Consider the following 52396-nt stretch of genomic DNA (forward strand, 5'->3'; position numbering starts at 1 on the left):
AAAAGAGATAATAGTGAAAATGAAAAAGCTGCAATTCATATCGCTAAAACAAAATCCAGTGACCCTTATGACCTTGATTTTAGCTCAGCCATAGACCCAATTAAAATCCTCGTTATAAATTCCAGAGCCAGTTCCCTTAAGTTTTCCTTGTTTGACACACGCTACTCAGTTGCCGCTATGGATGGAATAGTGGATAAAATCGGCTCATTATTTTCTTATTACAAGGGGTCAGGGGCAAAGGGTGATTTTAAGGGAAACGTATTAGTTGGCAGTATAGAGGAGGCAATAAAACTTGTGGTTAAGCTGCTTACCGATGCTAAGGGAGGCGTCATCAGCACAATTGATGAAATAACAGCAGTCGGACACAGGGTGGTTCATGGCGGCAACAAGTTTTCTAATTCAGTTGTAATAAATAATAGCGTGATAGAGAACATAAAGGAATTTAACGTCTTTGCTCCCTTTCATAACCCCTACAACATCGAGGGGATAGAGTGTCTCATGAGGCTCCTTCCCAATGCTTCTCACATAGCAGTATTTGACACCGCCTTTCATAAGGGAATGCCAGATCATGCCCACAAATATGCCCTGACACCCAGTTTAAATAACAATGAAATCATAAGACGATACGGTTTTCACGGGATTAACCACCACTTCGTAACGCTAAAGGCTGCCGAGTATCTGAAAAAAACAACCGGACAGCTCAAGATAATTTCCTGCCATCTTGGGCACGGCTCCTCGGTAACGGCAATAGACCACGGCAGAAGCATTGACACCAGCATGGGACTGACCCCCCTTGAGGGTCTTGTCATGGGGTCAAGGAGCGGAGATGTTGACCCGGGACTTTTCCTGTACCTTATGACGTTAGGCTACACGGCAGATGAATTAAACAATATGTTAAACGAGCAAAGCGGCATAAAGGGTGTCAGTGAGATTAGCAGCTACATGGAGGAGGTGCTTACAGCAGCGGAGGATGGAAATAAAAAAGCTGAAAAAGCCGTCAGAATGTTCTGCTACAGGGTGAAAAAGTATATAGGAGCGTATATAGCAGCTCTGGGCGGGTTGGACGTTTTAATATTTACGGGCGGTATAGGCAGTAATTCCACAGAGGTGCGGGCAAGAATATGTCAGGGGCTTGACCCTTTTGGCATTACTATTGACGATGACGCAAACAGGCAGGTAAGACCCTTTTTAAGACAGGTCGAGGAAATATCAGAGGCAAATTCTAAAGTCAAAACCCTTGTAATTCAACCCGATGAAAAACGTATGATAGCCCGTGAGACCCTTCACGCTCTGGGCAGACATACCACAGTAAGCCGAAGGGAACAGGAGTACAAGCAGACGCCGATTCCTGTAAACGTATCGGCACACCACGTGCATGTTACAGAGGAGGCATTTAGGGTACTCTTTGGTGAGGGCAGGCAGTTGACCCCTAAAGCGTCGCTTAGCCAACCCGGGCAATTTGCGGCAGCAGAGACAGTAAATCTGATCGGCCCAAAGGGCAGAGTGGAAAAAGTGCGCATACTGGGTCCTTACAGAAAAGACAGCCAGGTGGAAATATCCCGCACTGAAGAGTTTAAACTTGGAATAGATGCACCTGTCAGAGACTCGGGCGATATAGAGGGCACGCCGGGAATTACGCTAGAGGGCGATTTTGGGCAGTTAAAACTGGACAAAGGAGTGATTTGCGCACGGCGCCACGTTCACATGTCCCCCGAGGATGCCCTCAGATTTGGCCTCAGAGACAGAGACGTTGTGCTTGTTAAAATAAAGAGCAAACGGGAACTGACTTTTGGCGACGTTTTGGTCAGAGTACATCCTGATTTCAGACTTGATATGCACATAGATACTGATGAGGGAAACGCTGTTGAACACACGCCGGGAATGGTTGGTTACATAGAGGGTATTCAACACAGAGCATATATGTAAAGTAACCTAATCTGTGCTTAAAATACTCTTTTTTTGAATATTGCTGCGATTTTATGTTACAATCAACAAATCACCTCTTAATTCAACAGGGTGGGTTTTTGCACAGATATGAGATGGTTACGGCACTAACCGCATGGAGGTATTATGTATAAAGTGCTTTTGATAGAGGACGATGATACGGCCAGAAAGCAGTTGGCGAAGTACGTTCAGAAGGAGCGTTTTGAGGTAATACAGGCTGAAAACGGGCGTGTAGGTATTGAGCTTTTTAAAACAGAAAATCCACATATAGTGTTGACCGATCTTAAGATGCCGGACGTTGACGGCATGGAGGTTGTTCACACAGTTAAACGGCTCTCTCCGGAGACTGAGATAATTGTGTTTACCGGTTATGGAGAGGTTGAAACTGCCATATCTGCCATTCGTGAAGGAGTGCTGGACTACCTGAAAAAGCCGATAGACCTTGACGCGCTGAGTATGGCTCTGGGACGCGCTGAGGAAAAAATCGGGATGAGACATTCAGAGCATCTGTATCCTCATATTCTTTTGGCTGAGGATGAGGAAATACCCCGCATACGCCTTAAGAGAGTGTTAGAAAAAGAACACTGGAAAGTTTTAGATGTCTCAGACGGTGAAGCGGCTGTTAATACATTCATAAGTACAAAGATGGATATTGTTCTTTTAGATGTCAAAATGCCTAAATTGGACGGACTTCAGGCTCTTCATCAGATGCGGGCCATAAACGATGATTTTGAGGCTATAGTTTTTACCGGTTACAGTGATGAACAAAGCGCTATTCATGCTATGCGCGGCGGGGCGGTGAGTTTCTTAAGAAAACCTGTGGATCTTGACCAACTGATAGCTACAATAGAAAAGGCACTGGAAAAGCTCTACAGAGACAGAGCGTTAAGGTATCGCACACGTGAACTTGAACTGGCTAAGCAGATACTTGCCCAGGTTACTGACGAGGAGGAGGTAATACTCAATATTCACAAAAGTGTTGTGGAACAATCACTGACTTTTGCCCAAAAACTAATGGATTCCATTCCCACACCGGTTGTTGTAATAAAAAAAGACCTCACATTAACCTACATGAATAAGTGTATGCTTGAAGCATTAGATTTCACACCTAAAAGTATTGACGAGAAACTGCTTGAAAATCTAAAAAAAATTGGAATTAAAGATCTCTCCATCGAACAGATAACCAATTCAATAGACATACTTTTTTCAGTGCCTGGAAAATTAGAAACGATAAAAACAGGCACTCACTCCTTAATCACCCTGACCTTAATTACAGTGGTTGGCGATGTTAAGGAACATTATGTTTTGATAGCACTGCGCGGCGAAAGGTCGGCTTAGGAGCTGAAACATGGAATCTGGCTCAAAAATCGTTCTTATCGTTGATGACGATAAGATGACATCATCTCTTCTGGAAAAAGAACTGTTAAGAGGGTTTTTTACTGTATTTACTGCACCTGACGGCAAAAGCGCACTTGAGAAAATAGAAACAACTAATGCCTGCATTCTTCTTATAGATGTTAACCTTCCCGACATAAACGGGATAGAATTAATTAAAAAAGTCAAAGCAAAGAAACCGGAGTGCGAGATAATAATAATTACCGGCTATGGGACCCAGGACATAGCAATTCAGTCGCTAAAGCACGGAGCCTTAGACTACATAGAAAAACCTATAAACATAGAGGAGCTTTTTGCGGCCCTTGGCAGAGCACAGGAAAAACTAACTGAAAGAAGCTCCTTCTTTACCAAAAACACTCTTCTCATAATTGATGACGATGAGGTGGTTATAACGCGGCTGAAGAGATTTTTTGAGGCCGAAGGCTACGAGGTGTTTACCGCTGCAAGCGGACTCAAAGGGTTAGAGATTATTGAATTCAGCAAGATTGACGTTGTCATTTCAGACATAAACATGAGCGACATGGACGGCATAGAGGTGATTACTGCGGCTAAGAAATATTATCAGGATATAGAGTGTATCATGGTAACCGGAGCTAATGATGATGAACATGCTATCAGATCCCTTCGTGCCGGAGCCATAGATTATTTAAATAAACCTGTTAACCTTGATGAGCTGCTGTTTTCAGTAAAAAGGGCAATAGAAAGGATAAATCTCAACAGAACCCGCCTCTATAGAAGCCGTGAACTTAAGATATCCTCTGAAATCATCTCCAAGATGAACGAAGAACTTGAAAGAAGAATACAGGAAAGATCAAGTGAACTAAGCAAAATGCAGGTGCAACTTTTTCAGACGTCAAAACTTGCAACACTTGGTGAGATGTCTGCCGGCCTGGCGCACGAAATAAATCAACCACTAGGCGGCATAGCTCTTGTTGCCAAGAGTTTTCGCAAACTCCTGGAACACGGCGGATTAACAGAGGCTGAAATTGTCTCCGGCCTTGATGACATAGAGTCATCTGTCAAGCGGATGACTAAGATAATTCAACACATCAGGACTTTTGCCAGACAGGACACCTTAAAGTTTATAAGAGTTGATGTTATTGACACAATAGAGGCGGCATTTAGCCTTCTGGATGAGCAGTTACGGCTTCATGAGATAGCGGTCATAAAGGACTTTGAGCCATCCACTCCATCAATTATCGGAGAGCCTTATCAACTTGAGCAGGTGTGGATAAATCTTATCACTAACGCACGGGATGCTATGGATGAAAAAGATAAGCAGATATATGATGCAAGGATTAGATCATGTGTTTACAATAAGTGTCTGAAGGTTACTGTAAAATATGATATTGATGCAGACTCTGTTGTTGTAATAGTTGCCGATAACGGGATGGGGATGTCACAAAAGGTCAGGGAGCGGGTGCTGGAACCTTTTTTTACAACAAAAGAAGTTGGGCAGGCAACTGGTTTGGGGCTTTCGATAAGTTATGGTATTATAAATAATCATAAAGGTAGAATTGAAATTGAAAGTATGGAAAATGATCATACGACAATAAAAGTAATATTACCGACGTGGGATTCTCATCGTTACGAAACGGAGGAGACCCCCGGTAAGCACGATGCAGTGATAGCAGCAAACAGCGAAAGAGTGTCTTAGGAGATATATGGCAAAATTGTTAGTTATAGACGATGAGGTAATCATCCGGGAAAGGTTAAAGAAACTGCTCTTGTTGGATAAATACGAGGTTTATTCAGCGGAAAATGGTATTGAAGGCCTCAAAATGGTTGAAACACACCTGCCTGACATAATCATAGCCGATATTAAAATGCCAAAGATAAGCGGTATAGATGTTTTAAAAGAGGTCAAAACAAGAAACAACTTGATCGAGGTAATTATGATAACCGGCCACGGAGGCTGCGAAACGGCCATAGAGGCAATGAAACAAGGCGCCTTTGGATATATACAAAAACCAATAGAGTATGACGAGCTACATATAGAGATTGAAAAGGCGTTAGAAAAACAGCAAATGAAAATGAAAATTGACTCATACGTCAAAGAACTTGAATACAGAGTCAATGAGTGGGAAATTACTTTTAACAGTGTCAGCGATATGCTTTCTATCCACGATAAAGACTATAAAATTGTCAAGTGTAACAAGGCATTTATTGAAACTTTTAAATTTAACCCGGATACCAGCAACAACAAACTCTGTTATGAGATTTTCAGCTGTCTGAATGAAAGAGATTGCTGTAATGCTAAAACCTGTAGTATAAGTAAAAGCTCTTGCACTACGGAGATGTATTATCCGGAACTCGATTTATATTTTGACGTAATCGCATCCCCGATTTTTGGAGGTGATGGAGAGTTTAATGGCACCATTCATAGATTTAAGGATATTACTCAGAGAAAGCTCCATGAGGAAAAAATAAAGGCGTCGCTTCAGGAAAAAACCCTTCTTTTGCGTGAAATCCACCACAGAGTTAAAAACAACATGGAAATAATCTCAAGCCTGATAGAGCTTCAAATCGAGGACTCCAGTGATAAACAACTTATTGGCATGTACAATGAGATGAAAAACCGGATACGGTCAATGTCTCTTATACATAAGATGCTGTATCAAAGTGAAAATCTCTCTGAAGTTAATTTTAATGATTACACCAAAAACCTTACGGCTGATCTCATTAACTCCTATTGCATAGATCCTTCAATGATAACAGTTAACATAAACATTGACGATGTGCTGATAAATATGGACACTGCCATGCCATGCTGCTTGATAATAAACGAACTAGTGACAAATTCTCTGAAATATGCCTTCACGGAGACTAAAACCGGCACACTTGAAATTTCCATGCAGAACGTTGGTGACAATATGTATGAATTAATTGTGCGTGATGATGGAAAAGGCATACCGGAGGGTTTTGATATAAACAAGACGTCTTCTCTTGGTTTAAAACTGATTAGAACACTTGCGGAGTATCAGCTTGGCGGCAAGATTGAAATGAACACGAGTGGCGGCACTGAGTTTAAACTCAGGTTTAAGGAACTACAATATAAGAAACGAGTATGAAAAGGACTAAGAGGCAGACATGAAAGACGCCAGAGTTTTAATAGTAGAGGATGAGGGTATAATAGCGATGAACTTGAAGCGGAAGCTGGAAAAGTTTGGGGCTATTGTCACATCGGTAGTGCCATCGTCAGAGGAGGCCATATCAAAGGCTGAAACAGACAAACCCGACATAATTTTGATGGATATTGTAATACAGGGCGATATGGATGGAATTGATACAGCGGCAGAGATAACTAAACACGCTGATATCCCAATTATATTTATGACGGCCTATGCCGACGAAAAACTTTTGGAAAGAGCAAAAATAACAGAACCATATGGATACATCATTAAACCATCCAACGATAAAGAGATTCAGATAACTTTAAAGATGGCTCTTTATAAACACAAAATGGAAAAATACCGTAAATCGGCTGAATATAAAGATATGCTGCTAAAGGAAATCCACCACAGGGTCAAAAATAATTTTCAAATAGTTACCAGCCTCCTTAGTCTGCAATCAGAGAGTATAACCGATGAAACCCTCCGGAATGTCTTTATTGACAGCTATAACCGAATACGTACAATGTCAATGATTCATACAAAACTGTATAAATCGGCAGATTTATCAACTTTTGATTTTGCCGAGTATGTCCAGGAACTTTGCGCCGAGCTTGTAAACTCTTATGAAATACATTCAAACACTCCGGTTATCAAACTGGATGTTAACGTCAAAAACGTTGACATCAGTATTGCAATCCCATGCGGGCTGATTATTAATGAGCTTATCTCAAACTCCATGAAGTACGCCTTCACAGGCGGTACGCAGGGCACGGTATTTGTTGGCTTTAATGAAGATGGCAACGGTAACTACGTTTTAATCACAGGGGATAACGGAGTTGGGATTCCTGAGGGCTTTGACTTAAGCAAAGCACGTTCACTTGGTATGCAGCTGGTGCACGATTTGGTAAAGAGAAAACTTAAAGGCACAATAGAGATAGACACAACAAGTGGCACGACATATCGGATGGTTTTTAAAAAAACTGTGATTGAGAGTGCTTAAAGTGTTAAACGGACTCAGGGGATAATTCAAACATGGCGATTTTTAAAAAGAAGCAAACCAACGGCTTTATAAGCCGGGTTTCACTCACTGTAAAAGTAGCTGTTGTTACGATAGTCATAGGGATTACTCTTAGTGCCGTGTTGGACTATTTTCACAGAAAAGCGTTAAAGGAAACATTTAACACACAACTGCTAAGTATGCTGGAGACTCAGGCAAAAGAAGACAGAAGACAATTCGATGCACTTTTTTTCGGTTATCACCGCAGCGTTAAAGCATTGGCAAACCAATTCTTATTAATCAAATATATTGAAAAAGCATCATGGAATGGTGACACTCAGACAAAATCATATCAACAAGAAATCCCACCATGGCTTCCTAAGGTGTCTGTTTTGAAATACTATCCTGAGATTGAATATGCCTTGCTTTTTGATACTCACAAAAAAATCAGAGAAGTTTACACTGAGTTTTCCGACCCTTTCCCTGCTTCACTTACCTCGTTAAGTGATTTTATAATTGAAACGGCAATAGAAAATTCCTTTATAACACACCTTGACGTTGACTACGTCATTGCCTCAGCAATTGTAAAAAACGAAAATGGCGAAAAAATTGCTACTCTTGTACTTGCCCACAGATTAAATAACGATTTTTTACAGGATGCTATGGGGCCCAATAAAGGAATAGTAGCACTTTACAGTGATAATGAAAATGCAGTTATGGCTACAAATATGCCTGAGCTAATATCCACTGGTAAAACTCTTACAGACCTGAAAGCAGAGTATATGCTTACGGGGAAATCTTTTTTGGATTATGGTGAAAGCGAAAATAAGTACGCATTTCTCTCACTTATATCAAAGAGCACGTTTGACGGGCTAAGCGTCAATATTCTCTCCCGCAGCGTTAAGTATAACGTTACTACTGCGTTTACCCTTATTCTGTCATTTATCGTTATCATGCTCTACATCATGCGGAAAGTAAGGAGATTAGACGACTATATAGCGGATGTTTCAAAGAATCAGTTAGGGATAGACTGTCCGACGTTAATTAAAAGCAAGAACAGATTTATTAGAAGCGACCAAATTATAGCGCTTGAATACAGGTTTCACAGTCTCTTTGACAAGATAGTGGAGGCAAAAAAACTACTTGAAAAAAGAGCAGCAGACCTTGAACATATCAATAATGAACTAAAGGAGGCTACGGCTCAATTGGTTCAAACCGCTAAACTCTCGGCCCTGGGAGAGCTTACTGCCGGTGTTGCCCATGAACTTAACCAGCCGCTAAACGGCATAAAGATAATATGCCAGTCAATTATGAAAGATATACAAAAAGGCAGACACGACACTGAAGAGCTTGGCACAGATCTATCCGACATAGTGGAGCAGGTGGATAAAATGGCTGCAATTATAGACCACATGCGTATATTTACAAGGCGATCGGATACTATGGTCGTTGAGCCTGTAAATATTAATGTTTTAATTGAAGGGTCATTCAAACTATTAAACCAGCAGTTACGGTCTAATAATATAATATTGAAGACAGACTTTACGCCGGAGTTGCCGCAAATAAAAGGCGACCATATCAGGCTTGAGCAGGTTATAATTAATTTAACCTCTAATGCAAGAAATGCGCTAAAAGCCGGCACGAAAGCAGAAAAACGGCTTGAAATAAAAACATACCTCTCTAATAACTTTAAACTGCCCTCAAGCTCAGATTCCGTAGTTATCGAGATAGTGGACAATGGCCACGGAATTCCACAGGCGATTAAAGACAAAATATTTCAACCTTTTTTTACCACTAATGAGCCTGGAAAAGGCACAGGGCTGGGACTTTCCGTATCAAGAAAGATAATAGAAGAGCATGGCGGCTTGTTATTGGTTGAGAGTGAGGATGGTGCCGGAACAACATTTAAGATAGTGCTGCCAATTCAACCATAGCAGTGTGCACACAAAACGGAGGTTTTATTATGTATAAGGTATTGTTAATAGAGGACGATGAAACGGCCAGAAAACAACTGGCAAAATATGTCCAAAAGGAGCGGTTTCAGGTAATACCGGCTGAAAATGGGCGTGTTGGGATAGAGCTTTTTAAGTCAGAACAACCGCAAATAGTGTTGACTGATCTAAAGATGCCTGACATAGACGGCATGGAGGTTATTCACACGGTAAAACGGATGTCCCCTGAGACAGAGATAATAGTGTTTACTGGCTACGGAGAGGTGGATACCGCCATAGCGGCTATTCGTGAGGGAGTGCTGGATTACCTGAAAAAACCGATAGACCTTGATGTCCTGAGTTTGGCTTTGGGGCGGGCAAAAGAGAAAATCAATATGAGGCAAGCCGAAAGCCTCGTTCCTCACATTCTGTTGGCCGAGGATGAGGAAATTCCACGTACACGCCTGAAAAGGGTATTAGAAAAAGAGATGTGGAAAGTTTTCGATGTTACAAACGGTGAGGATGCAGTCGGGCTTTTTGCCCATACAAAGATAGATGTTGTGCTTCTGGATATTAAAATGCCTAAAATTGACGGGCTTGAAGCTTTACACAAGATGCGGGCAATAAACGACGACTTTGAGGCTATAATTTTGACCGGATACGGGGATGAACAGAGCGCCATACAGGCAATGCGTGACGGGGCGCTGAGTTTTCTCAGAAAGCCTGTGGATCTTGACCAACTGATACTGTTAATAGAAAAGGCGTTGGAAAAACTGAGCGGTGACAGAGCATTAAAATATCGCACCCGTGAACTTGAACTGGCAAGGCAGATTATCGCCCAGATTACCGAGGAGGAGGATGTAATAATCAATATCCACAAGACCATTGTGGAACAGGCGATGAATTTTGCCCAAAGATTATTGGATTCTATTCCTATGTCAATTATAGTAATCAGAAGAGACCTTTCGTTAATCTACATAAACAAATCAATGCTTGACATGATAGATTACTCTCCTGAAAGAATTGATGAAAAGTTTCTTGAGGTTATGAAAAAAATCGGGATAAAAGAAGTTTCGATTAAACAGATAACTGACTCTGTGGAAATTCTTTTTAACGCACATGGGCGGGTGGAAACTATAAGAACAGGTACTTACTCATTTATTACCCTGACTTTGATTACGATAGTGGGCGAGGTTAAGGAAAATTACGTTTTGATGGCAGTGCGCGGTGAAAGGCTGTCTTTAAGCAGTTAGTTTCGATAAGATTTTTTTAACGGTGCTTAACCAAGTAGAGACCGTTGCAAAATTCGATATTTTGAATTTTCACAATAAAAAAACTTTTATAGCAATATGCATAATTACGTTCATTATTTTTAAAGGCTGAGATTGCCACGTCGCTATCGCTCCTCGCAATGACGAATAAAAAACACTGTAAACACTACTATTTATCGTCATTGCGAGCCCCCGCAGGGGGCGTGGCAATCTCATCCTTTTAAATAATCAATATGAATATCTTTTTGAATTTTGGTATATTTACAATTGTGTTTTTTTTAGAGTTTTGGCTGAAAAATGTTTTTTGCAACGGTCTCAAGTAGTAATCAGAAGTGTCCCCTAAAGGGGAGCCCCCTTTGGCGGTAAGAAGAAAGCGACGCCTCCCATAACAGGCAATTTAATTCTGCTTGAAAATAAGGAAACTGCCGCCCCCTTGGGATAGGGCGGCAGTTTTTAGGGGAGGAACGAGGCGCTTATAGATTATGGTAACATACGTAACCACTTTTGTCAAGTAAAATTTTTTAAAAATCAAAAAATTTTTTAAAAATAATTATATTTTCAATACCTGACTTAAAATTACGTTCTATATTCAGCATTTATCTTTATATACTCTTCAGTTAGATCGCAGGTGCGTATTTTTGCAGAGTTTTCGCCCATATTCAAATTTACACTTAGCAGGATTTCCTTTTCCTTTAGCACTTCTGTGGCTGCAGTGTCATTATTAGTGGAGAGCCCCTTACGGACAACTTTGACCTTGTTGAAATATATATCCACCTTATAGGGATCAAACTGCACATTAGAGGCACCCATAGCGGCCATAATGCGTCCCCAGTTGGCATCCTGCCCGTATATTGCGGTTTTAACAAGCGAGGAGCCAGCTATCGCTCTGGCTACAGCTTTGCCTGCCTCTGTCGTATGAGCGCCTGTGACCACTACGGTGATAAACTTAGTTGCCCCCTCGCCGTCTCTTACAATCATGTCAGAGAGCAGCGAAAAGGTCTCTGTCAGGGACTTTTGAAAGCTTTTGAATTCTTTTGTACCTTTCTCTATGGTTTTATTTCCGGCAAAGCCGTTTGCAAAAACAATGACCGTGTCGTTTGTGCTCATCTGCCCGTCAACCGTAATGCTGTTGAAGCTTTCATTAACTGAGGCACTCAGCGCCTCTTTTAGGGCATCCGTTGTTATTGCCGCATCGGTTATGGCACAGGAGAGCATTGTAGCCATAGAGGGTGAAATCATCCCGGAGCCTTTAGCAATAGCCGATAGTGTAGCTTGAGTTTTACCAAATTTTAACTCTGTTGAAATCAGCTTTGGAAACGTATCGGTAGTCATAATAGCCTGGGCTGCGTCAAGCAGAGTGGATTGGCCGAGATTTTGTGCTAATTCTGGTATTTTGGGGATCATTCTGTCCATTGGAAGCGGGGTGCCAATGACACCGGTTGAGGAGACAAATACGTCAGTCTCTGGTATTTTGAGTAATTTTGCAAGAGCCGCAGAAATCTTCAGGACATCTGCCATCCCTTTTTTACCAGTACAGGCGTTAGCGTTACCGCTGTTTATAAAGAGCGCTCTGCCGTAACCTTTTTCAATTCTTTCCATATCAACAATAACCGGAGCGGCTTTGACGGTGTTTTTAGTAAAAACCCCGGCAGCCTGTGCCCTTACGGTTGAATATATGAGTGTCATGTCATTGCGGCCAGGCTTTTTAATGGCTGCCTCCGCCGCCGATATTAAAAACCCTTTTGGAATTGCTGTATCTTCTTTTATCATTTATAAATACCCTCCGTTTACTGCTAAAGCAGTGACTCTTATGAAGTAAGATTAACACGCAGAAGGAAATAAATTCAATCAATATATGTACTAATTAACGGTCAAATCCACTCTGCCAGGCTCAATTGACACCCTCCTGCTAAATGGATTATAGATAAGTGTGACAGTCTTTTCGCTTGCGATAAAGTATGCGGCAAATAGCTCAGAAAGTCCCTCTCTGTCAAAAAACACCAGCAACTCGCCCTCTTTAACTTCACCCTTTGAGGGTAAAAGCACACTGGTTAAAAATTTAAAAGACATCTGTTTTTTACCGTCATACGTTTCCCATCGTAACTCTTTTTTCTTGAAATCAATAGTCAATGTATTGGTTTCCCGCCTGTTTGATGAGGTATCGTTAAGGTATGTGATGACTGAGGCAAGCCGCTTGGCCTCAATTGAGGGTGAGGCTCTGAGGCTCATAAATGATGGGTATGAAAGCGCAATTATAACAGAAATTATGAACAATACTACTACTAGCTCAAGTAGAGTCACCCCATGCTGGCTCTTATTGGATGTTCCAGCTTTCAATATCCTTATTTATGCCCTCACCGCCTTGTGCACCATCCGCTCCGTAGCAAACAATGTCGTAATCTCCGTGGGCGCCGGGTGAAACATAGACATACGGCCTGCCCCAGGGGTCTGCGGGAATTTTTTTGTTTTCCAGATAACCTCCCTCCCTGTAATTTGGCGGGATTTGCCCAACTGTGGGTTTTACTACCAGTGCCTCAAGCCCCTGCTCAGTTGTCGGGAAAAACCCCGTGTCCAGTTTATACATTTTTAGCGCGGTTTCAAAGTTTCTTATCTGAATCTTAGCGTCAGCTATCCGTGCGTCATCCGTGCGGCCTATGATCTTAGGAGCCACAATGGCTGCTAAAAGACTCAAAATGAAAACCACCACTATTATCTCAAGAAGCGTAAAACCTCTGATACCAAGAAGCACTCTATCGCCTAACTTTGTTGGCATCGTTAAAAGCTCCTCAACGTACTATAAGTACGCCTGCGTCGCTTTCTCCTTGCCGCCTCGTTATGCTTCTGACTGCTACTTGGTATGACTACCGAATTGCCTTTCAATCCCAAATATCTAAACATCACTGCCCCCTACACATTATTATAAACCAGGTACTTGATCTCCTTTATAATTTTAAAGATACGCTCATTATATCAAAATGAATACTTAAAGTGACAGTAATATTTAAGTTTAGGTGTCAGACAATCTCTAATCATTTGCGTAATTTAACAGATAACACAGGGCAGCAAAGTCGTAAGCGAAATGACAAAGCATGGGGGCAAGCAGAGTCCCTGTGAAAGAATACAGTGCGCCAAGGTAGAGACCCATAAGTGTTGCAAATACAAAATATACCGGATTAATAAAATGAAAAAGCCCAAAGATCAGACTTGAGGTTATAAGTCCCATTTTTAACTGAAGAGCACCGCGAAAAAACGCCTCCTCACATATTCCGGCTATTATTGATATAAAAAAGATGTCCACCACCCTCGCTTCTGAAAACAGTCCTCTTATCTCTTTAAGCATAAACCTTCTGGATTTCCTGAGAAAACCAAAATTGTCTGCGCTCTTTGAAAGCGTAAAGACAAAGAGAGCAAACGGGAAAGCTGCAAAGAGGATACCGTAAGCGGATTCTTTTAAAATACTCTTAGGTGCCGGTATAAGATTAAACTCATAGTACCATGACATAGCAGCAGCACACAACAGGGCGCCTAACTCAGTCAGAATTGCAAGTAAAAGCAGCCGCCCTCTTGATATCTTAGGCTCCATGTGTAAAACGCTAAAGCCTCATTGTGATGCCTTTAGAGTCAAGAAACACTTTGGCTTCTTTAATGGAATATTCCCTGAAATGAAAAATCGAGGCTGCCAAAACAGCATCAGCTTTACCAAACGCCAGCGCTTCATACAAATGCTCCAGTGTGCCGGCCCCGCCTGAGGCTATAACCGGAATCCCCACCCCTTCGGAAATCGCCCTGTTTAACTCTATATCATAGCCGCTCTTTGTGCCGTCTTTGTCCATACTTGTGAGCAGTATCTCGCCTGCCCCCAGCTCCTCCATGTACTTTGCCCACTTGAGGGCATCTATGCCGCGGGGTTTTCTGCCCCCGTGAGTGTAAACATCGAAGCGGTTTTCTCCGTTAGTATGTAAACTTAGTTTATGCAGGCCGGCATCCGATGTAAGCCAATCGGGCGGCTCCCCTGCGGCTCCTGTAGAACGCTTAGCATCTATTGCCACCACTATACACTGGCTGCCAAAGCGCTCCGAGGCCTCTTTGATAAATCCCGGATTTTTAACCGCCGATGTGTTTATTGATACCTTATCACACCCCGCGTTAAGCAAATCACTGATGTCTGACAGCGTGTTGATTCCCCCCCCGACTGTTACCGGAATAAACACCTCTGCCGCAGTTCTTTCCACAACATCAAGCATAATCTTTCGTTTTTCGTGGGAGGCCGTTATATCAAGAAATGTCAACTCATCAGCTCCCTCAGCGTCATAAAAAATAGCGTTTTCTACGGGGTCTCCGGCATCTCTCAGATTTACAAAGTTAACTCCCTTTACAACACGCCCATCCCGCACATCAAGGCACGGTATTATTCGTTTAGCAAGCATCCCGGCACTCCCAAACACAGTTGCTGAAAGCAAACAACTGCCAGATAGATTTATTTAATGTTCTTAACAAACTCTATCGCCTCCTTAAGATTAATAACGCCGCTATAAATCGCCTTACCAGTGATAGCGCCGAAAATAAGCCCAGTTTTAGCGAGATCCTCAATATCTTTTAACATTGAAATACCCCCTGAGGCAACAACCGGTATTTTGACCTTTTGAGCGAGAGCTTTTGTGGCGGCAACATTTGGCCCGATAAGCATTCCGTCTCTTACAATATCCGTATAGATAATTGCCGAGGCACCGACCTTTTCTGCATTTAATGAAAGTGCTCCTGCATCAACCTCTGTGACCTCCTCCCAACCCTTTATCGCAACTTTTCCATCTTTGGCATCAATGCCTACAATTATCTTACCGGGAAACTTTTCACAAGCCTGTTCAAGAAGTATAGGGTTGATGACAGCCACCGTGCCTAAAATTATACTGTCAACCCCAAGTGCCAGAAGCATCGCAATACGTTCAATACTTCTTATGCCGCCTCCGACCTCAATCGGCACATCCACTGCTGCCCGAATTTCCTTTATACTCTCTATGTTTTTCTGCTCACCGGTAAATGCGCCGTCAAGGTCAACGACGTGGATTAACTCTGCCCCGTCACGCACCCACCGCTGTGCTGTGCTTACAGGATCGTCTGAGTACTGAGTAACCTCATCTTTCTTGCCCTGAAGCAACCTTACACAAAATCCATTTTTTAAATCAATTGCCGGTATTATGAGCATAATTAACCTCCCTTACCGCCTCCTCTATCAGAGCAAGACTCTCTCTTACATCATCTTTGTTTATAATTTCCAGGATGATTTTAACGTTAGAGTTCCTTCTCAGAAATTTTTTTAGCGCTTTTAGTTCTTTGCAGTTTGGGGTGAGTCCCCAGTGGTCTGTGACACCGTTATAGTGAGGGCCGTTGGCTCTGTGCACATGTATAAACTCAACCATGTTGCAGAGGTTGGAATCAAGTTCTGAAACAAAGGTCTCTGAGTCAATCCCTGCTGCCTGAACATGGCCAATGTCCAGTGTTATTGAGGATGCATACCTTTGCCAAAACCGTTTAACATCCAATGTGTTTGAGGCGTTTTCAATAGATACAGGACAGTGTTTGGTAATTTTCCTTATAGCCTCTTTATACGCCTCCTCATACTGTCCATCCAAAGGAGTGCCCCACGGCGTGGTTTCATCATGCACTATCATAGGTTGAGTCGAGTGCCCGGCCAAATATAGCAGTGCATCCATATTCTGTCTTCTGACCTCCTCTCTGGTTTCAGAAAGAAAATACCCTACAGGATGAAACACCGCAGGAATTCCCAGAGATTTTAAGTACGTTGACGTATTAACGGCTCCGCTTATATTGCCATCCCATTCCTTAAAAACAGATATCTGTACAATACCGGGTGAAGAGACCTTAACAGTCTCGCCGGCCAAAATCCCATAACCTACAAGCATTTAACTATTTTAGCAAAATTCCATGTATAAAAAGTGGAGGTTATGATTTTTTTTTAATATGTATAAATCTTTTAATCTGAATATCTGTTTTGCGGGAGGAGCTCGCCTCCCCTTGTAATACTTTTTAAGCGGCGTAACGCCGGTTAAAAAACTTAAAATCACAATCACACAAACAAAACATAATACAAAACTACCTAATCACTATCAACAAACCGGGGGGGACACGGGGGAATCATTTCCCCGTGCAGGTGGGATTTAAAGGGAGGGCAGCGCCCTCCCTTTACTATATCTTAATGCTTAAACAATCTCTGTCCGGTAAACACCATTGCAACTTTTGGAGCAGCCTCGTTGCAGGCCTCTATGCTCTCAAAGTCACGCTCTGAGCCCCCTGCATGAACTATGGCCGAAACACCCTCCTTAATTCCTGCATCTACGCCGTCTCTGAATGGAAAAAACGCATCTGAAATCATAACTGAGCCAATCAGACCGCCTTTATTGCGCCGTGTCTCATCGTCTATCTCCCTGAGCAAGCCCGCATCTCTCTTCCCCTGTGCGGCTTCAAGCTCAAAGGTCTTATACGGTATGCCGTATTTTTTAAAACACAGGGCATCAGCGTACTTTACGTATGCCTTAAAGGCGGCTATTTCAGCTACTCCAACCCTGTCCTGCTCTCCTGTGCCAATGCCAACTGTCACTCCGTCTTTAACGTATATTACCGAGTTTGAGGTGACTCCTGTTTCAACATGCCAGCCAAAGAGCATATCCTCATACTCCCTGTCTGTAGGCAGACGATCTATCGAATACTCTTTACCTTTAAATGTTGCAAGGGCAGGAATGAAATCTTCTTTTGTACGGATTTTATTTTTTTGCGACTGTTGAAGCACAATCCCGCCATCAATCAGTGATTTAAACTCAAGGTGTCTGAAATCCCGGTATTTTGCAAGCTCCTCGATTTTTTTTAGGCGGACAATTCTTAAGTTTTTTCGCTTAGAGAGAATTTCCACTGTGCGCTCTTCAAATTCGGGAGCGGCTACCAGTTCCAGATAATTGGCGCTGACAAGCTCTGCTGTTTGTACATCCATAGGACGATTCAGAGCCAGACAGCCGCCAAAAGCCGCTATCCGGTCAGCCATGTTTGCCCTTTCATACGCCTCTGCTATGGTGCCCCCTGTTGCCACCCCGCACGGATTGTTGTGTTTCATTATGGCAGCCACAGGTTTTTCCATCAGGTGTTTTAAAATGTTAAGGGCATTGTCCAAATCTGTTAGATTGGTTTTGCCGGGGTGTTTTCCCACCTGTAGCATGTCAGCCTCTGTTATGGCACTGACAAGAGCCTCTCCAGGGTGTATAAACTCCACGCCGGATATGTTTAGATTCCCTTCTTTAAGCTCATAAATAGCTGCCTGCTGATCTGGGTTTTCTCCATAACGCAGACTCTTTATGCAAGGGACTCCGGTTTTTTCATCAGGAAATGTCCACGTCCGTTTTTTGTAAACAAGCCGCTGCTCTCCAAAACTTATTATCATCTCAAGTGGGAATGTATCCCCTGTGATAGTCTTATACATATCCTTAAGCTCTGCCATTAATCTCTACCCCCTGCCTGTCCCGGCACTTAAGCAGCATAGCGCCTGTTTGAAGTGCAAGTGCACGCGCTATAACATCACATTTTGCCTGAAACAGGAAACAATTATTTTTATCGGTATCAATCAGGGTTTCAAAGTTACCCTGTCCTTTGCTTATAATCAAATCGTGGCGGTTAAATTCCTCTTTAAATGTATCGCTGCAAAACTCAAGCACCGTGCCCACCGCATCTGAGCCGTTATCTATCACCCTGCAGAGGTCGGCAAGCCCTACGTCTATTGCATCAGTCATAGTAACATCATTTATGACCGGAGCGCCTTTAACAACGGCAGTCACTGTTTTTCCCATGCAGGTTAGCACCTCAATAAGCAGTAAATCAAAAACTATCTCTCCGGCATTATCCAGAAGGTAGAGGATCTCTTCATGTTTTTGTACTTCTTTAGAAAAACACTGAAAATCATCCACCTCTATATGCTCCTTCAAAGCTCTTTCAACTGTCCCCTCAATGTCAACACTCTGATCATATATGCCAAAATCAATAATGTTCCCGGCAATTGCCAGCCGTGAGGCGATCCAGAGCGGATTTTGACTTGTGATAACTCTTTCCCTGAGTTTTGGATACAGTGACAGCGCTATCTCATTGTATTGTTTTTTCAGCTCGCTAAATGGATCCTCGCCAGTCATTGCCTTAATTTTTCTGTAAATAAATGACGTGGTATAAGCCGGAGGTTTGTTTACATCTGCTGCTTGAATCTCCTCTGTGACAGACTTCAGTATTTCAATCATTTTTCCGTCATCAATATTCAGACGGCTTAGAGCCTTAAAGGTCTGTTTCATAAAACAGGATAAACACTCAGGGTGCAGGTTCATATGTGTCTCCTGTTACTTGTTAAAACCCGACAAGTACTTGTATATAGCAGCATCATAGGCTGAGGTTACAGAAAACACCTTTGTGCCAAGGGAAAGCCGTGTTTTAATAGTCAACTGTCCGTCGTTTTCGCCCATTTCCATAAGAACAGATGGGTAGTCGGCAGGGTCTGTGATAACAGTAACATGTTTTGAATTCTTAGCGGCAGCGCGTAGCAGGGTAGGGCCTCCTATGTCTATATTTTCAACCGCCTCGTCAAAAGTAACACCCTCTTTTTCAACAGTTTTTTCAAAAGCATACAAGTTAACCACAACCATGTCTATGCTGTTTATACTGTGTGCTTTAATAGTCTCAACGTGAGACGGATTGTCTCTTAACGCTAAAATACCGCCATATATTTTGGGATGCAGAGTTTTAACCCTGCCGTCAAGGATTTCAGGGAACTTGGTATAATCGGAAACCTCGGTCACTGTCAGTCCCCCGTCTCTGAGTGATTTAGCAGTGCCGCCTGTTGAGAGAATATCAAAGCCCAGATTTTTTAGCCCTTTAGCAAAATCTACAATACCTGTTTTATCTGTTACACTTATAATTGCCGTCTTTGACACAACACACCTCCTTAAATCTAACGATGGTAGTTAGAATACCATAGTTAGCCATGTAAAAACACGGTATTTTTAATTGTTGAGCATTTTTCTGTGCTTTTACATTGTCATTAAACCAAAAAAATCTTAAGGTTATGTTAGAATTAGAGCGGCTTATGTTAAAGATAAATACATCATTTGTGGCATTGTTGATCTGTCTGTTTTTTCTCAGTACGGCCTCAGCTAAAACCATAACGGCTGACAAGCTTGAGTATGATGGAAAGACAAAACTCTATTATCTGTACGGAAATGTGGTGCTAAAACAGGACAACACCACACTTACTGCCGATTTCGGTAATTACGATGAAAACACATCTTATGCGTATTTTTTAGGTAATGTGTTTTACGAGGATCCTGAAGTTAAGGTTAAAGCCGATGAGGCTGCCATGTTTACCGATAACAAGACCGGAACACTTACGCGTGCCAATATGGTTTTTAAAAAGGACGGCTATTTCGTTAAAGGAGAGACTATCATAAAACGGGGTGAGAATATTTATTACGCCGAAAAGAGCTCTTTCACAAGCTGTGACACTCCAATCCCTGCCTGGTGTTTTAAGTCGGATACGGCTGATATTGATACTAATGATAAAATCGTAGCAAAAGGAGTGACCTTTAATGTTAATGACACCCCCATTTTATATACTCCGGTTTTTCAGGCAGGACTTCAAAGAAAAACAGGATTTCTGATGCCTACCTATGGTTACAAGAAAGGACTTGGAACTTATGTTAATGTTCCTTTTTATTACGTTATTTCAGAAAACCGCGATATGACAGCAGTCGTTGATACATACACAAAACGCGGCATTGGAGAGGGACTTGAGTACAGATATGTCGAAAAAGATAATACCACCGGCTCGTGGTTTCTCTACCATATTAGTGACAGAGTTCTCAAAGAGGATTTTTTACAGGTCAGAGGAGAACATAAACAATTTCTTGAGAATTTTTATACAAATTTCAATGTGCACTATCTTAACAATGAGAATTATTATAAATACTTCACGCCAAGTATTCAACTTAACGTTTCACGTTTTCTTCAGTCAACCGGTGATGTTGGCTATGCTACAGATAAGACGCGCGCGTACATGCTATCCGAGTACTGGGTGGATTTGAAATATTACACGAGAAACGTGTCTGAAAAACTGCCCGAGATTGGTTTTACCGTGCACCCTACAGAGTTTTTGCACTCAACTCCGCTTAAGACATCCCTGTTTGCAATGGAGACATCTGTTTCTAACTTCATATCAGAACAATCTGTTAAGGGGCGACGGTATGATTTCTATCCAAAAGTATTTTATTCCTTTGGCGACAAGCTAAGGTTTACACAATCGGCAGGCGTAAGAAGCACCTTTTACGATGTCTATATTACCAGAGAGCCAGACTCTGAAAACAGTTATAAAAAAACTGCGCTGACTTACAGCGGCTCTTTGGATACAACTCTTGTTAAAAACTATGGTTCCGTTACACATGTCTTTCAGCCGTCAATTTCATATAATTATGCCTCAAGCGGGCTTGATAACTTAACAACTGTTACCTACACACCAGCCTCAAACTGGCTTAACACCGTAAATAAGTTTACTCTTGATTCAACCGAGTACTTTAGGAGGACCTCTACAGCCGAACTGTCACTTATGAACTACCTAAGGGACGAACGCGGCACCTTTTTATACGCTAAACTCTCCGAAGGATATGACACGTCTTTAGTGACAAACAGGCTTCAGCCGTTGATGTTTCAACTTGGCCTGGCTCGTCCGCTTGAAGTAAAGGCTGAGGCGCTGTATGATCTCAATACCGATAAATTTGAAGGAATTAACTCCGAAGTAACATTTAAATTTAAGCCTTTTAATACTATTCTTAATTTTGCAGAGAGATACAACAAAGAAATGAATATTATGTATTTAACCAATGTAATAGGTTTTAATATAACATCCAGACTACGGGCTCAGACGATGACATGGTATGATGCCTCATTGAACAGGCTTGGGTATTTTGGTTTGAAACTTACTTATACACAACAGTGCTGGGGGACCGGGCTTCTGTTTAGCCAATCGTCAAACCAGTTCGGCGTTTACCTCACGGTTGAACTTAAGGGAGTGGGAAAGTATGAGATACTAGGCAGTGGGCAATCCGGCATGTAATGTAGAATTGTGTTAAAATTTAAGCCGTATGTTTAAGAAAATAACCATCATCTGTAGCTACGTGTTATTAGCAGTTTCTGCTTTGTTTTTGTTGCTTTATGCTCTTAATGACCGCCCACTGTGGGGCGATGAGGCTGAGACCGCTCTCTTGTCAGCAAATATAGTTAAGTTCGGTGTTCCAAAAGTATTTGACGGCAAAAACCTGATTGCGCTTTTTAACCCAACTATCGAGGCAAATCAAAACGGTGTGTGGATTTGGAGACCGTGGCTGGGTGAATACCTTGCGGCACTATCTTTTGCCTTTTTAGGGGAAAGTACTTTTGCCGCACGATTCCCATTTGCTCTTTTTGGCCTTATGACATTAACACTGCTTGCATACACGGCCTTTTATATATACAAAAGCCATAAAGCTGCCGTTTTATCGGTCTTTTTCTTACTGGCTTCAGAGCTGTTTGCTCTTCATGTCAGACAGTGCAGATACTATTCGGTAGTTATGTTTACAGAGGTTTGGATTATATTGTCGCTGTTTAAGGTTTTGAAAGGAAACAAGAAATCAGCGCCCATACAACTTGCCATCGCTCTGGCACTGCAGTTTTATTCTAACTATATCGTGGTTTTGGGAAATGTCATAGCCCTTGTGGTTCTCACCTGTCTGTTTTATAAAAAAATCCCAACTCTGCTGCGCAATTTTGCTGTTACTGCCCTGACTTTTACAGCGTTTGTTTTACCATGGATTTTTTATGCAAAACTATGGCAGCAGGGAGCATTTTTAGTTGACCACGAGGATATACCATTTAAAATTTTATATTATATAGCGGAAATTCATTTTCATCTTTTCCCTGTCCCTTTGTTGCTTATTATCCCGATATATTTGTTGACAAGGCAAGTTAAGAAAACTGATCCACCACTGTCAACTTTGTATGCGTTTATCTGTATACTGATTCCCGTTACTATGCTTACAGTGGCAAGAGCGCCCGGTATTTACCTGCGTTACAATGCGGCACTTTTCCCTGTGTTTGCTCTGATTGCAGCAGTTATTACAGGAGAGCTTATCAAAAATAATCTCATATCTGTAACTTTGGCAATTTTGCTTGGATTTACAAACCTGCTTTCCGTCTATACGATTTATCCGATAAAAAGTATGTTTGAGGGATTTCAGCACACCGGAGTACATTTTAAAATTCATACTCCTGAAATGCCTGTCTTGAAGATGCTAAGATCCATTACAACCCACTATGAAAATAAACTGACGGCAGTTGCTACGTTTATAAACCGGGAAAGTAAGGGGAAAGACGGCAGCATATATGTCGCTGACCCTGAGTTCCCTCTGATTTTTTACACTAACGTGGAAATTATTGACGCAAGGTTTTTCCCGCCTAATATTTCAAACTTTAAAACCAAATATCTTCCTGACTGGATACTACCGGTATCAGCCTCAGGTATTATAAAAACCAGTATCGGTAACATTCCTGATGCGTTCAATTCCTTTTATGAGAAACTAAGCATTGAGGTCTATGATTCAAAAGCTGGCGGCTCTGCCCCTGAACCAGACAGTTATGAATATTTTACAGCAGAGCATAAGAGCAGCTTTATTATCTATAAAAAGAGAAATTTATCTGTGGATTATTCCTTATCTATTTCCCTGCCTTTTTTAAAGCAAGCCCCCTGTTATACAGCAATTGATAACTCTTTGGGTTAATGGTAAGCCCGCGTGTAAACATCTCTGCCGCCTCCTCATATTTTTCTAATCCCATTAGTGCAATCCCAAGATTATTAATGCTCTCTATGTCATTGTCTTTGAGCCGTAGCGAAAGAGTAAAAAAGTGAACAGCCTGCATGTACTTTTTTTGTTTCATATATTTCAGCCCCTCCCGTTTATAATAAAAATCTTTGCTAATTGATAAATCAGGCGAACTTAATTTGAAATAATCGTATGCCTCGTCAATTCTGCCAAGCCTCGTAAGGGCGTCACCCATGTTGTAGTTAAGCTCTTTAGAGTTAGGATTCACTCTTAGCCCCTTTTTAGTTACTTCAAGAGCCTCTTGATACCTCCCCAGAGCAATTAACGCCGCCCCGTAATTATTGTATGCCTGATAACTGCGCGGTGAAACGTTTATGGCGTAACTAAACAGAGACAGGGAGTTTTTCCAGCGATGAACCTGTTTAAACGCCATAGTGGCAAAAATTGCCAGTATCACAAGTGAAAGATATAGCAACAGTTTGGGTGCCGGCAGATTCCAATCTGATTTAAAAGTGCGGATTATCCGCTGTTTAAAGTTAATCACGGCTTGTTGCTTAAGTAAATCCGGCACCCCTTTTGATACAATAATAAACAACCCTATGTTTGCAAGGTAAACATGGCGGTCGGATATGGGATCTCGTACGGCAAATAAAAACCGCGTGACGGGCAAAAGCAATCCAATGTACCAGCCCCATCCAAAAATGAAATATGGGTGCGATTTTCTTAATCTTACAGCAAACATGGTGACTAATAAAAGAAATATAGCAGAAAAAACAAACTTTAAGATAAGAAAGTTCTCATGGTACGGGTAAAAAAGAACCAGATTGACAGGATATATCGTCTTTATGATGTAATCCACATAAGAAAGGAGCGAATAGCCGATACGATGTGGCAGCGGGAAAGCGTTTAGTGAGTTAACAGCTGATATATCGGCATGTAACGAGAATGTTATAAAACTTTCTGAAAAAGAAAGAATGAGAAATGGGATTTTCTCAAGTATTGTCAGTAACGAAAATCGCCTGAGTGGCCAAAAATCCAATAGCAACAACACAAAAGGCAAAGTAACAGCCATTGGTTTTGATAACAGACTTAGAATAAAAAAAGTAAGACACAAAAAGTAGTCCTTCTTTCTTTTGTGTTTTCCATAGTTTATATAGGCTACAAGCGACAGAAACCAAAAGAACGAGTATAAAAGATTTTTCTTTTCCGATACCCATACTACGGATTCAACATTTATTGGGTGGAGGGCAAACAGTGCCGCCACAAATAGTGCCTGATTGTCTCCGACAGACATTTTCCTGAGAAACAATAGTAATAAGAGAGTGTTTAGAATGTGCATAATGAGACTTGTCATGTGATGGCCTGCCGGATTCAGACCAAAAATTTGCGCATCTGACATGTGAACAAGCCAGGTCAGTGGAATGTAGTTAAGAAAAAAGTTGGTTTTAAATGCCCACTTAATTCCCTCCCATGTAAGCCCTTCTAAAACATAGGAGTTTTCCGTGACATACTGAGGATCGTCACAGTTGATAAATCCGTTTTCCCTAAGCGGAAAATATGCCGATAGAACGGCAACCACTATAAGTAAAATCAGAGATAGTTTATTTGTGCGGTTTTGCATAGGTCTATTTTACATAAGCTATTGTATGTTAATCCATCAGCAAAACTGAAATAATTTTAATAGTAAAGACATTTACTAAAAGGCATTAGCAAATATGTTATAATTAAATACTTTGGCATTTATGGATAGCAAGGTATGAAACAAGTCTTTAAGCGGCCTGAGAGCCTGAAAGCAGCAGCGTTTCGTTTTTGTCCCGGATGCGGTCACAGCCTTGTGCACAGGATGATAGCTGAGGCGGTAGATGAGCTCCAGATCAGGGAACGTGTCATTGGTATAGCTCCGGTAGGTTGTGCGGTGTTTGCCTATGACTACTTCAACTTTGATGTCATAGAGTGCGCTCATGGAAGACCTCCTGCGGTAGCAACTGCACTTAAACGTGTAAACCCTGATTCAATCGTGTTTTCGTATCAGGGGGATGGCGACCTTGCCGCAATTGGCACAAGTGAGATTATCCATGCCGCAAACAGAGGGGAAAATCTCTCTGTATTTTTTATAAATAATGCTACCTATGGAATGACAGGCGGGCAAGCTGCCCCGACGACCTTACTCAAACAAACAACTACAACAACCCCTAAAGGAAAAACCATATACACTGAGGGTTATCCTCTTAAGGTGAGTGAACTGATAGCCACTATAGACGGCGCTGCTTTTGTAGCCAGAACCGCTCTTGACGGTTTAAAGGGTGTTACTGCCACAAAATCACAGATTGTGAAAGTGCTTTCAAATCAAGTACAAGGTGTAGGTTTTAGCTTTCTTGAAATCCTCTCGCCATGTCCCACCGATTGGCATCGGAGTTGTGTTGACTCTTTTAAGTGGATACACAATGAAATGACTGAGGTGTTTAAACCTGGGATACTTAAGGATGTTAACAATGGTGTCGGAGGAGTTTAGATGGAAAACAGATTTCTTATAGGCGGTTCAGGTGGTCAGGGGATACTGTTTATGGGTAAGCTTATGGCCTCAGCCGCCATGGTTAGCGGTAAAAATGTAACGTGGTTTCCCTCTTACGGAGCAGAAATCAGATGCGGCACGGCTAACTGCACGGTCATAGCGTCCGATGAGCCGATTGGCTCTCCGGTTATTAAACATATAGATGTGCTTATTGTTTTTAACAGTATGTCACTAAAAAAGTTCATCCACAGATTAAGAACAAACGGTTTATTGTTTTATGACTCATCACTGTTTACTTACGAAAACGGCAGTGCTGAAATAAAAACCGTCGGGATTCCTGCCACAACACTTGCCTCAGAGCTTGGCAGTAAAAAGTCTGCAAATATGCTTATGCTTGGCGCTGTCGCTTCAATAACAGATATGCTCTTCTTAAAAAAGAATGTACTGCTGTCAGTTATGGAAAATGACTCCGTGAAGTTATCAGCTGAGACGCTTTCACTTAACAAGCTTGCAATTGCCAGAGGTTTTGAGATAATTGAAAATCAGAAACGCACTGGTCACTGATGTAAAATCAGCCCACAGGCTGGTAAATGAATTTGCCTCACGCGGGGTTATGCTCTCAAGGTCTCTCAATGAATTTTATGAACATATCAGGGACTACTTTGTGTGTGAGAATGATGCCGGAGAAATTATCGGAGTCTGTGCGTTGCATGTGCTGTGGGAGGATCTGGCTGAAATAAAATCACTTGCGGTAAAACAAAGCGCTCAGAAAAAATCTGTTGGTTCAGAGCTTCTTAAGCGCTGCATAAAAGATGCCGGAGCACTTGGCATAAACAGGGTCTTTGCTCTTACGTATGTGCCCGGTTTTTTTATAAAACACGGCTTTACAGAAACTGATAAATCCGGACTGCCTCAGAAAATATGGGGCGATTGCTTAAAATGCCCAAAATTTCCGGACTGTGATGAACAGGCTGTCATTTTAAACATCGAGGAGGAACGCTCGTATGGCATAATTGCCGTCTATGAGCAAGGTGGTAAGCCGCTTTTTCTTCTGATACAGCATAATGCCGGCCACTGGGCATTTCCCAAAGGACACGCCAATGCTGGTGAAACTCCACTTGACACTGCTAAAAGAGAAATGGAGGAGGAAACCTCCGTAACTGATTATAAACTATATGGCCATCCTCCCTTTATCGAAAACTATATTGTCATAAGACAAGGAAAGCCGGTTAATAAGACAGTAATGTATTTTTTAGCTTTAGTGAAGGAGAAAACCGTTAAAATTCAGGAATCTGAAATTGCGGACTACAAATGGGCTGACTTTAGCGAGGCATTGGCAACAGTTACATTTAGTGAAGGAAAAGAGTTATTATTAGAAGTAAACGAGTGTTTAGCAAATTTCTCAAAGTAGTAAGGGGGGTCATGATTTTTTTTAATTCCGGATATAACTATTTAAATGCTTTTAACTTGAAGAATACTTTGAGATTCGCACTGATGGTGATAGCTCTGTGTATTATGGCAAGTTACTGCCCTCAAAACAAATCCTATGCATTGGATCAAACAGCAGATTCCCATTTTGGCTATCTGGGAAACTACTACGGGCTTGTCGGAGACGAGGATGCCCAGGTCTTCTGGTACTATGCGCTGACTAATCTGCCATATTTTGAACCATTTACAGAGGTAGGCTTCAAATATGACAGGCCGCATCCGGGGCCATTTGTCTGGGGCTTAATAGAGCACCAAAAGGGTATGTACGATTTCAGCATCACTGATGACTATGTCAGACAAGCACAGGCGCACGGCCTACAAGTGTTACCTACCATATGGCCTTATGCAGTGTGGGATCAGACTAACTATGATATCTCAATGTGCCTTGGCTCAAGGTGGGAGGCTGATTTGCCTCTGTCCAGATGTAAGCCTTATGACATGGATGCTTACATTCGCTTCGTTAAAGCACTGGTGGAAAGATATGGCACAAAAGGCGCAAACAGTATGCCTGGATTGATAACTCCCATTAAACATTGGGAAGTGTTAAACGAACCGGAGACATCCTATCAAACTACTCAACCTGGTATTACGCCTATGGTGTTTTTCAGGGGCAGTCAGGATGATTATTACGAGGTGCTTACAAGCACATCCGATGCCATTAAGTCAGTTGACCCTGAGGCTCAGGTTCTAAACGGCGGAGCTACATCTCTTGCAGCAGCTTACTTTTATTGGGAAATATTGTTTGCTTACGGACTTCCGAATGTGGACATAGGGAATTACCACTACGACCCCAACTATGATGATGGCATGGAGGCAGACTCATCTACATGGTATAAGTTCTTTAATAACTACGGTAAAAAACCCCCATGGTTGACTGAGTACCGCGTTTTTAATATACAAGTTTCAGATATCTCCCCCTGCGGTACTCCATCTGTGGAGGATGATTCCTGTCAGGCACAACGGCTCGTAAAGGGGTACGTTAAGATTTTTAATAATGGTACTGATAAAATATTCTATACGTATTATATGATGCGAAACCAAGGTCTTGTTGCATTAGATGGCACAAAAAGACCAGCCTTTTATGCTCTGAGACTGCTTATACAAAAGATAGATTACTTCACCTCTGTAACCACCGTATCACCTCATGATAATGTTTATTACTTCGCTTACAAGTTCACTGTGCAAGATAAGCCTGTGTATGTTATATGGTCTTCAGCAGATAATAGTACTATTTCTTTAAGTTTAGATAATGCGTCTGTCACAAGTGTAAAAATAACTAATTCCGTGCCGGATAGCGATGCCTTGCAAGAGCAATATGTAAGTGTTAGCAATTCAACGGCAACGTTTACCGTTTCCACCATTCCTGTTTACGTAGAGGTGTTTTGACAATGTGAGCTCTGGCAATTGAAAGCAGCGTGGTACTATAAATACAACGAATAAACAACAGTCAGGCAGTAGTGTGGAACAGGTTGGTTGAAATTTCCTCAAGTACTTTAGACATTTTGATATATTCCTCTGGTGGTATCTGGCTGACAACATTACCCTTTGAGTCTTCTACCTTGATAACAACATTATTGTTGTCATCAACGGCAAAATACATCTTGCCTTTGGTATCAGGCAGGGCTGAACCCTTACCTTTACTCGTACCAGCGGTGCTATCCTTAACCTTTTGGGCTACAGCAGTGACACCTTTATCAGTGTCTTTAATCTCAGCATCAGGAAGCACGCCCCTATTAAGGGCAGAAGATGTCTCCTGCTGGGTGCCGGCGTTGCTTGTGGCAACTGCGGTCTTACCTGAAGCAGGAGCCTGCCTGCTGCCACTATCCGTTTCAGCCGTGTTCTGAACTGGCTGAGAATAAACCGGTATGTTAGTATTATATGCTTTTATGTCCATAATGCCATCCTTGACAAAAAGACAATTGTCTAAGTAACAATCACCTTTAAACAACTGCGGCGTCCACGGGCAACCATCCAACCACTGCTCCACATGTAATTACCATGTGGACGCCTGCCCTTTGCCGTAATGTCCACTACCCTGTAATAGAAGCCTGTGCTTTCCGTGCTGTTTCCTCAGGTTTCTTAGTTGGTGTAGCTGCATTTGCCTGAGCATTCTTAGCCTCTTGAGATACATTCACTACTGCTGCTCCGCCGGCTGCCTCTGTTGCCTTAGTTGCGGTTGCCTCTGTTGTCTTTGTAGAGAAACCAACGCCTAGACTGCCAACGCCAGGATTGCCTTCCATACTCTGCATCCCAAATGTTTGTTTTGGGCCTGCATTTGCTGCCTTAGCTGCATTCGATATGTTTACAACAGCAGCTGCGTTTGTCTTTAGGGTAGTCTGCTCTTTCTCATTATTCTGCTCGACCTGCCGCTTGTTCTGCTGTGCTGCCTGGTTTACCCCGCCTTGTGTTACTCCCGGTGTTTGATTATTGACGTTTCCTACCATTTTACTCACCCCCCTCACTTGTACTAATGTTATTACTTATTATATCGGTTAATATTTTTAAAACTTTAGCCCATTTAAAACTTTTTTTTAATCCCCGCTTGCATTATGAATAAGGATTGCAACACCCATGTTTCTTTTACTCTCATCGGTAATTGAAATGGCGCTGAAGTCTATATTATGCTGAAGTCCCTTTTTATTGGTTAACAAGCTGTTTTTGGAGATAACCATGCCCTCCTGAAGCACCTTTCTAACAGGGTCCTCAGGTGATACGTTAAAAATTGCGGCTATATCCTCCCCTATCGCCTCTTTCATAGTCCAACCGGTGATAGCTGCAGCCTCGGCATTCAGAAACGTGACTGTGCCATTTATATCAGTTGTTATCATAGCTGCCGACATCAGTTTCAATGTTGCCAGAAGCCAGTTCTCACTTGCCTTTAACCTTCTTTCCAGTTCATGCTTATACACGGCTATCTCGATTGCTATTAAGAGCTCCCTTTGTTCAAACGGTTTTAGGATATAGCCGTAGGGTTCAGTGATTTTGGCACGTCTAAGTGTATCATTGTCTGAGTATGCCGTAAGAAATATGACCGGGATATCGTAAGTATTGCGAATTTTTTCGGCTGTCTCCACCCCATCCATGTTGCCCTTTAACACTATATCCATAAGTACAAGGTCAGGATCAAGTTCCCCGGCTCTTTTTATCGCATCGGCTCCTGTTGATACTACATCAGCCACCTCATAACCCAATTCTTTCAGCCGTTCGCATATATTCATGGCCACTATACTTTCATCCTCTACAACCAGAATTCTTGATTGTGAGAAGTTCCCCGGATTTTCAACCATAATATGTCTCCTCTCTGTCAGGTATCACCTATCTCCTTTTATCATATTTTAATTCCTTAAATTTTATCAAATATTTAGCTCCGCCATTGCCCTCATAATTAATTGAACCCTCCAACTGATCCACCACAAGGGCGTTAACAAGCCTAAGTCCAAGGGATTTGACATTTTTTATATCAAACCCATCCGGTAACCCCTCACCGTTATCGCTTATTGTCAGGGAAAAGTAATCATCATCGTCCCTTTTCAGATAAACACCCAGAAGGCCGTCTCTGCCGCTTTTGAAGGCATACTTAAGTGAATTTGATACCAGTTCGTTTATTATCAGTCCGCACGGCACGGCAGTATCCACCCCTATTGAGATGTTCTCGATGTCGGTATCCAGAGATATGGCAGATGTGCTGAGGTTATAAGACTGGTAAAGGTGGTTTAACAGACTTGGAATGTACCTTGAGAAATTTATAATAGACAAATCCTCAGACTGGTATAACTTTTCGTGTATAAGGGCCATGGTTTTAAGGCGGTTTTGGCTGTCTTTAAACATATCGAGAAGTTCAGAGTTATTAATATACTTTGACTGTAGATCAAGCAGAGACGATACTATTTGAAGATTATTTTTCACCCTGTGGTGGATTTCCTTAAGCAAGACCTCCTTTTCCCTGAGTGAAAGACTGATTTTAAGCTCAGCCTTCTTTCGTTCCGCTATCTCGACCTGGAGCTGCTCATTTGACAGTTCAAGCTCCGATGTGCGCTTTTGCACAAGCTCCTCTAAATGATACCTGTATTTACTGAGCTCCTCCTCCATTTTTGTACGTTTGAGCAGTTCACGCCTCAGGTTTTCTCCGACTTGTTTAAGGGTAATTGAGTGTTTTACGAGCCCCTTTAGTTCATAGACGTTAAACGGTTTATGCAAAAAAGCACCAATTCCCAGCTCAAAACACCGCTGCATATCCTCATCGCTGCCATGTCCGGTAAGTACAATCACTGAGGCCGGGTCGCCTGGGGAAAGATGCAGTTTTTCCAAAAACTCTATCCCATCCATAACAGGCATCTTTAGATCCAGTATTATAAGCATCGGCTTGATTTCAGAGTACAACCTGAGTCCTTCTTTGCCGTTTTTAGCCGAATAGATTTTATAACCGGAGTCTCTCAGGTGTTTTTTTATTGCCTCTATAACAACCTGCTCATCATCAAGCACCAGTATTCTGATATCCTCTGACTCTTGCACGTTGACCTCAGATTCGGCTGTTTTACTCACCAACGTTTTCCCCGCACGCTGGGATTTTAATTGTAAACACAGTCCCTTTATTTTTTACGGACTCACAAGTGATAGTTCCGTTATGTTCGCTTATTATGCCATAAACTATGGAAAGACCAAGGCCTGTGCCTTTGCCTACCTCTTTAGTGGTAAAAAAAGGTTCAAAGATTTTATCCAGATTTTCGGCATCAATACCCGATGCGTTATCGGAAATCTTAATGACTACCCACTTACGCTTCTCATACAGTTGAGATACATTAACTTTAATTATAGCACTGGCAGCGTTTTTTGGGAAAGCATCCATAGCATTTTGAAGCAAGTTAATAAACACCTGTTCAAGTTGGTTAGCGCTTCCTGGCACGCAGGGCACCTCGTTTTCCACGGTCCTTTGTAGTTTTATGTTTTTAAGGCGTACTCTCTCCCCTATAAGCAGCATGGTGTTATTTAGCACCGTTTCTATATTTACCGGCGTCAGTTCCAGGTCGTCACGCCGTCCGAAGGTTCTCAGGTGTTGGATTATGTCCACGATACGCCCGACCTGTTTATAAGCTGTGCCAGCCTCCTTTTGTACCTCTTTTTCATCAAGGCGCTGTTTTTTTATATCAAGCAGTAACCCCTGTATGAAGCTGCTTATGTAAGTCAGGGGTTGATTTATTTCATGGGCAATGCCTGTTGCTATCTCACCCAGAGTCGCCATTTTTGAGGCAGAAAGCATTTTTAACTGTATCCTCTGAGTTTCCTCCTCAAGTTTCTTTATCTCTCTCATATCATGTACAACTATTATGGTTTCTTCATTTTTTTTGCCTAATCTTGACAAGTTTACCAGCACCGGGATTGTCTGTCCGGTTTTTGTCCTGACAGTCATAAACTCGTCCTTCGCCCTTTCATGTTCCAATACCTCATTTACAACTGCCTCGAGACTTTCTGAAAAAACACTTTTTATGTCCTTTCCGACAAGTTCCTTCTCTTTGTACCCAAGCATAAGACATGCCGAGGGGTTTACTCTTCTTATTGAGAAGGAGGAGTTTATAACAAACAGAGCATCGGTTAGCGATGTGAGCACGCTCTCAAGGTATGAGGCCGCGTGGTAAAGTTGAGCGGTACGTTCTTTCACCCTTAACTCCAAATCGTCGTTGAGACGTTTAAGAGTTTCCTCGGCTTTCTTTATTTCCGTGAGATCATGAAAAATACCACGTGCTGCGGATGGTTTCCCGTGTTCATAGCTATAGCTTATACTTCCCAGTACCGATATATGGCGCCCCTGCTTTGTGATAAACACGGTTTCAAACCTGTTTGCATGTCCTGCGGTCAGAATTTCATGAAGCACAGCCTCGTATTCACTCAGGTAATCAGGATGAATTATCTCAGACATGCTAAGTGTTTCAACCTCTGATGCGTCGTAACCGAGAGTGATAAGCCACGAGTGGTTAACATACTTAAAGTGGCCCTGCATATCCACAATCTGAATCATATCGTATGCGTTATCAAAGAAATCGGCCAGCCGCTCTTTGTTTCTTTTGAGAGCCTCCTCGGCTAGTTTTCGTTCAGTTATATCTGTTATGAGGCCGTCATAGGCAATCATGACTCCGTCTTTCCCGTGTCTGGGGACGGTTGTGTTTCTTACCCACCGAATTGAGCCGTCTTTATGAATAATCCTGTGTTCAACGGGTTGCACCTGCTCACCTCTGAGGGTTTTTTCAGCCATAGCTGAGGCGCTGTGACGGTCCTCAGGGTGTATCATCCGATACCAGAGAAAGTAATCCTGCGCATACTCCTCAGATGTGTATCCGGTTACGGCAAGACAGCCCGGACCGTGGCTGGTTGATACCGCTTTACCTTCACTGACCTCCACCGTGTATATATAGTCGGTTGTGGCATTAAGCAGGTGTTTATACCGCTGTTCGCTAAGCCTCAAAGCCTCATCAGTCCGGCGGCGTTCGGTTATATCAGAAATAAGTCCGTCATAGGCAATGAGCGTGCCGTCTTTGCCGCGGCGGGGAACTATGGTGTTTCTCACCCATCGGGTGGTACCGTCCTTGTTGATAATCCGGTGCTCGATTGAGGGCATAATCTCTCCTGCCAGAACGCGCCGTGTCATCTCCATAACAGAGTGACGATCCTCAGGATGTATCATTTGGTACCACAGAAAGGGGTCACGAACGTAATCCTCATGCGTATAGCCTGTCACTGCCACACAGCCGGGACCGTGGCTGGTTGATACAGCCTCTCCATCCACCACATCCACAGTATAAATATAATCCGTTATGGCGCCTATGAGGCGTTTATAGCGATGTTCACTTAACCGCAACGCCTCTTCTATTTGCATACGCTCGGTGATCTCAAGCTGAAGTTTCTTATTTATATTGTCAAGCTCTATGGTTCGCTGATAGATTCTCTCCTGAAGGGCAATATTACTTTCAAAAAGAGACGATATATTGCTCTCAACGCGGTCTTTCAGGGATTTTCTCAGATTCTCTACAAACGACAACTTATTTCTTATTGTCTTTATCTTATCATCCAGTTCATCACTTATCATCGCTCTCTAACCTGCCTTGTAAGTCCTTTGCCGCCATTTACGCAAGCAGTGTACATTATAGCACATAGAAGGGGACATTATGTGCGGGATGAGCAGGCTGCCATGAGGGCACTCAGTATGGCAAACTCCATGGCTTGTTTGTGGTGCAGTGTTGTGTCAAGGAAACCACTGGCAAAAATAACTAAAAAAGCGCCCATAGCACCATACTTAACAGTTTTCTCATAGCCTGAGACAGCATCGAATAGCCTCCAGGTTTTCATAAAGCCATAAATAATCAGCATCAGAGAGGTTAGTCCAAAAATTCCTGTTTGAGCTGCTGTGTTTAGATACAAACTGTGGGCATCGCAGACGATGCGTCCGCCATCCATCCATACAGGGAGTGTAAAACGAAAGTTGTTTAATCCAACTCCGGTTAAAAAGTTACCCTTAAACTCGGTAAGTGCAAATTTCCAGATTTCAATACGGTACGTAAGAGACGTTGTTGATAGCAGCTTATCCCACATGGGTTTGTAAAAATATAATGCAGTAAAGAGCATAACAACAAATAAGAAAATTATCAGAATGTGTTTGCTGGTGGATTTTTTCCCCTCTAACAGAACGGCAATAAACAGGGCAAGGGCAATAAATGAGGTTCTCATGGTTGTCATTACAGAGGCAGCAAGGGTAATACTTAGCAGGAAAAACAGAACTGCCGTCATGAGTTTATTTTTTTTGCCGCCGTGGACAATCATGCTAAGCATGACAGTGGCAGAGATTATAAGATACATGGCGGTGTAATTATAGTGGCCCAGTGCCGGCACAGACAGGGCTGTGTGAGCATAAAAGGAATCATAAATTCCATAGATTACAGCAATGCCGGTTGATATAAAAAAAGCCCAAAGCAGGAGATTTATCTCTCTTTTTTTGTAAAACCCAAGAAAAACAAAAAAAGTTACCGTATAGCGCAGAACATCGTGTATTCCTTTTATGGCTTCACTTGTGTTACGCGCAAACAAGGCAGTCACACACGAAACCAGAAAAAACAGCAGAAAACCATAATGCAGCGATGTCATTTTAATGCGAATATTCCCAGCGTAAAGGTTATACAGAAAAACGGGCAGTATAAACGCATAAAGGGAAATATTCTTTATACTTTCTGAAAGCGGCAGAGCAAGTAATAAAACCACTGCGGCAATGAGATTAATATTGTTTACTTTGCCATCTAAATTTAACTTAGAGTTATCAGTCATCTGCTAAATCCAATTCTTATATTGTAACACAAAGCAGTGTCTCTTCGGATAATTATAATGCGGTTAATTTAGGTGTGCCCAAACTACAAACTTCTGCTCTATCTGTCCTAGCGCGCTTTAATGCCTTTACGCTCTTATTTAGTCATCATCATGTTGGATAAAGTACGCTTCCAGATCACGTGCTCCATGCACAATATGAACGATATACAAATGGCTGCGTGGACCGTCTTTGTCGGCATAACGCATAAAGATTACATATTTGCCAAAAGTTACAGTGCGGTAATTCCGTCCAAATTCTGGCCGTGCACGGCCCATCATGTTTGGTAGTTTTGCAATTTGTTCACAATAATCAGTAAGTTTATCTATGAATTTTTCTGCTGCTGCTCTATTTGCGCTCTCACTCTCAATATAGCCTGCTATCACAGCGATATCGCGTTGGGCTGAAGACAGATATACAAGTTTTGGCACAGCTTAGCGGCTATGCGTCCTAACGATGCTGTCAAGATGTTTACGTGCAAAGCGGCGTACTTCCTCTGTGGTAAAACTGCCGCCTTCTGCTTCGGCGGCTTCCAGTTCGGCGCGAAGCTGCGATATTTTAGCATGATTAATTGCATAGCGGACGGCGTCTTCTGCCGTGGGGAAGTGTCCGGCGTCAAGCTCTGCCTCCACCCACTGGGCAGCATCCGGCGTTAATTCAACTTTCACACTGACACCTCCTTTCACACAACTATACACTATCGTATCACAAAGCCGGGTGCAAAATCTCAGCCCCTTTTAATCATGCCTGTCAAACATTATCTGAACTATGATTTTTAGGATTTAATGACGGACTATGATTTTTAAGGGAATCTCCATCGGAGTGGTTTGCTTCAATGCGTTATTGCTTTTATAAGAAGGGCGAATAATTATTCGCCCCTACTCCTCTATCCCTGCGCCCTTTAATGCCTGTGGCTTTACTGAGTATTTACATTTGAGTTAAGATAACATAATGGTTTGTGATGGCGACATTTGGGGCAGTTAATGATAATATTTCACCCTCATGCGAAGGAGCGGTTAACTGAACGGGGAGCTACTGAACAGGAGGCAATTTCAACGGTTCAAAATGGCGAGATGTTTACAGCAAAATTCGGACGTACCGGTTTCAGGAGAAATTTTAATTTCGCAGGCCAGTGGCGTGGTAGGCATTATGAAATTAAGCAAGTGGAGGTTTATGCAGTCAAAGAGGATGGTAACTGGATAATTATCACAGTAATAACCCGATATTTTTAAAGACGAGAGAAGGAACGGTTATATGAAAATAAGCTACGATCCGAGATACAACATTGCATATTTACGTCTGCATGAAGGTGTGGAGCCTGCCGGTGTGGAGACAATAAAAATGAGTGATGAGATTAACATTGATATGGCACCTGACGGTACAATCTATGGCATAGAACTATTGAATGCCAATGAACAGCTTAATAAAGCGGACAAAGGGAAACTTCTTGTAGTTAATGAGGCAACAGGAGAGGAGTCGGAGTTCGCTATCTTTTAGGAATTTTATCTGCGTTCATCTGCGTCATCTGCGGAAAAAAAGCTTTTAAAAGATCTCTATCCGCAGATTGCGCAGATGAACGCAGATATGAAGGGCGAATAATTATTCGCCCCTACCCCTCTATCCCTGCGCTCTTCAACGCCTGTGACACTTGATAACTCTTTAACGTCTTATTGATTTCTGTCACCTCTTTAAGGCACTGTATCGCCTCCACAGGTTTGCCGGTTGCATCGTATAACATCGCAAGGTTAAAAAGAGTAGTCGCCTCCCCCTTTTTATTGCCAATCTTCTTACTGATTTCTAAACTCTCAAGTAGATACTTAAGCGCACTGTCATTATCGCCACGGTCCTTATATATCTGGCTGATATTATTTAAAGTAGCTCCTTCCGTCTGTTTTCTGCCCAGAACTTTCGCTATTTTTTCAACCTCTAAATAAATCTCCAATGCCCCGTTATAATCACCATATAAATCTAATATTAAACCCATATTATTTAAAACATCTAAATCTGAGTCCAACCCGAGCAATTCGTAAACGGCTTTGCAATAATGAAACGCTGTTGCATATAATGAGCTGTTATAATAATATCCGACAAGCCTATTACCGATTTCATTAATCTTATCTTTTACTCCGGCTTTGTGATAATGATAGAATGCCTCCTCGCCATCTGTTAAACCATCAGATTTTTCAAGTAAATCATCGTAATAATCACCGGCAATTTTATTAGAAAACGTAACAGTGACACCATTTTGCCCGTCATGCTCCTTCAGCAAATCTTTGATTATCGGCGTTATGAAATAGTATTTATCTTCATCTGTATCGCTTGTCTTAACCGTTGAAATCTCAATGAGAGTCAGGTTGCCTAAATATTCCAAATCAGTTATCGCAGCACTCTCAGGCTGCTCTTTAAGCGCCTTAAATTGAACCGGAATCCTGAAATTAGAAAGCAGATACAAAATCCTTTTTTGCTCAACACTAACCAGCTTTAGTAATTCATTGAAAACAAGGTTTAGCGCCATCTCAGACCTTACATCAGAAACAGCGGCAGATAAAATTGCTTTCATACCGGCTATCGTGTTCAGTGATTCTATAATTTTATCTTTTTGCTTTTTATAAATTTCGTTAAAGAATTCAAGAGCGCGGAAATTCCCACCAAGGCTCTCATACAGAAATTTGACCAGATCCACAAACTCGGCTTCCTGCTTGTCAAAAATCGTCTCTAAATAGAATTTCTTGTTTAGCTCATGATGAATTTCAAACAACTCCAGATATTGGCACTTTTTCCAGTAATCGTTAAACCCGATGTTGTTTAAATTGACCTCGATTATATTTGCAAGCCCAGGAATCACATACCTGCCGGTTAAAACCAGCTGTACGATCTTCTCGTTACAGAGATGTTTTATCACCTCGTAAATGTCATTATATTCGCTATGAAAATTACCGGTTGAAACATCCTGAAAAGTCTCAAGATTGTCAAACACTAACACGGGGTCAAATTTTTCTACATAAGCATTTAATAAAACATCAATCTTATCCAAAGCCTTTTCTGTAGATTTTGCACAAAGAATAGCGTTCATGAATTTTTCTGAGCTGGTTTTCATCATATTAAGTTCAATTAATTTCAAAACATCGTCAATAGAGCGCACCTTATCAGTAATAATTACTGGTATCGTTTTAGCTGGATTCTTTGTAATAGCGCGTTGAACCATATACTCGGCCATCGTGCTTTTACCGACTCCTCCCTGACCCTTCAGCATGATAGGTTTCTTATCAAAAAACGGCTCAAATACTTTTGCCTTCTCAGCCCTCCGCCCAACAAACATAAAACCCGCTTTGTGAGCTAACGATATTTGTTTACCTTCTGTCACATACTGATACGTTGTTAATTTCAAAGGTTCACGTGCGCTTTTCCAGTCCACGAGGTTTTCAATTTTACGTGAGACGTAGAGATTTGGGATCATCCATTGTTGTGTTGCATAGCCGGTCATGAGGGCTTGTTGCTGTTCATAAATTTTCAGTGTTTTTAATGCGTTTGTAAATGCCTTAGTAACAGGCATTCTTTTTGCGAGTTCTTTATAAAGCTCTGCCGTAAAAAGTATTGCATGTTCGTCTGACACAGACATTCCCATTGAAACAACCGCAGGAGTATTGACATTTAGGAGTTTGGAGGTTATGCCGCTTAGGATTTTCTCAGAGCCGCCCTGAGCAGTCTGACACGATGATAGCACGACAAGCGGAATTTTGTATTCAGAATTAAAATTGACCGCTTTAGCGAACTTATCTTCATCTACTAATTCACCTTTTAACGTATAGTGGTTTTCTAAATACAAGTAACCTTTTTTATCCTTAAACACGCCATGTCCGGAAAAGTGCAAAATGTGGTATTGGTTAGTTTCTATTTTTGCTTTAAGAGCATCAAGTGAACCGTCATCGGTATAGTCAATTTGCACATGACCGGTCTTAAGAAGCGGCTCAAACGCTTTCAATATCTGGAACTCTTCGTCTTCATGAACAAGCCGTGATTTGTAATTTAGATCAAGCGGCGATGAAATCATAATCAAGATTTTTAGCGGTGCTGCCACATGCGGAGTAAAATTGGCACAGTTTTTGTCACTTATTGTAATCGGCGTTTTTAATAAATGCAGGGTTTCGATGTCACCAAGCCGTGTATCTGTATCAGATTCCTCGGCAAGCGGCCACGGGAGATTCATGATTTCGTTATCGTCGTCAATTAGCCGCAGCACGTAATGATTACCTGTTGTAACAGCATCTTTAATTATAGTTTTAACATCAGGGTTAGCGGCGATAACATTTGATAGTTCGTCTTTAAGAGGTTTAAGAATTTTATCGTCGGCGATTCCCTAATTTTCCATCGCCTCGGTAAATTGTAAACCGAGTTGTTTTAAGCGCGTTCGTTGTTCGGCAGAAATATTAAGCGTAACGTCTTTCCATTGCATCATAGCCCTCGTCCTCGTTCCGTACAGAATTTACTATCCAAATTATAACTCAGACTGTGGTGGGGATTGCAAGAGCACAGAGGAAACGTTGCGGAGCAATCTACAAGATTGCACGAACGCGGGGGAGTTTTACTTCTTAAAAAATGATATAATCAATATATGGTAACAACAGATTTTGGGGGTAAGCGATGAATTACATGTTAACGGCATTTATAGAGAAAGAGGGTACGGGGTATGTGTCTTTGTGTCCGGAACTTGACGTTGTTAGTCAGGGGGAGAGCATTGAATCCGCCCGTGATAACCTGAAAGAAGCTCTGGAGTTGTTTTTTGAAACTGCCTCATCTCAGGAAATTCAAGACCGGCTGCACAGAGAAGTTTACATTACACACATTGAGGTTGATGTTGCCAAAGAGACTACGTGTTCATTCGGGTAAAGATGTTTGCGGGATTCTCTCAAAACATGGTTTCGTAAAGATAAGACAGAAAGGAAGCCATGTGGTAATGCAAAAGAGCATATACCAGAGCACAATCACAGTTGTTGTCCCTGACCATAACGAGTTACAAGTTGGTACTCTGCAGTCTGTTATTCGTCAGTCAGGAATACCCCGTAGTGAATTTGAATAAATACCCCGTGCTGCGCAGATTGCAAGAGTGTTGGGTTCTGCAACTCAGTGCAAATGACTTTTATTTGAACTATACTAAATTTACGGTATGGATAATTCCTGTTTTTTTGTGATAAACTACCGATGGTTTAATCCATTAACTAATAATACTTAGCAGGGGGTTTACAAATGCCTTATAAGAATGCTTCAGAGTGCTGGAAAGAAATAATGTCAGATGTAAGGAAAAATGCAGGGCTTCTTTCTGAAATTCAAAAGTTTGCTAAAGAAAATACGGAACCAACAAATGTTGTTTTTGGCACGTCAGGGTGGCGCGGAGAGATTGGCTTTGACTATACGTACAACAACTTTAAGATAGTTACCACGGCAATCATAGAGATGTTTAAAGAAGAGGCTCCCGAGGTGATGAAAGCGCTTGGAGTAAAAGACTTCAACGAGGTTAAAACCAGAGGTGTTATAGTGGGGCATGACAATCGCTTTCTGGGCCCTGACTTTGCTAAAATTGCCATTGGACTTCTAAACAAAGAAGGTATAAAAACATATTATTCCGGAGAGACTACAACTCCTGAGTTTTCCACTGCAATTGAGGAACTTGGCGCCGCATGTTCCATAAATCTGACCCCGTCCCATAATCCGGCACAGTGGGCAGGGTTTAAGTTTAACCCCTCTGACGGAGGCCCGGCCGGTAGCGAAATTACCAAAGTTATCGAAAAGTTTGCTAATTCTATGATGGCTCAGAAACGGATAATCCCAGACCCTGACACCACGGCCACCTTTGAGACAATTGACCCCATTGCACTGTATGAAAAATTTATAAATAAAAGAGGAACTCTCAACACTCAGGAATTGAAAAAATTTATTGAGGAAAATGACTGTCTTATTTGCATAGACCACGTTCACGGCTCAACACGGACACGCCCGCAGAGACTTTTAGGTGAGTCGCCTAAAATCAAGTATTTCAGAACCGGGGACGATTACCTGTTTGGAGGCATTGCCCCGGAGCCGTCCTCCGAAAACATGAAGAAGGTGACTGAGGCGCTGAGAAGTTCCAGTGCGAAGTTTAAACTTGGCGTTATCATGGACCCCGATGGCGACAGGATACGCTTTACAGATGGCACCACGGAGCTTCCCATGAACTATTTTGGAGCACTTGCTTTTCACTTCTTCTACAAATACAAGGGGTTTAAAGGGATTGTGACAAAGTCCGTAGCAACCAGCAATTTTGTAAACGCTATAGCTGAAAAACTTTGTGCTTGTCTCAGAGAAACCATGGTGGGGTTTAAAAATTTCAGACCCTATCTGCTGCCCACGGCCTCAGAATGTGCAATCATAGCGTTTGAGGAAAGCGACGGAATCACCGGCTTCAACCACACACTTGAAAAAGACTCCATCTTCGGATTTCTTGTAGCGTTGGAGATGATGGCAAAGACCGGCAAAAACATTGGTGATTATTTTAAAGATGTACAAGAAGAGTGTGGATACTTTTATCCGGACAGAGCCGGCATAGTAGTGGATCGCTCACTGGTTGGTAAACCACTGGCTGAGAAGCTCTCTAAAATTCGGGAAACCATGCAACTCGGCACTAAGGTTACATTTGGAGACTCTATCAAGACCATTAAAGATGTAATCACAGTTGATGGCACAAAAATTGTCTTTGATGACGACTCATGGCTTTTGATAAGACCCTCCGGCACGGAGCCAAAGGTCAGATTTTATATCGAGACCCGCTCTGAGGCTGAAAAAGACATCATGTTTAAAAAAGCCGAGGAAATCACCAAAAACGCTATAGCCTCTTAGAGATTATTGATTCAGGAGAGACTCAAAGAAAGCGATAGTCTTGACAAGTCCCTCTTCAAGAGGGATTGCAGGCTCCCAGTTGAGTACTTTTTTGGCAATCGAGATATCCGGCTGTCTTTGTGTCGGATCATCGGGGGGCAGTGGTTTATAGACTATTTTTGACTTTGAACCGGTAAGCTGAATAATTTTTTTAGCGAGTTCTAAAATTGTAAACTCTCCCGGATTGCCAAGATTAACCGGACCGGTAAAGCCATCAGGGGAATTCATGAGTCTGATAAAACCGTCAACAAGGTCGTCAACGTAGCAAAAGCTTCTTGTCTGGTTTCCTGTTCCATAGACAGTGATATCATCTCCTTTGAGGGCTTGCACTATAAAGTTACTGACCACACGTCCATCGTTTTTGAGCATTCTGGGGCCATAGGTGTTAAATATCCGTGCAACTTTAATGTTCAGGTTATGTTGTCTGTTATAATCAAAAAACAGCGTTTCTGCACAGCGTTTTCCCTCGTCATAACATGCCCTTATTCCAATTGGATTAACATTTCCCCAGTAGGACTCCGGCTGGGGGTGAATGTTGGGGTCACCATAGACTTCAGAGGTTGATGCCTGCAGGATTCTTATTTTAAGGCGCTTAGCCAACCCAAGCATGTTTATGGCGCCATGCACCGATGTCTTAGTGGTCTGAACCGGATCGAACTGGTAATGCACTGGGGAGGCCGGACAGGCGAGATTATATATCTCATCCACTTCAACATAGATGGGAAAACAAACGTCGTGTCTTAAAATCTCAAAAAAGTGATTACTCATCAGGTTGACCACGTTTTCTTTTCTGCCTGTGTAAAAATTATCCAGACAAATTACCTCGTTTCCTTCATTAAGAAGCCTCTCACACAGGTGTGAACCTAAAAAACCAGCACCGCCTGTTATCATTATTCGCTTCATCTTATTTGTTCCTCTCGTTCTTTCTTTTTTTATTAGTCTATACCTTAAGAAAGAAAAAATCAACATGTAGCATAATCTTTAATAAGACAGAAAACAGCTCCAATGCTTTTATCAATTCGCATCAGGAAATGTTAAAATACGGCAAGTGATAACGGAAAACTTGCATCCTAAGTCAAAAGGTCTCGACATCCTGTCAGCAGACGGGATATTTGACCTTATGAGTGCTGACAACAGAGCAGTACTGGAGGCAGTTGAAGCGGCAAGGGAATCAATATGCAGAGCCATAGAGGATGCGTATAATACGATACGGGGTGGCGGTACGCTTCTTTATGTGGGGGCCGGGACAAGTGGGCGGCTTGGGGTACTGGATGCATCCGAGATGTATCCCACATTTAGCGCTCCGCCTACTATGATACAGGCCGTTATAGCGGGCGGCGCCGATGCCTTAACCACTCCGGTTGAAGGAGCTGAGGACGATGTTATGGCAGGCTGTGATGCTGTTAAGTCAATTAAGTCAAATGATATGGTGCTGGGAATAACCGCATCAGGCACAGCTCCGTATGTGCTATCCGCTCTGAAAGAGGCAAAAAGACGAGGTGCTAAGATATGGCTTCTGACATGCAATGATAATAAATGTGATTTTTGCCCTGATTCGATAAACGTTGTCACAGGCCCTGAACTGATAGCAGGTTCAACGCGCCTTAAGGCCGGAACTGCCACTAAGATTGTGCTTAATATGATTTCCACCTCCGTTATGGTTAAACTTGGACGCGTGTATGATGGTTACATGGTGGATGTGGTGCCATCTAACGAAAAACTCAAAAAACGTGCTATTAAAATAGTATCTGAACTAACAAATTGTACAACTCTGCGCGCGTCAGAATTGATTTCAGCCTCTGGCGGTAACCCAAAGACCGCCATTTTAATGGAAATGAAAAACTTATCTAAAGAAGATGCTAAATCTCTTCTTGATAACTCAGGAGGTTCATTGAGAGCCGCTCTGAGGAGTTAAACTTTGAACACGCAGCTCAACAGCAAAAAGATCATCGGCCTCATGTCTGGCACCTCACATGACGGTGTTGACGGCGCACTGGTAGAAATTACAAGAGTTGGCATTAATAATGCTATCAGCGTTAATCTTCTGCACAACATTCATTTACCATATCCTGAAAAGTTACGGGTAAAAATACGTACAGCCTTTAATGGTAACACTGAGGCCATCTGCAGACTTAACTTTGAGCTTGGAGAGATTTTTGCCCTCTGCGCTAATAAGTTAATAGCGGCTTCAGGCGCCAAAACCAGCGACATAGCTCTTGTTGCCTCACACGGCCAAACCATCTGCCACATCCCGCCGGTTCGGGCAAAGTGGGGCTCTACGTTACAGATAGGGGAATCCTCGATAATTGCAGCGCGCACGGGTATTGTTACGGTGTCGGATTTTCGTCCCAAGGATATGGCATACGGAGGACAGGGAGCCCCGCTTGTGCCGCTTAGCGATTACCTGATGTTTAAAAAACAGGGGGCTATAACGGCTGTTTTAAATATCGGCGGGATGGCAAATGTCACGATTTTAACTGAGAGCATTGAAGACCTTATAGCGTTTGACACAGGGCCCGGAAATTCCCTGATTGATGACACGGTAATGCTTTTAAGTGGTGGAAAACACGCTTTTGATAAGGACGGCATAATAGCTCGTGGTGGAATTTTAGACAAAAATCTCCTTAACGAACTTATGAAACATCCATATTTAAAGAAGAAACCGCCAAAATCAACAGGGCGTGAAACTTTTGGTAAAACTCTGTCCGAAGACATTTTTTACAACCGGTACAGTCATCTGAAAAAAGAAGACATTGTCTGCACACTAACCCATTTTACGGCTAAAACGATATTTAATTCGATTAGCCCTTACAAACCAACTGAGATTATAGTGACAGGAGGAGGCGTTAAAAACACGTATCTCATGGAACTCCTGAGCGGGTTGTTTTTGCCAACTGGCGCCGACATAAAAAACATATCTGAATACGGGATACCGCCTGAGGCTAAAGAGGCAGTGAGTTTTGCCGTGTTAGGCTACAGAGCATTGATTGGCCTGCCGGGAAACGTACCATCGGCAACAGGCGCTTCAAGAAGTACAATACTTGGTAAATTCACATACCCTTAAGCTCCGATTGTTTTGTTCTGTACGCTAACAGATTTAGATCTTTGATATAATATACTATGTGCAAAACTTACAGGATATTACTACCGAATTTTTTTTTCTTTCTCATACCAATAGCCACTGCGATTATACTCTGCCTTAGTGCAGATTCATCCGCGCAACATAATAACGTTGTCAAGATAGGTGTTGCCTCTATGACTACACCTGTTGATGCGGTTAAATACTACCAGGACGTTATTGATTACATTGGGCAACAGATAAAACAGCCGGTACAGATGGTTTACCGAAGGACATACAGTGAAATGGACTCTTTACTCAAAAAAGGAGAGGTCGAAATCGCATTCATCTGTTCTGCGCCATACGTAAGAAACAAGGAGCAGTTTGGGGCTGAACTCCTTGTGGCGCCAAGCGTAAAGGAAAGTTCTATGTATCACTCATATATTATAGTTCATAAAGACAGCGCGATTAAATCTTTTCCAGAGCTTAAGGGAAGGGTGTTTGCTTTCACCGACCCTCAATCAAATAGCGGTACACTATATCCCACATATTTACTTAAGACAATGAAACACACGCCAGAAAGTTTTTTTAACAGATTTATCTATAGTTACAGCCATAATAAATCCGTGGAGATGGTTGCCAAGAAAATTGTGGATGGTGCGGCGGTAGAGAGTATAATTTATGAATATATGCTGAAAACGGAATCTCCTTATGCAAAACAGGTAAAAATCATCAAGCGTTCTCCCCCCTTTGGAATCCCTCCGGTAGTTGTGACACGGGGTATTGACCCTGTGCTAAGGAAAAAGGTGAGAGATGCTTTCCTGAGTATGCAGCATACAGCAAAAGGAAAGGCGATTCTCGATGCAATGATGTTAGGCGGATTTGTTGAGGTTTCCGACAGCAACTATGACACTGTAAGGGCTATGGAATACGCTGTTTCAGACAGAGCTGGTGTTGCAAGGAATGACAGGGATAACAAAACGGTATATTTCGGTGTGATTCCAAGGGATAATCCAAGGATAATATATGAAAAGTACCAGCCTCTTTTAGATTACCTTGCACAAAGGACACCCTACAAGTATGAACTTGTTTTGAAGAAAAACTATGAAGAGACAGTAAAAGCGCTGGGTAATGGAGAGACAGATGTTGCCCTTCTAGGACCGTTAACCTATCTTGAGGCCCACTCAAAGTATGGCGCTATTTGTATTCTAAAATCTAAAGGAACTGACGGGAATGCAGGGTTTAAGAGCGTTATAATTAAGAGGAAAGATTCCCTTATCAATAATCCCTCTGAACTTAAGGGGAAAAGTGTTGCCTTTGCCGCCTCTAAATCAACGTCGGGGAACCTCATCCCCCGGTACATGCTTGCCGATGCCGGAGTACATCTGAGCGGCCTCAGTGGCTATGCAAATTTTGACTATCATGACTCCGTCGTAAAGGCAATCCTGAGTGGACAGTTTACGGCAGGCGCCGTCAGAGAATCCGTTGCCAGGAAATATATGAAGTTGGGGATAAAAACTATTGCCGAATCCGGGTCCATCCCAACGGGGCCTCTTGTTGTCGGGCCGGGAACTTCGGTTAAAGCAATAGAAAGCATAAAGAAAGCCCTTCTTGAACTCAACCCCCGCAACAGTGACGACCGTAAAACACTGAATCGCCTCGATGAAGACTTAAGAAACGGTTTTATTGAAGCATCAGACAAGGATTATGAGGATATACGTAAAAAAATCAATGCCGTGCCGCAAACATGTGGCATGGGATGCCATCCAAAGATACGGCTATGAACACAATATCGGTTCTTTTCTCAAGGTTGGGCCTTCAATATAAATTCATACTTATCACTACCTGTTCAATCATTGCGGCTATGGGTATTGTTGGATATCTTGCGGTTGAAAGAGAAAAGAATATTCTCTATGTTGAAGCCGAAAAACAAGGGAGACTTCTCGGTGAAACCCTTGCCATTCCAATAATTAATGATCTCATATATGAAAAACTCGGTATTGTGGAAGAGGGAGGCCTTTTAGATAACTACATCATGGAGATATTCAGCAGGCAGGATATAGCCCTATTGTATATCGCAGTTCTCAATGAGGCAGGCAAGGTAATGTCCCACAACAATATCACCGAATACGGGAAAGTTTATACCGATCAGTTGACAAGGAGGGCACTTGCTTCAGACTCAACTATTGTACAACAGATAGACAACAACACCCTGGATTTTGGAGTTCCTCTGTCCATAGGTAAAAAGAAATGGGGTGTTCTGAGATTTGGGTTATCTCTGGAAAAGGTTGAGCGTGAAATCCTTGTCACCATTAAAAGGATTGTGATTCTTACGATGGCTCTTCTCTTTGCGGGCTTTGTAATCATAATGCTTTTGAGCAAGCGGTTTATAAGCCCTATAATTCATCTGGCAAACACTATGGAAAAAGCGCGGGGTGATTATCTCGATATCAGTGTTGACGTAAAAGGACACGATGAGCTTGCTATTTTAGGAAAGAGGTTTAACAGCATGATAGAAAGACTACGGCAGGCAAATGAAGACCTGAAAAAGACTCATGAAAAACTTATCCGCTCAGAGAAGCTTGCCTCTATAGGAATACTTGCCGCTGGTGTTGCACATGAGATAAATAATCCTCTTGGCGGAATCTTTAACTGTATAGAGATGCTCAGGCACAATGGCGGCAATGCTGAACTAAGGGAAAAGTATCTGGCTCTTGTCAACGAGGGATTGGATAGGATCGGAAATACTGTAAACAAGCTCTTATGGATGTCACAGAGGCCAGATCACTCTCCTGTCAGTGTGAACATAAGAGACACAATGGACAGCGTTTACTCTTTTCTTGAGTATAAAATACAAAAACGAGGCATTGCTTTCATTAACGAGGTACCCGACGACCTGCAAGTTACCTTTGATATACACGATTTTCAGCAGTTGATTTTAAATCTCTTTATCAATTCGATTCACGCAATGGTTAACGGTGGGACACTGGAGGTCTGTGGACACAGGGAGGGCTCATCGGTAAGTATCGAGGTGGCAGATACCGGCTGTGGAATTGCTGCGGAAAACATTGGCAGGATTTTTGATCCATTTTTTACTACAAAACCCACAGGAGAGGGCACAGGGCTTGGGCTCTGGTTGACTTACGAAATAATCAGAAACTATAATGGTGAAATATCGGTCGAAAGTGAGTTTGGAAAAGGCAGCAGATTCATCATGCGTTTTCCGGTAACTGAATCCATATGAAAGAAATGATACTGTTGATAGAAGATGAAAAGCTGATGCGTGTGACCCTTGAGGATGCCTTGAAAGAGAAAGGATACGAGGTGATGTCTTTCGATACAGGCACGGGGGCACTGAACGCACTCAAACACAACTCTTTCGATGTTGCCGTAACCGATGTCAGGCTTCCCGACATGGATGGTTTCGACATTGTCAGGGAAATAACCGGACGCAATGTTACGCAGGTGATAGTCATGACGGCGTATGGCACTATAAAGGATGCTGTGGAGGCGATGAAACTCGGCGCATTCGATTATATAACCAAGCCCTTTGCTCTCGATGAATTCCTGTTGCTTATAGCAAGGGCGCTTGAGATGAAGAGGCTGAGAGAGGAAAATATAAGGCTTAAAAAGGACCTCAGGAGGTGTTACTCGGCACCAAACATAATAGGTGAAAGTCCAGGTATGAAAAAGGTCTTCTCGCTCATCTCAAATGTCTCCTCTTTGGATACGACAGTTCTTATTCTCGGTGAGAGCGGAACCGGCAAAGAGCTTGTCGCCACTACAATTCACTACCAAAGTAAGCGCAATGAAAAACCTCTCATCAAGGTAAATTGCGCTGCGCTGCCTGACGGCCTCATAGAAAGCGAACTGTTCGGCTATGAAAAAGGAGCCTTTACGGGAGCCTTAAAAAGAAAACCCGGCAGGTTTGAGCTTGCACACGGCGGTACAATTTTCCTTGACGAGATTGGAGATATTTCTCTTTTAAACCAGGCGAAAATCCTCAGGGTCATACAGGAAAGACAATTTGAAAGAGTTGGTGGCACAGCCACTTTGGATGTTGACGTTAGAATAATTGCCGCAACGAACAGGAATCTTCAAGAGGATGTTAAGGCTGGACGGTTCAGGGAAGACCTGTACTACCGGCTCAATGTTATACCTGTTACCATTCCACCGCTGAGAGAGCGGAAAGAGGACATTCCTAATCTGCTTGAGTTTTTTATGGATAAATACAGAGGCAAGCTTTCCAGATATGTTCGGCTCTCCAAAGTTGCCGTAGATATGCTTCTTACATACGATTATCCGGGCAACGTCAGAGAGCTTGAAAATATCATTGAACGGTGCGTAACTCTTTCAACCGGTAGTGTTATCGGTAGGGATGAACTACCGCCCTTCATTGAAAATGGAGCTTACGCCGCAAAAAACCGGTTTCTCTCCGACGTTGCCGCCGAAGCCGAAAAAGACCATATAATAAACGTTCTGAAAACCACACAGGGTAATAAGACCAAAGGAGCGGAACTTCTTGGCATAAGCAGAAAAACCTTGTGGGAAAAGATGCACGCTTACGGTATAGAATAGATATGTATTAATACTAAATTATACGATTGAAGACGGATTGGTATTACTCAAGAATAATATTAAATAAATATCCTGTAAAAATAATACCTATGCCTACAATTCCTGCAAAAATGAAAATCAATTTCGTTTTCATCACTTTTTTCAAGATCATAAACTCCGGCAATGAAAGCCCTGTTACTGCCATCATAAAAGCAAGCGTCGTCCCCATAGCAACACCTTTTTCAGTTAAGGCGCTGATTAGCGGTATAACCCCGGCCGCGTTTGAATAGAGTGGAATACCGATAATTGTTGCCAAAGGCACCGCATACCATTTGTCGGCGCCTGCATAACGGGCCAAAAAGCCAATTGGCACATATCCGTGTATCCACGCACCCAAACCAATGCCGATTATGATGTAAATCCAAACTTTCTTTATAATATTCAGCGTATAATATTTAGCGTATTCAACTCTGTCTTTCCATCGCATTTCTATTTTATCTTCTGGGGTCTGTATTCTAATATTAAAAACGAATTTTTCAACCAAATTCTCAACTTTGAGTTTTCCAATAACAATTCCGGAAAATATCGCGATTATCAGGCCACTGAAAATATAAATTAGTGCCACTTTCCAGCCGAACATTCCTAAAAGCAGAACTAAAGCAACCTCGTTAATCATCGGTGAAGCGACAAGAAAAGAAAATGTAATACCAAGAGGCACGCCAGCCTCTACAAAACCTAAAAAAAGCGGAACAGCACTGCACGAACAAAAAGGTGTAATAATTCCAAACATGGAGGCGAGGATATTACCAGAATATTTGTTTTTTCCCAATAATATACAGCGGATTCTTTCCGGTGGAAGATAGGATCGAATTATGGACACCATAAAAATAATGACTGAAAGAAGAATGAATATTTTTATTGTGTCAAAAATGAAAAAGTTTACCGCATCGGCAAAAATAGTCTTTGCCTCTAAGCCAAAAACCGTATAGGTCAGCCAATTAGCCAATAATTTAACGGGATAGAAAATATCCATAATTTTAAATATTTTTACTTATAGCTTCTTTTATCTTTTCGATATCAGGGACAAAGCCCGTTAATATTGGTTTGTTGTCTATCACTAAAACAGGAGTGGACATAACGCCAATTTCGATTATTTTTTGAACGTCTGTTATGTATTCGACCTCAACTTTTAAACCGAGTTCCTTTACTGCTTGTAAAGTTAGCCCATACAACCTCTTACAGTTATAACAACCTGAACCGAAAACCTGGATTTTCATCGTTTCATTCTCCACGTTATATTGTTAGTTACGTTAGAAACATCATATTCCATACCAACAATTAACCTTAATAAAAAATAGGTGCTTGCGCTAAATTGATTAAGAAACCTCTATATTTCATTTAAAACTCATATCGTAATTGCACGTAAATATTATTATCTTTACTGAGTTGGCCAAACTGGCTCCACTGTTTATTACCACCAAATACTTGTGCTCCTATTGCTCCCCATATGTTATCGGTAAAGTTATATTTTACTTCAGGATTAAGTAAGTAATCATCATATGCAGGGCTCCAGAACATAAAAAACGATAATTTTAACGTCTGATATTTGAGAAGTTGAGTAAGTCTTAACGAGACGAGGTGGTTTACTTCCTTTTCCTCATTAAATCCCTGCGGAAGATTGCTCCTGTAGTTAGAATATTTACACATGTACTCGCCATAATACTGTAACCCCAAAGTAAAATCCTCCCACATTTGTTTTTGGTAACCAAGCAAATATTTCATCGATGGGTTTGGTATTGTTGAATTAGAACCTTCTCTGTCTTGTACAGAATCGTAGTAACCTGTTTCAAAACTCAAAATACCGCCTAAAGTCCTGCCTTGAAGGCTCATCCCGTATACATTTAACTCAGGGTAAAAAAGTGTTATGGTCTTTGGCGTTATCGGGTTATCTGGTAACATAGACGGCTGTTTGTAAAAGCCCCGATAGAAA

Annotated in this window: 47 protein-coding genes; 23 read left to right on the forward strand and 24 right to left on the reverse strand. The window is 42.0% G+C overall.

What is annotated here, in order from left to right; translation table 11 throughout:
- The 7 genes from HQK88_12200 to HQK88_12230 form a co-directional block, all read left to right on the forward strand.
- Window positions 1-1926 (forward strand): acetate/propionate family kinase (locus HQK88_12200; protein ID MBF0617562.1); only part of this gene is annotated, 1926 nt, incomplete at its 5' end.
- A 144-nt stretch (window positions 1927-2070) separates the two neighbouring features.
- Window positions 2071-3282, forward strand: a complete 1212-nt coding sequence (locus HQK88_12205) for a response regulator (protein ID MBF0617563.1) — start codon at window positions 2071-2073, stop codon at window positions 3280-3282.
- Between the two features lie 10 nt (window positions 3283-3292).
- On the forward strand, window positions 3293-4996 hold the full coding sequence (locus HQK88_12210; GenBank protein MBF0617564.1) for a response regulator: 1704 nt from the start codon (window positions 3293-3295) through the stop codon (window positions 4994-4996).
- Between the two features lie 7 nt (window positions 4997-5003).
- Window positions 5004-6410 carry a response regulator gene (locus HQK88_12215; GenBank protein ID MBF0617565.1) on the forward strand — a complete coding sequence of 469 codons (1407 nt, stop codon included), beginning with the start codon at window positions 5004-5006 and terminating at the stop codon, window positions 6408-6410.
- 19 nt (window positions 6411-6429) lie between these two features.
- Complete coding sequence (locus tag HQK88_12220; protein MBF0617566.1) at window positions 6430-7452, forward strand: response regulator; 1023 nt, start codon at window positions 6430-6432, stop codon at window positions 7450-7452.
- 32 nt (window positions 7453-7484) lie between these two features.
- Window positions 7485-9383, forward strand: coding sequence for a hypothetical protein (locus HQK88_12225; protein ID MBF0617567.1), 1899 nt, complete (start codon window positions 7485-7487; stop codon window positions 9381-9383).
- A 29-nt stretch (window positions 9384-9412) separates the two neighbouring features.
- Window positions 9413-10633, forward strand: coding sequence for a response regulator (locus HQK88_12230; protein MBF0617568.1), 1221 nt, complete (start codon window positions 9413-9415; stop codon window positions 10631-10633).
- Window positions 10634-11227: 594 nt separating this feature from the next.
- On the opposite strand, the gene argJ is transcribed toward HQK88_12230, so the two are convergent.
- The 10 genes from argJ to HQK88_12280 all read right to left on the reverse strand — a co-directional run bounded on the left by argJ (window position 11228) and on the right by HQK88_12280 (window position 19626).
- On the reverse strand, window positions 11228-12421 hold the full coding sequence (argJ, locus tag HQK88_12235) for a bifunctional glutamate N-acetyltransferase/amino-acid acetyltransferase ArgJ (protein ID MBF0617569.1): 1194 nt from the start codon (window positions 12419-12421) through the stop codon (window positions 11228-11230).
- 90 nt (window positions 12422-12511) lie between these two features.
- A complete protein-coding gene (locus HQK88_12240; protein MBF0617570.1) occupies window positions 12512-12952 on the reverse strand; it encodes a hypothetical protein in 441 nt (146 codons plus the stop codon).
- A 13-nt stretch (window positions 12953-12965) separates the two neighbouring features.
- Entirely contained in the window at window positions 12966-13424 is a 459-nt protein-coding gene (gspG, locus tag HQK88_12245) for a type II secretion system major pseudopilin GspG (GenBank protein MBF0617571.1), read from the reverse strand.
- Between the two features lie 252 nt (window positions 13425-13676).
- Window positions 13677-14234 (reverse strand): CPBP family intramembrane metalloprotease, encoded by a 558-nt coding sequence (locus tag HQK88_12250; GenBank protein MBF0617572.1) that lies wholly within the window; start codon window positions 14232-14234, stop codon window positions 13677-13679.
- A 10-nt stretch (window positions 14235-14244) separates the two neighbouring features.
- A complete protein-coding gene (gene hisF / locus HQK88_12255; protein MBF0617573.1) occupies window positions 14245-15078 on the reverse strand; it encodes an imidazole glycerol phosphate synthase subunit HisF in 834 nt (277 codons plus the stop codon).
- A 50-nt stretch (window positions 15079-15128) separates the two neighbouring features.
- On the reverse strand, window positions 15129-15854 hold the full coding sequence (hisA, locus tag HQK88_12260; GenBank protein ID MBF0617574.1) for a 1-(5-phosphoribosyl)-5-[(5-phosphoribosylamino)methylideneamino]imidazole-4-carboxamide isomerase: 726 nt from the start codon (window positions 15852-15854) through the stop codon (window positions 15129-15131).
- A complete protein-coding gene (locus HQK88_12265; protein ID MBF0617575.1) occupies window positions 15832-16551 on the reverse strand; it encodes a hypothetical protein in 720 nt (239 codons plus the stop codon). The genes hisA and HQK88_12265 overlap by 23 nt, the downstream gene beginning before the upstream one ends.
- 311 nt (window positions 16552-16862) lie before the next feature.
- Window positions 16863-18155, reverse strand: coding sequence for an IMP cyclohydrolase (locus HQK88_12270; protein MBF0617576.1), 1293 nt, complete (start codon window positions 18153-18155; stop codon window positions 16863-16865).
- A complete protein-coding gene (locus HQK88_12275; protein ID MBF0617577.1) occupies window positions 18142-18990 on the reverse strand; it encodes a DUF89 family protein in 849 nt (282 codons plus the stop codon). Before HQK88_12275 ends, HQK88_12270 begins: the two co-directional genes overlap by 14 nt.
- Window positions 18991-19035: 45 nt before the next feature.
- Entirely contained in the window at window positions 19036-19626 is a 591-nt protein-coding gene (locus tag HQK88_12280) for an IMP cyclohydrolase (GenBank protein MBF0617578.1), read from the reverse strand.
- Window positions 19627-19778: 152 nt separating this feature from the next.
- On the opposite strand from HQK88_12280, the gene HQK88_12285 reads away from it, so the two are divergent.
- Window positions 19779-21797 carry an LPS-assembly protein LptD gene (locus HQK88_12285; GenBank protein MBF0617579.1) on the forward strand — a complete coding sequence of 673 codons (2019 nt, stop codon included), beginning with the start codon at window positions 19779-19781 and terminating at the stop codon, window positions 21795-21797.
- A gap of 28 nt (window positions 21798-21825) precedes the next feature.
- Window positions 21826-23496, forward strand: a complete 1671-nt coding sequence (locus HQK88_12290; GenBank protein ID MBF0617580.1) for a glycosyltransferase family 39 protein — start codon at window positions 21826-21828, stop codon at window positions 23494-23496.
- Here HQK88_12290 and HQK88_12295 read toward each other — a convergent pair.
- Window positions 23432-25159, reverse strand: coding sequence for a tetratricopeptide repeat protein (locus tag HQK88_12295; GenBank protein ID MBF0617581.1), 1728 nt, complete (start codon window positions 25157-25159; stop codon window positions 23432-23434). The genes HQK88_12290 and HQK88_12295 overlap by 65 nt on opposite strands.
- Window positions 25160-25294: 135 nt before the next feature.
- On the opposite strand from HQK88_12295, the gene HQK88_12300 reads away from it, so the two are divergent.
- The 4 genes from HQK88_12300 to HQK88_12315 all read left to right on the forward strand — a co-directional run bounded on the left by HQK88_12300 (window position 25295) and on the right by HQK88_12315 (window position 28924).
- Window positions 25295-26050, forward strand: coding sequence for a 2-oxoglutarate oxidoreductase (locus tag HQK88_12300; protein ID MBF0617582.1), 756 nt, complete (start codon window positions 25295-25297; stop codon window positions 26048-26050).
- The gene (locus HQK88_12305; protein MBF0617583.1) at window positions 26051-26614 is read left to right on the forward strand and encodes a 2-oxoacid:acceptor oxidoreductase family protein; all 564 of its coding nucleotides are present in this window, start codon (window positions 26051-26053) and stop codon (window positions 26612-26614) included.
- Window positions 26586-27461, forward strand: a complete 876-nt coding sequence (locus HQK88_12310) for an N-acetyltransferase (protein ID MBF0617584.1) — start codon at window positions 26586-26588, stop codon at window positions 27459-27461. The genes HQK88_12305 and HQK88_12310 overlap by 29 nt, the downstream gene beginning before the upstream one ends.
- An 83-nt stretch (window positions 27462-27544) precedes the next feature.
- Entirely contained in the window at window positions 27545-28924 is a 1380-nt protein-coding gene (locus HQK88_12315; GenBank protein MBF0617585.1) for a hypothetical protein, read from the forward strand.
- 61 nt (window positions 28925-28985) lie between these two features.
- On the opposite strand, the gene HQK88_12320 is transcribed toward HQK88_12315, so the two are convergent.
- From HQK88_12320 to HQK88_12355, 8 genes are all read right to left on the reverse strand, one after another.
- Complete coding sequence (locus tag HQK88_12320) at window positions 28986-29432, reverse strand: flagellar protein FlaG (GenBank protein MBF0617586.1); 447 nt, start codon at window positions 29430-29432, stop codon at window positions 28986-28988.
- A 136-nt stretch (window positions 29433-29568) separates the two neighbouring features.
- Entirely contained in the window at window positions 29569-29982 is a 414-nt protein-coding gene (locus tag HQK88_12325) for a hypothetical protein (protein MBF0617587.1), read from the reverse strand.
- 87 nt (window positions 29983-30069) lie between these two features.
- Window positions 30070-30825: a response regulator gene (locus HQK88_12330; GenBank protein MBF0617588.1), complete on the reverse strand. Its 756-nt coding sequence runs from the start codon at window positions 30823-30825 to the stop codon at window positions 30070-30072.
- Between the two features lie 28 nt (window positions 30826-30853).
- Entirely contained in the window at window positions 30854-32080 is a 1227-nt protein-coding gene (locus tag HQK88_12335; protein MBF0617589.1) for a response regulator, read from the reverse strand.
- A complete protein-coding gene (locus HQK88_12340; GenBank protein ID MBF0617590.1) occupies window positions 32073-34616 on the reverse strand; it encodes a PAS domain S-box protein in 2544 nt (847 codons plus the stop codon). Before HQK88_12340 ends, HQK88_12335 begins: the two co-directional genes overlap by 8 nt.
- Window positions 34617-34693: 77 nt before the next feature.
- Window positions 34694-35845 carry an O-antigen ligase family protein gene (locus tag HQK88_12345; GenBank protein ID MBF0617591.1) on the reverse strand — a complete coding sequence of 384 codons (1152 nt, stop codon included), beginning with the start codon at window positions 35843-35845 and terminating at the stop codon, window positions 34694-34696.
- Window positions 35846-35983: 138 nt separating this feature from the next.
- On the reverse strand, window positions 35984-36313 hold the full coding sequence (locus tag HQK88_12350) for a type II toxin-antitoxin system RelE/ParE family toxin (GenBank protein MBF0617592.1): 330 nt from the start codon (window positions 36311-36313) through the stop codon (window positions 35984-35986).
- Between the two features lie 3 nt (window positions 36314-36316).
- Window positions 36317-36550: a hypothetical protein gene (locus HQK88_12355; protein MBF0617593.1), complete on the reverse strand. Its 234-nt coding sequence runs from the start codon at window positions 36548-36550 to the stop codon at window positions 36317-36319.
- 315 nt (window positions 36551-36865) lie between these two features.
- Between HQK88_12355 and HQK88_12360 the strand changes: the two genes are divergently transcribed.
- Together HQK88_12360 and HQK88_12365 are read left to right on the forward strand one after the other, a co-directional pair.
- The gene (locus HQK88_12360) at window positions 36866-37114 is read left to right on the forward strand and encodes a DUF4258 domain-containing protein (GenBank protein MBF0617594.1); all 249 of its coding nucleotides are present in this window, start codon (window positions 36866-36868) and stop codon (window positions 37112-37114) included.
- A gap of 22 nt (window positions 37115-37136) precedes the next feature.
- Window positions 37137-37379, forward strand: a complete 243-nt coding sequence (locus HQK88_12365; GenBank protein ID MBF0617595.1) for a DUF2283 domain-containing protein — start codon at window positions 37137-37139, stop codon at window positions 37377-37379.
- A gap of 112 nt (window positions 37380-37491) precedes the next feature.
- Here the strand turns inward: HQK88_12365 and HQK88_12370 are convergent, their stop codons facing one another.
- Entirely contained in the window at window positions 37492-40122 is a 2631-nt protein-coding gene (locus tag HQK88_12370) for a CHAT domain-containing protein (GenBank protein ID MBF0617596.1), read from the reverse strand.
- Between the two features lie 401 nt (window positions 40123-40523).
- On the opposite strand from HQK88_12370, the gene HQK88_12375 reads away from it, so the two are divergent.
- The 3 genes from HQK88_12375 to HQK88_12385 all read left to right on the forward strand — a co-directional run bounded on the left by HQK88_12375 (window position 40524) and on the right by HQK88_12385 (window position 42752).
- A complete protein-coding gene (locus tag HQK88_12375; GenBank protein ID MBF0617597.1) occupies window positions 40524-40769 on the forward strand; it encodes a type II toxin-antitoxin system HicB family antitoxin in 246 nt (81 codons plus the stop codon).
- A complete protein-coding gene (locus HQK88_12380; GenBank protein ID MBF0617598.1) occupies window positions 40735-40959 on the forward strand; it encodes a type II toxin-antitoxin system HicA family toxin in 225 nt (74 codons plus the stop codon). The genes HQK88_12375 and HQK88_12380 overlap by 35 nt, the downstream gene beginning before the upstream one ends.
- Before the next feature lie 167 nt (window positions 40960-41126).
- Window positions 41127-42752, forward strand: coding sequence for a phosphomannomutase (locus HQK88_12385; GenBank protein ID MBF0617599.1), 1626 nt, complete (start codon window positions 41127-41129; stop codon window positions 42750-42752).
- Window positions 42753-42755: 3 nt separating this feature from the next.
- On the opposite strand, the gene HQK88_12390 is transcribed toward HQK88_12385, so the two are convergent.
- On the reverse strand, window positions 42756-43694 hold the full coding sequence (locus HQK88_12390; protein MBF0617600.1) for an SDR family oxidoreductase: 939 nt from the start codon (window positions 43692-43694) through the stop codon (window positions 42756-42758).
- A 145-nt stretch (window positions 43695-43839) separates the two neighbouring features.
- Here HQK88_12390 and murQ point away from each other — a divergent pair, with 145 nt between their 5' ends.
- From murQ to HQK88_12415, 5 genes are all read left to right on the forward strand, one after another.
- On the forward strand, window positions 43840-44706 hold the full coding sequence (murQ, locus tag HQK88_12395; GenBank protein ID MBF0617601.1) for an N-acetylmuramic acid 6-phosphate etherase: 867 nt from the start codon (window positions 43840-43842) through the stop codon (window positions 44704-44706).
- Between the two features lie 3 nt (window positions 44707-44709).
- Complete coding sequence (locus HQK88_12400; GenBank protein ID MBF0617602.1) at window positions 44710-45855, forward strand: anhydro-N-acetylmuramic acid kinase; 1146 nt, start codon at window positions 44710-44712, stop codon at window positions 45853-45855.
- A gap of 191 nt (window positions 45856-46046) precedes the next feature.
- Complete coding sequence (gene phnD, locus HQK88_12405; protein ID MBF0617603.1) at window positions 46047-47633, forward strand: phosphate/phosphite/phosphonate ABC transporter substrate-binding protein; 1587 nt, start codon at window positions 46047-46049, stop codon at window positions 47631-47633.
- Entirely contained in the window at window positions 47609-49093 is a 1485-nt protein-coding gene (locus HQK88_12410) for a HAMP domain-containing protein (GenBank protein MBF0617604.1), read from the forward strand. Before phnD ends, HQK88_12410 begins: the two co-directional genes overlap by 25 nt.
- Window positions 49090-50427 carry a sigma-54-dependent Fis family transcriptional regulator gene (locus tag HQK88_12415; protein ID MBF0617605.1) on the forward strand — a complete coding sequence of 446 codons (1338 nt, stop codon included), beginning with the start codon at window positions 49090-49092 and terminating at the stop codon, window positions 50425-50427. Before HQK88_12410 ends, HQK88_12415 begins: the two co-directional genes overlap by 4 nt.
- 43 nt (window positions 50428-50470) lie before the next feature.
- On the opposite strand, the gene HQK88_12420 is transcribed toward HQK88_12415, so the two are convergent.
- The 3 genes from HQK88_12420 to HQK88_12430 all read right to left on the reverse strand — a co-directional run bounded on the left by HQK88_12420 (window position 50471) and on the right by HQK88_12430 (window position 52365).
- Window positions 50471-51439, reverse strand: coding sequence for a permease (locus tag HQK88_12420; protein ID MBF0617606.1), 969 nt, complete (start codon window positions 51437-51439; stop codon window positions 50471-50473).
- Window positions 51440-51443: 4 nt separating this feature from the next.
- A complete protein-coding gene (locus HQK88_12425; protein MBF0617607.1) occupies window positions 51444-51683 on the reverse strand; it encodes a TM0996/MTH895 family glutaredoxin-like protein in 240 nt (79 codons plus the stop codon).
- Between the two features lie 121 nt (window positions 51684-51804).
- Window positions 51805-52365: a hypothetical protein gene (locus tag HQK88_12430; GenBank protein ID MBF0617608.1), complete on the reverse strand. Its 561-nt coding sequence runs from the start codon at window positions 52363-52365 to the stop codon at window positions 51805-51807.
- Window positions 52366-52396 lie beyond the last annotated feature (31 nt).

This window comes from Nitrospirota bacterium, assembly GCA_015233895.1.
GTDB lineage: Bacteria > Nitrospirota > Thermodesulfovibrionia > Thermodesulfovibrionales > Magnetobacteriaceae > Magnetomonas.

What these genes read in the sequence shown, in the direction of transcription:
- HQK88_12205 (MBF0617563.1), top strand. Translation starts at nt 2,071, where the DNA reads ATGTATAAAGTGCTTTTGATAGAGGACGATGATACGGCCAGAAAGCAG.
- HQK88_12210 (MBF0617564.1), top strand. Translation starts at nt 3,293, where the DNA reads ATGGAATCTGGCTCAAAAATCGTTCTTATCGTTGATGACGATAAGATG.
- HQK88_12215 (MBF0617565.1), top strand. Translation starts at nt 5,004, where the DNA reads ATGGCAAAATTGTTAGTTATAGACGATGAGGTAATCATCCGGGAAAGG.
- HQK88_12220 (MBF0617566.1), top strand. Translation starts at nt 6,430, where the DNA reads ATGAAAGACGCCAGAGTTTTAATAGTAGAGGATGAGGGTATAATAGCG.
- HQK88_12225 (MBF0617567.1), top strand. Translation starts at nt 7,485, where the DNA reads ATGGCGATTTTTAAAAAGAAGCAAACCAACGGCTTTATAAGCCGGGTT.
- HQK88_12230 (MBF0617568.1), top strand. Translation starts at nt 9,413, where the DNA reads ATGTATAAGGTATTGTTAATAGAGGACGATGAAACGGCCAGAAAACAA.
- argJ (MBF0617569.1), bottom strand. Translation starts at nt 12,421, where the DNA reads ATGATAAAAGAAGATACAGCAATTCCAAAAGGGTTTTTAATATCGGCG.
- gspG (MBF0617571.1), bottom strand. Translation starts at nt 13,424, where the DNA reads ATGCCAACAAAGTTAGGCGATAGAGTGCTTCTTGGTATCAGAGGTTTT.
- HQK88_12250 (MBF0617572.1), bottom strand. Translation starts at nt 14,234, where the DNA reads ATGGAGCCTAAGATATCAAGAGGGCGGCTGCTTTTACTTGCAATTCTG.
- hisF (MBF0617573.1), bottom strand. Translation starts at nt 15,078, where the DNA reads ATGCTTGCTAAACGAATAATACCGTGCCTTGATGTGCGGGATGGGCGT.
- hisA (MBF0617574.1), bottom strand. Translation starts at nt 15,854, where the DNA reads ATGCTCATAATACCGGCAATTGATTTAAAAAATGGATTTTGTGTAAGG.
- HQK88_12270 (MBF0617576.1), bottom strand. Translation starts at nt 18,155, where the DNA reads ATGGCAGAGCTTAAGGATATGTATAAGACTATCACAGGGGATACATTC.
- HQK88_12275 (MBF0617577.1), bottom strand. Translation starts at nt 18,990, where the DNA reads ATGAAACAGACCTTTAAGGCTCTAAGCCGTCTGAATATTGATGACGGA.
- HQK88_12285 (MBF0617579.1), top strand. Translation starts at nt 19,779, where the DNA reads ATGTTAAAGATAAATACATCATTTGTGGCATTGTTGATCTGTCTGTTT.
- HQK88_12290 (MBF0617580.1), top strand. Translation starts at nt 21,826, where the DNA reads ATGTTTAAGAAAATAACCATCATCTGTAGCTACGTGTTATTAGCAGTT.
- HQK88_12295 (MBF0617581.1), bottom strand. Translation starts at nt 25,159, where the DNA reads ATGCAAAACCGCACAAATAAACTATCTCTGATTTTACTTATAGTGGTT.
- HQK88_12300 (MBF0617582.1), top strand. Translation starts at nt 25,295, where the DNA reads ATGAAACAAGTCTTTAAGCGGCCTGAGAGCCTGAAAGCAGCAGCGTTT.
- HQK88_12305 (MBF0617583.1), top strand. Translation starts at nt 26,051, where the DNA reads ATGGAAAACAGATTTCTTATAGGCGGTTCAGGTGGTCAGGGGATACTG.
- HQK88_12315 (MBF0617585.1), top strand. Translation starts at nt 27,545, where the DNA reads ATGGTGATAGCTCTGTGTATTATGGCAAGTTACTGCCCTCAAAACAAA.
- HQK88_12320 (MBF0617586.1), bottom strand. Translation starts at nt 29,432, where the DNA reads ATGGACATAAAAGCATATAATACTAACATACCGGTTTATTCTCAGCCA.
- HQK88_12325 (MBF0617587.1), bottom strand. Translation starts at nt 29,982, where the DNA reads ATGGTAGGAAACGTCAATAATCAAACACCGGGAGTAACACAAGGCGGG.
- HQK88_12330 (MBF0617588.1), bottom strand. Translation starts at nt 30,825, where the DNA reads ATGGTTGAAAATCCGGGGAACTTCTCACAATCAAGAATTCTGGTTGTA.
- HQK88_12340 (MBF0617590.1), bottom strand. Translation starts at nt 34,616, where the DNA reads ATGATAAGTGATGAACTGGATGATAAGATAAAGACAATAAGAAATAAG.
- HQK88_12345 (MBF0617591.1), bottom strand. Translation starts at nt 35,845, where the DNA reads ATGACTGATAACTCTAAGTTAAATTTAGATGGCAAAGTAAACAATATT.
- HQK88_12360 (MBF0617594.1), top strand. Translation starts at nt 36,866, where the DNA reads ATGATAATATTTCACCCTCATGCGAAGGAGCGGTTAACTGAACGGGGA.
- HQK88_12365 (MBF0617595.1), top strand. Translation starts at nt 37,137, where the DNA reads ATGAAAATAAGCTACGATCCGAGATACAACATTGCATATTTACGTCTG.
- HQK88_12375 (MBF0617597.1), top strand. Translation starts at nt 40,524, where the DNA reads ATGAATTACATGTTAACGGCATTTATAGAGAAAGAGGGTACGGGGTAT.
- HQK88_12380 (MBF0617598.1), top strand. Translation starts at nt 40,735, where the DNA reads ATGTTGCCAAAGAGACTACGTGTTCATTCGGGTAAAGATGTTTGCGGG.
- HQK88_12385 (MBF0617599.1), top strand. Translation starts at nt 41,127, where the DNA reads ATGCCTTATAAGAATGCTTCAGAGTGCTGGAAAGAAATAATGTCAGAT.
- HQK88_12390 (MBF0617600.1), bottom strand. Translation starts at nt 43,694, where the DNA reads ATGAAGCGAATAATGATAACAGGCGGTGCTGGTTTTTTAGGTTCACAC.
- phnD (MBF0617603.1), top strand. Translation starts at nt 46,047, where the DNA reads ATGACTACACCTGTTGATGCGGTTAAATACTACCAGGACGTTATTGAT.
- HQK88_12410 (MBF0617604.1), top strand. Translation starts at nt 47,609, where the DNA reads ATGCCATCCAAAGATACGGCTATGAACACAATATCGGTTCTTTTCTCA.
- HQK88_12415 (MBF0617605.1), top strand. Translation starts at nt 49,090, where the DNA reads ATGAAAGAAATGATACTGTTGATAGAAGATGAAAAGCTGATGCGTGTG.
- HQK88_12420 (MBF0617606.1), bottom strand. Translation starts at nt 51,439, where the DNA reads ATGGATATTTTCTATCCCGTTAAATTATTGGCTAATTGGCTGACCTAT.
- HQK88_12425 (MBF0617607.1), bottom strand. Translation starts at nt 51,683, where the DNA reads ATGAAAATCCAGGTTTTCGGTTCAGGTTGTTATAACTGTAAGAGGTTG.
- HQK88_12430 (MBF0617608.1), bottom strand. Translation starts at nt 52,365, where the DNA reads ATGTTACCAGATAACCCGATAACGCCAAAGACCATAACACTTTTTTAC.